Below are 55,799 nucleotides of genomic sequence, written 5' to 3'. Positions count from 1 at the left end.
GCTGGGCTACCTCACGCTCGACCGACCGTCGGGCACACTGTCGGGCGGCGAAGCGCAGCGCACCAAGATGATCCGCCACCTCGGCTCCTCGCTCACCGACGTCACCTACGTCTTCGACGAACCCACCATCGGCCTGCACCCCCATGACATCCAGCGAATGAACAACCTGCTGCTGCGGCTACGCGACAAGGGCAACACCGTGCTCGTCGTCGAACACAAGCCGGAGACCATCGCGATCGCCGACCACGTCGTCGACCTCGGCCCCGGCGCAGGTACGGCGGGCGGCACCGTCTGCTTCGAAGGCACCCTGGAAGGGCTACGTGCCAGCGACACCCTCACCGGCCGCCACCTCGACGACCGGGCCGCCCTCAAGAAGACGGTACGGACGCCCACCGGCACGCTGGCCATCCGCAACGCGACGGCGCACAACCTGCGCGACGTCGACGTCGACATCCCGCTCGGGGTGCTCGTCGTCGTCACCGGCGTCGCCGGCTCCGGCAAGACCTCGCTCGTACACGGATCCATCCCCGCCGGCGAGGGAGTGGTGTCGATCGACCAGGGCGCGATCCGCGGCTCGCGACGGAGCAACCCGGCGACGTACACCGGAATGCTCGACCCGATCCGCAAGGCGTTCGCGAAGGCCAACGGCGTGAAGCCGGCACTGTTCAGCGCCAACTCCGAGGGCGCCTGCCCCAACTGCAACGGCGCCGGCGTCATCTACACCGACCTGGCGATGATGGCCGGCGTGGCCACCACCTGCGAGGAGTGCGAGGGGAAGCGGTACCAGGCATCGGTGCTGGACCACCACCTCGGCGGCCGCGACATCAGCGAGGTGCTCGCGATGTCGGTGACCGAGGCCGAGGAGTTCTTCAGCGCCGGCGAGGCGCGCACACCCGCCGCGCACGCCATCCTCGACCGGCTCGCCGACGTCGGGCTCGGCTACCTCAGCCTCGGCCAGCCGCTCACCACGCTGTCCGGCGGCGAGCGGCAGCGGCTCAAGCTGGCCACCCACATGGCCGAGAAGGGCGGCGTCTACGTCCTCGACGAGCCGACCACCGGCCTGCACCTCGCCGACGTCGAGCAGCTGCTCGGCCTGCTCGACCGGCTCGTCGACTCCGGCAAGTCGGTCATCGTCGTCGAGCACCACCAGGCGGTCATGGCGCACGCCGACTGGATCATCGACCTCGGGCCCGGGGCCGGCCACGACGGCGGCCGGATCGTCTTCGAGGGCACACCCGCCGACCTTGTCGCCGCCCGCTCCACCCTCACCGGCGAGCACCTCGCGACCTACGTCAGCACCTGATGAGGCCCGCACGGACACCGCGAGTCGAGTCGGCCACCCGCGCGCTCCAACACCTCGGCCGCCGCCGCGCCCCGCCTGCGTGGACAGGTCGGCGACGACCTCCACGCCCCGCAGATCCACCCCGATGACGGTGTGCCCGTCACCACGCAGCGGCCCTGCCCATGCCCGAGGCAGCCCCGGTCACCACGTACGTACCCATGTCGGTTCCCCCTCAGCCCGTGAACAATTTCGCCGCCGTCAGCGCCGTCTGCACCACCCCGTACCCCAGCAGCGCACCCACCAGCAACCAGGAGATCCACAACCGGCCGGTCTGCCCGAACGAACCGTTGCTCATCGCGCAATCCCTCCCTGCACCCCGCCCGAACCGACGGCCGCCGGCTCGTGGAACCGCTCCGGCACCGGCCGCACCAGCAGGTTCGCCACGAACCCCACCGCCAGGACCCCCAACATCGTCAACAGTGCCGGCCGGTACCCCGCCGCCGTCAGCGTCCCCGGCGCACCCTTCGCGTCGAGGAACCCGTTGACGATCAGCGGACCGGCTACCCCCGCCGCCGACCACGCCGTCAACACCCGGCCGTGGATCGCCCCCACCTGGTACGTGCCGAACAGGTCCCGCAGGTACGCCGGCATCGTGGCGAAACCACCCCCGTAGAACGACACGATCACGCACGCCAACAACACGAACAGCGCCGGCGCCACCTGCCCGAACAACGCCAGCAGCAGGTACAACACCATCCCCACACCCAGGTACAGCACGTACACCGGCTTACGGCCGATCATGTCCGACGTCGACGACCACACGAACCGGCCACCCATGTTGAACAGCGACAGCAGCCCCACAAAACCGCCCGCCGCCGCCACCGACACCGCCGACGCGCCCTCCTCACGGAAGAAGTCCTGGATCATCGGACTCGCCTGCTCCAGGATCCCGATCCCGGCCGTCACATTGCAGAACAACACCACCCACAGCAACCAGAACTGCCGCGTCCGAACCGCGTTCGCCGCCGACACGCTCGCCGTGGTCACCATCAGCTTCACCTTCGCCCGCTCCGGGTCGAACCCCGCCGGCCGCCAGTCCGCCGCCGGCACCCGCACGTTCGCCACCCCGAACATCATGATCACGAAGTAGCCGACGCCCAGCGTCACGAACAGCCACACCAGCGCCGTCCCCGACGCCGTCGCGCCCGCGGTGGCACCCGGGTCGTAGCCCGAGTCGTAGAGCGACAACAGCTGCCGGGACAGGGGAGAGGCCACCATCGCGCCACCCCCGAACCCCATGATCGCCAACCCGGTAGCCAGGCCCGGCCGGTCCGGAAACCACTTGATCAACGTCGACACGGGGGAGATGTAGCCGATCCCCAACCCGATCCCGCCCAGCAGCCCGTACCCCACGTACAGCAGCCACAACTGACCCGTCGCGATCCCCACCGCACCGACCAGGAACCCCGCCGCCCAGAAGCACGCCGAGACGAACATCGCCTTACGCGGACCGTTGCGCTCCACCCATGTACCGGCCGCCGCCGCCGACAACCCCAGCATCACGATCGCGATGCTGAAGATCACCCCGATCGCCGTCTGACTCGCGTCGAAGTGGGCGATCAGCGAGTTCTTGTACACGCTGGTTGCGTAGACCTGCCCGATGCACAGATGGATCGCCAACGCGGCCGGCGGAATCAGCCAACGGCTGTACCCGGGCGGCGCGACGGTGTGCCGACGGTCGAGTGCGGAAAGCATGCTGCCTTCTTCCCGAAAGTTGACGAGAAACTCTCCGCCTGAGGCTTGCTCCACGCGCCGGGCGCCCGCTCCGCCTCACCGGGGTGGGGCCCAGTCAGTGGGCATATGGCCCACCTTCCGCCTGACGGGCTGCCTGGACCAACTCGGTTTCGCCGGCCGGGGGGGGGTACGCGGTGCAGCCGCGCGAGTCGACCGGGAGTCTTGGCAGCTCGCGGCCCTCCCGGCCGACGATTCGATAATGTACATTATGTCAAGTAACCACTTCTGACCCCTCCTCTCCTCTGCGGGGGCAACGACCCTCCGGACCCTCCGCACGGCCGGCCATCCCTGCGCCGGCGGACCCCAGCGCCTCACCCCGACGAAACCCACCCGCCAAGCACTGCACCTCCAACCACCGAACGCCGCCCCGCTCGACCGCGCGCCCACCACCCCACCCTTTCGGCGGGTGATCAAGAGGTTTGCGTCCGGTTCGGACCTGCCCCCGACGCAAACCTCTTGATCACCCGCCAGAGTCGGGACCGGAGTTGGGCTGGAGTCGGGTGGGAGTCTGGGCGTTAGGTTTTCCACTCCCCTGTCGTGGGTCGCCCCCAACCCGAGAATCATGCATAATATCCCTTATGCATGACAAACAGGACGAATCGGTACGGTCGTTGATCGAGGAGTTCCTGACCGCTCGGGCCACGCGCAAGCCCTCCCCCCACACTCTGGAGGCGTACCGGCGGGATCTGTGCGCGGTGGCGGCCCTGGCCGGCGAGACCCTCAACCCTCCCCTGCTGTCGGACGCGCTGCCGGTCACCGTCCTCTCCCCCAGGGTCATGCGGGCGGCGTTCGCCCGGTTCGCCGCCCCCCGCGCCGTCGCCTCGGTGCACCGCGCCTGGTCGACGTGGAACAGCTTCTTCTCGTTCCTGGTCGCCGAGGGGGTGGTGGCGGGCAACCCGATGCCGGCGGTCGACCGCCCCCGTGCCCCGCTCCCCCAGCCCAAGCCGCTGCGCGGTGAGGACACTCCGGAGCAGTTGCTCGCCGCAGTGTCCCGGGAGGACGGCCGGCAGCGCGACCCGTGGCCGGAGCGGGACGTGGCGGTGTTGGCGTTGGCGCTGTGCGCGGGGCTGCGTCTGTCGGAGTTGCTGGCGCTGCGGGTCGCGTCGCTGGCGGGGCGGCCCGGTGAGCGGCGGGTCGACGTGGTCGGCAAGGGCGGCCGTCCGAGGGTGGTGCCGATCGAGCCGGAGCTGGACCGGGTGGTGGTGGCGTACCTGGACAGTCGGGCTCGGCGGTTCGGGTCGCGGTCGGTGCGGCCGGATTCGCCGTTGCTGCTGGACCGGCGGGGTGAGCCGCTGCGCCGGGGCGGCCTGCAGTATCTGGTGGAGTCCTGTTACCGGCGGGCCGGGGTGGTCGACCGGGTGCCGCGTGGGGCGCAGTTGCACGCGCTGCGGCACACGTTCGCGACGCGGCTGGCGGAGGACGGGGCGAGCGCGGCGGAGATCATGCGGTTGCTGGGGCACGCGTCGTTGGCGTCGTCGCAGACGTATATCGAGGTGACGGCGGGTCAGCAGCGGGCGGCGGTGCGGTCCAACCGCACCAACCGGGCGTTGGTGGGGTTGGTGCGGGTGCAGGAGGGCGCGGTGGGGTGACCGGCGGGGCGTGGGGTGTGGCAGGGTGGAGGGGTACGCGACTGGCGGCATCGGGGATGGGATCGACCATCGGGGAGCTCGCCGTGGGGGTCGTCCGCCTGGGCTCCTGCGGGCGAGGTGGTGCCATGTCTTCTTCTGCGGTTTCCTCGGGTGTGGTTTCCTCGGGTACGGCGCGGTTGTTGCCGGGTGGGCCGGTGGCGCAGCAGGTGCTGGGTGAGGTGGCGGCGGAGGTCGCGGCGTTGCGGGCGGCGGGGGTGACGCCGTCGTTGGCGACGGTGCTGGTGGGCGACGACGACGCGAGTGCCGGGTACATCCGGATCAAGCAGCGGCAGGCGGCGGAGTTGGGGTTCGCGTCGCCGCATGTGCATCTGGCGGCGTCGGCGTCGCAGGCGGATCTGCACCGGGTGATCGAGGGGTTCAATTCCGATGCGGGTGTGCACGGGGTGTTGGTGCAGCATCCGATTCCGGGGCACCTGGACTACGACCGGGCGTTGCAGGTGTTGGATCCCGACAAGGACGTCGACGGGATGCATCCGGTGAACATGGGCCGGTTGGCGTTGGGGTTGCCGGGTCCGTTGCCGTGTACTCCTGCGGGGATCGAGGCGTTGTTGGCGTTCCATGGGGTGCCGGTGGCGGGTCGTGAGGTGGTGGTCCTGGGCCGGGGTGCGACGTTGGGGCGGCCGTTGGCGATGTTGTTGGCGCAGAAGCGGCCGACGGCGAATGCGGCGGTGACGGTGGTGCACACGGGAGTGGCGGACTGGCCGCGGTACACGCGGCGGGCGGAGATCCTGGTGGCGGCGGTGGGGGTGCCGGGGATCGTGCGGCCGGAGCATGTGCGTGCGGGTGCGGTGGTGGTCGGTGGTGGGGTGCGGTACGAGGGTCGGCGGTTGTTGCCGGATGTGGATGAGTCGTGTGCGCAGGTGGCGGGGGCGATCACGCCGCGGGTCGGTGGGGTGGGGCCGACGACGGTGGCGATGTTGTTCCGTAACGCGGTGGCGGCGGCGCGGCGGGCGGCCGGGTTGGGGTGAGGGGTGTTGTGGGGTGGTTGGTCGGGCCGGTCGGGGGGTACCTGACCGGCCCGACGCCCTACGGTCAGCGGCGCTGCCCGCGCAGCGGGGTGACTGTGGTGTACGGGACCGGAGTGCCGCCGGTCCACTGGTACAGCGATGCGGTCCCGGTCTGTTGGATGGTCCCGTTGACGGTGGTGGTGCCGGACGACACGACGTAGATCCGTCCGTCGCCGAGTGTTTCGAGGCCGACGCTGCCGGGGGCGGTCCAGCCGCGGATGCCGGTCGCCGGGTCCGTGGTGCCGGCGGGGGCGAGCGGCACGGTCCGGCCGGTTGTGCCTGCCGGTTGGCCGGCGAGTGGGAGGGTCTGCGGTGCGACGCCGGCGGAGACCGCGAACAGCGTCCAGTTCGGGAACTGGGGTTTGGTGCCCTGGTAGGCGGCCATCAGCCACAGGCGGTTGTGCCGGTCGTACTCGAGGCTCTGCACGCCCCACGTGGTGTTGCCGGTGTGGATGAATACCTTGTCGGCGGGGTGGGGTGGGCCCGAGAGGTGCGGGGCGGTCTGGGTGAGGGGGCGGGCGTACGTGTTCCAGCCGCGTACGTCGTAGGTGAGCAGCACTTGGTGGTCGTTGTCGGTGCGGGTGGTGTCCGGGGTGATGCCGTACGCGACGACCAGCATGTTGCGTTGGGCGGTGCCGGTGGTGCCGAGCCGTGGGCCGAAGCTGATTCCGTCGATGCCGCTGGTGCCGTAGCGGCCGGTGGTGTAGTCGGCGGCCACTTCGGGCAGGTACACGGTGGTCATCACGCCGTCGGCTTCCGCGTTCATTCCGGTGCGGGTGATGCGGGTGCCGTCGAACACCGCGATGTAGAACGCTTGGCGGGTCTTGTACTCCAGCGATCCGTAGATCAGGCCGTTGTCGGGGTTGATGTCGAGGTCGCCGAGGTGGCCGGTGAGGCCGGTGACGGTGCCGATGACCTGTCCGGTCTGGATGTTGGTTTTGACCAGTAGGTTCGTGAAGGACCAGTAGGCGTGGCCGCCGACCCAGTCGACGGCGAGGCCCTGTACGTGTCCGGAGGACCAGGTGCTGCCGGATATGGCGGCGGGCATGGCTGGTGGTGCCACGGTGGGGCGGGTGGGGCGGTACGCCGGGCCGCTGCGTGGGGGTGGGGGGTCGGCTTGGGCGGGCGTCGGGGCGGCGGTGAGGGTGCTGGTGCCGGCGAGGATGGCCAGAGCGGCGGCGGTGAGGGTCTTTCGCACGCGGCGAGGGTAGCGATGTGATTTCTCGCGGGGCGGGATTCGCGGTGGCGTGTCGGGAGGGCCTGTCCGCGGGGTTTCAGTGTTGTGGACGATCGCCTCGTGGTCTGTGTCCGCTCGTACCGTCATCCGTTGCTTGCGGGGCGGAAGGTCGCTGGCGTGTGCCGGATGGCCGGCCGGGCGGGGAGCACTGTCGGCGGGGGCGCTGGTCCGGAAGCGGGAGCGCTTGCCGCGGACATGTGTGTCCGGGGGTGTCAGCCGAGGTCGACGACGAGGGGGCGGTGGTCGGAGATGGTGGAGGCTGGGGTGGTGACTGCGGTGACGGGTGGTAGGCGGTGGCGGTGGTGGCGGTCGGCGAGGATGTGGTCGAGTTGGACGCGGGGTCGGGCGGTGGGGTAGGTGGGGCGGCGGCCGAGGGGGGTCCAGCCGGAGATGAGTCGGGCGGGGCCGGCTGGAAGGTTGAGGTCGCCGAGGAGGATGCGGGGGGCGGGTAGGGCGCGTAGGGCGCGGACGGTCTGGCGGAGTTGGTGGGCGTTCCAGCCGGGGACGAAGGACAGGTGGGTGGCGGCGACGGTGATGTCGCCGTGGGGGGTGTCGAGGACGGCGGCGAGGACGACGCGGGGTTCGTCTTCGAGGAGGATGAGGCCGCCGCCGGGGCCGGGTACGTAGACGGGTGAGCGGACGGGGGCGGGTTTGAGGCGGGTGACCTGCCAGGTGTGGACGGGGTGGCGGGTGACCAGGCCGATGCCGTAGCAGGGTTCGCCGTGTCCGTCGTCGTCGTGGCGGAGGGGGCGGAACTGTTCGCCGGGGGTGCCGACGAGGGCGGCGGCGAAGCGGTGTTCGGGGGCGCCGAGGGCGCGGGCGGCGATGGCGGTGAGGTCGAGGTTGCCGCTGCGGGTCTGGTCGCGGTCGACTTCCTGTAGGGCGAGGACGTCGGCGTCGAGTGCGGTGACGGCGGCGGTGAGCCGGTCGGGGTCGACGAGTCCGTCGGTGAGGGATCGGCCGTGGAGCAGGTTGAAGGTGGCCAGGCGCACCTTTGCACCCTACGTGGGTGGTGGGAGGGTTGGCGGATGCTGAAGGTGTTGGTGTGTTCGATGGTGGTGTTCGTGGTGGTGGGTTTTGTGGGGGTGTGGTTGCGGCGTCGGCGTGGGCGGTGACGTGTTGGGTCGGTCGCGAGCGTTGGGTGGGGTGCCGGCCGGCGCGCAGCCCGCGCCGGCCGGCGGGGTCGGTCAGGCGTGGCGGACGATGTCGTTGTAGTCGAGGCGGGGCAGGCGGGGGAACCAGGCGTCGGGGCCGGGCTTGCCGAGGTTGACCACGAGCAGGGAGCGCCAGGTGCTGTCGGCGAAGAGGTCGCGGTCGACGGCGGCGGCGTCGAAGCCGGCCATGGGGCCTGCGGCGAGTCCGGCGGCGCGGACGGCCAGCAGCCAGTAGCCGATCTGGAGCGTGGCGTTGAAGCGGGCCATGCCTTCGCGGGCGGCGGCGTCGGCGGCGAGTCCGTCGCGCATCTCGGGGCGGATCGGGAAGGTGCGGGGGATGAATTCGTGGAAGTCGGTGTCGGCGGCGAGGACGGCCACGACGGGGGCGGTGGCGGTCTTGGCGCGGTTGCCTTCGGTCATGTGGGTGAGCAGTCGGTCGCGGGTTTCGCCGGGGCGGGTGTAGAGCACTCGCAGGGGCTGGGTGTTGGCGGCGGTGGGTGGGTACTTGGCGAGGTCGAAGATGGCGTGCAGTTGGGCGTCGGTGACGGGTTCGTCGGTGAAGGTGTTGGCGGTGCGGGCGTCGGTGAACAGTTGTGCCTGGGCGGCGGTGTCGAGGGTGATCAGGTTTGGCGTGACGGTGTCGGTCATGTCGGGGTTCCTTTGGGCCGGGGACGCTAGCTGCTGAGAGGCTAGCAGCTAGTTTTTTCGAAGTTGCATCATCGTGGGTAAGGCCACGTATCGTGGGGGCATGACGCCCCGCTCCCCCATTGGTGAGGTGCCCCGGTCCTGCGACGGGGGGTTGACGCGGGCGTTCGCGTTCCTCGGCAAGCGGTGGAACGGGGTGCTGCTGGGCACCCTGGCGCACGGGCCGGCGGGGTTCGCCGAGCTGACCCGCGCGTTGCCGGGGATCAGCGAGTCGGTGCTGTCCGACCGGCTCGGCGAGCTGGCCCGGGTGGGGCTGGTGTGCCGCACGGTGCGGCAGGGTCCGCCGCTGGGGGTGAGCTACGAGCTGACCGAGCGGGGCGCTGCGGTGCTGCCGGCGTTGGATGCCCTGGCCCGGTGGGCGCACGAGAATCTGCCCGCCGAGGAGTGCGGCGGGGCGTGAGTGGGTGGTCGCGTCGGGGCGGTGGTCGCGCCTGGGGCATGTGATCATCGTCGGATGCCGTTGCGCGCCGAACATGACCGGGTGCTGCTGGGGCGGTTGCTGGGCCGGGACCCGGCGCTGCACGCGTACCAGTTGGGTGACCTGGACGACTTCTTCTGGCCGTACACGTCGTGGTTCCGCCGCGGCGAGCAGGTCGCGTTGCTGTATCACGCGGTGGCGCCGCCGACGTTGCTGGCGTTCGCCGACGCCGCCGGCCGGGAGGAACTGTCGGCGCTGCTGACCGACCTGGCGCCGGTGTTGCCGGCGCGTCTGCACGCGCACCTGTCCCCCGGCCTGGCGCCGGTGCTGGCGGGCTGGTTCCACGTCGCCGACGGTGGCGCGCACCGCAAGATGGCGCTGACCGACCGGACGCGACTGGCCGCGGTTCCCGGCGAGGGGGAGCCGCTGGGTGCCGCCGACCTGCCGGAGCTGACGCGGCTGTACGCGGCGGCGTACCCGGGTAACTGGTTCGATCCGAGGATGCTCGACACGGGCCGGTATGTGGGGGTGCGTCGCGACGGGCGGCTGGTGGCGGTGGCCGGGGTGCACGTGTACTCCCCGGTGTGGCGGGTGGCGGCGCTGGGCAATGTCACCACCTGTCCCGGTTACCGGGGGCGGGGTCTGGGCGCCGCGGTGGTGTCCGCGCTGTGTCGGCGGCTGGCCGCCGACGTCGACCACGTCACGTTGAACGTGAAGGTCGACAACGTGGCGGCGCTGCGGCTGTACGACCGGCTCGGGTTCACCTTGGTGGCCGGGTACGGCGAGTACACCCTCACCGCGTGCGCGGGGCCGCGGTGACGGCCCCGCCGCGCGTCGAGCCGTCGGCGGGGCCCGCCGGGGGGCTGCGGCGGCGCCGGTGGGTGCGGCTGCTCGTCGTCGCCGTGGGGGTGGTCGGCGCGGCCGTGGTGGGCCTGCGGGGGCGGCTGCCCGATCCGCGGGAGTTCCTCACCGCGTTGACCGGTGCCGGCTACGGGTGGGTGGTGCTGGCGGTGCTGCTGCAGGTCGTCTCGCTGGCGGCGTTCGCGTTGCAGCAGCGGAGGCTGCTCGACGCCCTGGGGGTGCGCCTGCGGCGGAGCCGGGTGGTGGCGATCAGTCTGGCCGGCACGGCGTTGTCGATCTCGCTGCCGGCGGGGGCGGCGGTGTCCACCGGGTACGCCATCCGGGAGTACGAGCGCGCTGGGGCGTCCCGTGAGGTCGCGGCGGCCTCGGCGGTGGTGTCCGGGTTGGCGTCCATCGGCGGGCTGGCCCTGCTCTATGTGGGTGGGGGTGCGGTGGTGCTCACCCGCGCCCCGGGCGGGTGGGACTGGCGTGCGTTGGCCGTCGTGGCGGTGCTCGGTGGGCTGATCGCGCTGGCTGTGCTGGTCGGGCGTCGGCAGCCGCGTCGGCGTCCGGCCGGGCCCGTCCCGGGCCCCGACGTGTCGGGTGGTGTGGTGCGTCGGCGCGCGCGGGCGTTGTTGCTCTCGGCCCGTCAGGCGTGGCGGGCGGGGGCGTCGCTGCGGGCGCGGGACTGGGTGGGGGCGGTGGGTTACGCGGCGGTGAAGTGGGCGGCCGATCTGTTGTGCCTGGCCGCCGCCGCCCAGGCGTTGCGCCTGTCGGTGGGAGTGACCGCCCTGGCGGGCATCTATCTCGGTGTGCAGATCGTCCGGCAGGTGCCGCTGACCCCGGGTGGGGTGGGTGTCATCGACACCGCTCTGGTCGCCGGGCTCACCGCCTCGGGCGCGACCGCGGTCAGTGCCGCCGCCGCGGTATTGGTCTACCGGATGTTGTCCTGCTGGCTGCTCATCCCGGTCGGCGGGGTCGCCGGGCTGACGTTGCGCGGCGAGCGGGCCGCCAGCCGGGTCTGAGCGTCGGGGCGGTCAGGCCACGGCGGTGCTGCCGGCGTCGGCGAGGGCCGGGTGGGGTGGGGCCGCGTCCCGCCGCCCGACCGGTGGGGACGGCGGGAGAGGGTGGGTCAGCGGTGCCGGGTGGGTGAGTCGAAGCGGCCGGCGCGGATCTCCCGCAGTGCCCGCCGGCGGGTGTCCCCGCGCAGGGTGTCGACGTAGAGACGCCCGGCGAGGTGGTCGGTCTCGTGTTGCAGGGCGCGGGCGAGGAATCCGCTGCCGGAGATGGTCAGCGGTTCGCCGTGCTGGTCGAAGCCGTGGGCGGTGGCGTGCAGGGCGCGGGGGGTCGGGAAGTACAGGCCGGGGATGGACAGGCAGCCCTCGTCGTCGTCCTGGAGTTCGTCGGACAGCTCCACCGTCGGGTTGATCAGGTGGCCGCGGTGGCCGGCGGCGTCGTAGACGAACACCTGGGCGGACACGCCGATCTGCGGGGCGGCGACGCCGGCGCGGCCGGGTTCGCCGAGCAGGGTGTCCATCAGGTCGCCGACCAGGGCGCGCAGGTCGGCGTCGAAGCTGGTCACCGGCTCACAGGCGGTGCGCAGCACCGGGTCGCCGATGATCCGGATGGGTCGCATCGTCATGGCAGCAGGCTATCGGCCCGTGACCCGGGTGCGGGGGTCAGGGCGGCGCGGACGGGTCGGGCCTTGGCGGCGGCCTCGGCGACCTCGGCGTCGGGGTCGCTGTCCCAGGTGATGCCGCCGCCGGCCCAGCCGTGCAGCAGGTGCCCGTCGGCGGCGGCGGTGCGGATGGTCAGGCCCAGGTCGACCCGTCCGGCGCCCACCCAGCCCAGCGCGCCCATGCTCGCGCCCCGGCCCACGGGTTCGCGGGCGGCGACGACGTCGAGGGCGGCCAGTTTGGGTGCGCCGGTGACCGACCCGCCGGGGCAGACCGCGCGCAGCAGGTCGGCCAGGCCCAGGCCGTCGGCGGGGGTTGCCGACACCGTCGATTCGGCCTGCCACAGGTCGCACCAGCGGCGTACGGCGAACAGTTCGTCGACGGTGACGGTGCCGGTGGCCGCGACGCGGGCCAGGTCGTTGCGTTCCAGGTCGACGATCATGATGTGTTCGGCGCGTTCCTTGGCCGAGGCGAGCAGTTCGGCGCGGCCGGCGGCGGTGGCCGGGCGGGTGCCCTTGATCGGGCGGGTGACCAGCCGGCCGCCTTCGACGGCGATCAGGGTTTCCGGGGAGGCGCAGCCGATCGCCCAGCCGGGCCCGTGCAGGGTGCCGCCGTAGCGGGCGCCGGGCAGCCGGGCCAGCCGGGCCAGGGCGGGGCGGGGGTCGCCGGTGTACGGGGCGGCGGCGTGACCGACGAGGTTGACCTGGTAGACGTCGCCGCGGCCGATCGCGGCTCGTACGGCGGTCACGGCGTCGGCGTGCTGGCGGGTGCTCCAGCTCGGGGTCCAGTCGCCGACCCGCCAGGGGCCGGCGTTCGGGGCCGGTGCGGCGGTGGGGGTGGGGGTGTGCGCGTAGACGACCACGGCCAGGTCGGGCAGGGCGGGGGCGGGGCTGGGGGCGCCGGGTGTCGCGGCGGCCATCACGGCCCCGGCGGCGGCCGAGACGTACACGGCGGCCCCGCACACCCCGCCCGGGTTGTGGGTGGCGGGGCGGGTCAGGTCGTCGACGTCGAGGCCGTGGGCGGTGAGGAACTCCTCGACGAGGCGGGCCGGGTCGCCGCCGTCGCGCAGGCGCCAGTGCAGGCGGTCACGTTCGGTGAGGTTGCCGCGGCAGGCGGTGGGGGCGGCGGGCACGTCCACCCGCGTCAGTGAAAACGCTTCCACGCCGTCCGGCCCAATCTGCCTCGTCCGTTCAGTGGATTTCCCCCCGACATGGTGTGAACCCGCTCGATGGGGCTCGCGTTCGCTTGGTACTGTGCGTCACTGGTCATGTGAACCATGACACAGTGCCCCCACAGTCCGGAGAACCCGATGTGCCAGCACCAACCCACCTGCCCCTCCGCCGAAGCGACCGACAGGGAGGCGGCCCGGGTCCTCGCCTGCTTCCCTGAGCAGGGCTGGAGCCTGCTCTGCAACGGTGTCATCGTTTTCGAGGACACCGGCGAGCTCCTCCCCGACGGCAGCACCATCGCCCCCCATCGCGGTCCCGCCCGCCACGCCCTCGTCGCCTGACCGTTCACCCAGCGTCAACCTGCCGCGCTCCGTCGACCACAGGCCCTCCCCCGGTCCCGCGACCAGCCTGCCCCGGGTCGACGCACCCGCCGGGGCGGCGCGAACCACCGCCCCGGCGAGCCCCGACGTCACTGCTCGAACGCCTCCGCCGGCGGACACGAGCACATCAGGTTCCGGTCGCCGTACGCGCCGTCGATCCGCCGCACCGGCGGCCAGTACTTCCCGGCCCGGTCCACGCCCGCCGGGTACGCCCCCACCGACCGCGGGTACGGGTGCGGCCACTCGTCGCCGGCCACCATGGCCGCCGTGTGCGGGGCGTTCGCCAGGGGATTGTCGCCTGCCGGCCACTCACCCGAGCCCACCTTGTCGATTTCCGCCCGGATGGCGATCATCGCGGCGCAGAACCGGTCCAGCTCGGCGAGGTCCTCGCTCTCCGTCGGCTCCACCATCAACGTCCCCGCCACCGGGAACGACATCGTCGGCGCGTGGAACCCGTAGTCGATCAGCCGCTTCGCCACGTCGTCGACCGTGACCCCGGTGGCCTTCGTCACCGGCCGCAGGTCCAGGATGCACTCGTGCGCCACCAGGCCCTTGTTGCCCGCGTACAGCACCGGGAAGTGTTCCCGCAGCCGCACCGCCACGTAGTTCGCGGCCAGCACCGCCACCCCCGTCGCCCGGGTCAGGCCCGCCGCGCCCATCATCCGCAGGTACGCCCACGGGATCGGCAGGATCCCCGCCGACCCGTACCGGGCAGCCGAGATCGCCGGCCGGCCCGACTCCGGCTCCCCCACCGGGTCGCCGGGCAGGAACGCCGCCAGGTGCGCCCGCACCGCCACCGGACCCACCCCCGGGCCGCCCCCGCCGTGCGGGATGCAGAACGTCTTGTGCAGGTTCAGGTGTGACACGTCCGCGCCGAACCGGCCCGGCTTGGCGAACCCGACCAGGGCGTTGAGGTTCGCCCCGTCGACGTACACCTGACCGCCCGCGTCGTGGACCCTCGCGCACAACTGCGCGATGCCGGTCTCGTACACCCCGTGCGTCGACGGGTACGTCACCATGATCGCCGCGAGCGCGTCCCGATGCTTGTCGATCTTCGCGTCGAGGTCGGCCAGGTCGACGTTGCCGTCGCCGTCGCATCCCACCACCACGACCCGCATCCCCGCCATCACCGCGGACGCCGCGTTCGTGCCGTGCGCCGACGACGGGATCAGGCACACGTCCCGGTGTCCCTCACCCCGGTCCCGGTGGTACGCGCGGATCGCCAGCAACCCCGCCAGCTCCCCCTGCGACCCGGCGTTGGGCTGCACGCTGACCGCGTCGTAGCCGGTCACCTCCGCCAGCCACCCCTCAAGCTGGGCGATCATCTCCCGGTACCCGGCCGTCTGCGCGGCGGGCGCGAACGGGTGCACGTGGGCGAACTCCGCCCAGCTCACCGGCTCCATCTCCGTGGTCGCGTTCAGCTTCATCGTGCACGACCCCAGCGGGATCATCCCCCGGTCCAGGGCGTAGTCGAGGTCCGCCAGCCGCCGCAGGTACCGCAGCATCGCCGTCTCCGAGTGGTGGCTGCGGAACACCGTATGGGTGAGGAAGTCCGAGGTGCGCGCCAACGCCGCCGGCAGGGCCGCGTCCACGTCCCCGTCGACCCCGGTCACCCCGAACGCCGCCCACACCGCCGACAGGTGCGCTGCCGTGGTCGTCTCGTCGCAGGAGATTCCCACCCGGTCGGCGTCGACCAGGCGCAGGTTCACCCCCCGCCCGGCCGCTGCGGCCACCACCTGCGCGGCCCGGCCCGGCACGCGCGCGGTGACCGTGTCGAAGAACGCGACGTCCGCCACCGCCACCCCGCCGGCGCGCAACCCGGCCGCGAGCCGCGCCGCCATGCCGTGGGTACGCTCCGCGATGCCCCGCAGCCCGTCCGGGCCGTGGTAGACGGCGTACATGCCGGCCATCACCGCCAGCAGCACCTGCGCGGTGCAGATGTTGCTGGTCGCCTTCTCCCGCCGGATGTGCTGCTCACGGGTCTGCAACGCCAACCGGTACGCCGGGTTGCCGTCGGCGTCGCGGGACACCCCGACCAGCCGGCCCGGCAGCATCCGCTCCAACCCCGAGCGCACCGCCAGGTACCCGGCGTGCGGGCCACCGAAGCCCATCGGCACCCCGAACCGCTGGGTGGTGCCGGCGGCCACGTCCACGCCGATCTCCCCCGGCGGGCGCAGCAACGTCAACGCCAGCAGATCCGCCGCCACGCACACCAGCGCCCCCACCTCGTGCGCCGCCGTAACCAGCGCGGCGTGGTCCCGTACCGCCCCCGACGCCCCCGGGTACTGCAGGTGCAGGCCGAAGAACTCCGCCGGCAGCTCCTCGGCATCGACGTCGACCACCCGCACCTCGATGCCCAACGGCTCCGCCCGGCTGGTGATCACCGCGAGGGTCTGCGGCAACGCGTCGGCGTCGACGACGTACACGCTGCTGCGGCTCTTCGACGCGCGGCGGGCCAGGGTCATCGCCTCCGCCGCGGCGGTGCCCTCGTCGAGCATCGAGGCGTTCGCGGTGGCCAGCCCCGTCAGGTCGGTGACCATCGTCTGGAAGTTCAGCAGTGCCTCCAACCGGCCCTGGCTGATCTCCGGCTGGTACGGGGTGTACGCCGTGTACCACGCCGGGCTCTCCAGCACGTTGCGGCGGATCACCGCCGGGGTGTGCGTGCCGTGGTAACCCAACCCGATCATCGACACGGCGACGGTGTTGCGCGCGGCCAGGGCCCGCAGCTCGGCCAGGGCGTCGTGCTCGCTGGCCGGCTCCGGCAGGTCCAGGGTGCCGTGCCAGCGGATCACCTCGGGGATCGCGGCGTCCATCAGCTCGTCGACCGAGTCGTAGCCGACGGCCTGAAGCATGCGGCGCTCATCGGCCGGGTCGGGGCCGATGTGGCGGGCGGCGAACTGCTCTACGGTCATGGCGGCGCTCCCGGAAGGGGTGAGGTCGACAGGTCGGCCTCCCCCTGAGTCGCACCCCGGGAAGGGCGCTCCACAGTGCCTGCCCACGAGGTCCTTTTGCCTGAGAGGTTCCGGGGAGGAAGCTGCCCCTTCGGCGCCGCCGGCAATGATCACCGAGCGGTCTCTCCCACGTGGGGTACCGGCGACACCCACGCTACCAGCGTGGCCGGTGCCGGCGGACGTCGTCCCCCCGAGCAGTGGATCACCGGCCCGGGCGGCGGCTCAGCCCGCGACCGACGCCGCCCACCCGCCGGACGCGCCGGCCGCCGCCTCCGGGGCCGGGGACGCGCCGGCGAGGCGGTCGGCCAGCGCCGGCAGCAGCACGCCGAGCGGCGCGTCGGCCCGTACGGCGGCGTAGGCGTCGCCCCGGGTCGCCCCCTGGTTGACGATCGCCACCGCAATGCCCCGTTTCGCCGCCCGGATCACGAACCGGCGCCCCGACATCACCGTCAACGACGACCCGAGCACCAGCAGTGACCGGGCCCCCTCGACCAGGTCGAAGCAGCGGGCCACCCGGGCGGCGGGAACCGTCTCCCCGAAGAACACCACGTCCGGTTTCAGCATCCCGGTGCGGCAGAAGCCGCAGTCGACCGTCCGGAATCCGGCCACCTCGTGGTCGGCGAGATCCACGTCACCGTCGGGGTTGACCGCCGCGGCCACCGCGTCGAACCCCGGGTTGGCCTGCCGCAGCCGCCGGTCCAGCTCCTCGCGGGAGGTGTGGTTGCCGCAGTCCAGGCACACCACCTCGTCGAGGCTGCCGTGCAGCTGCACCACCGGCTCCGACCCGGCCGCGGTGTGCAGACCGTCGACGTTCTGGGTGATCACCGCGTCGACCAGCCCGCCGCGCTGCAGGCGGGCCACCGCCCGGTGCCCGCCGTTGGGGGTGGCCCGGGCGATCGTGCGCCACCCCAGGTGGCTGCGCGCCCAGTACCGCCGCCGCGCCACCGGATCCCGGGTGAACGCCTGGTACGTCATCGGAGTGTGTCGACGCGCCACGCCGCTGGGCCCCCGGTAGTCGGGGATGCCCGACTCGGTGGACAGGCCCGCCCCGCTCAACACCACGACACCGCCCTCGGCGAGCAGCCCCGCCAGCGCGTCGAACGTCTCGGTCACGGGGTCCATGCTGCCTCAGCGACGCCCCGCCGGCGAGCACCGGCCCCGTGACCATCCTCGCCGCAGCGCCGGTGCCCGCGCGCCCCGGCGGCTACCGTGGCAGGTATGCGCGTCGTCATCGCCGGAGGGCACGGCAAGATCGCCCAGCTGCTGCACCGGGAACTCGCCGGCCGCGGCGACACCGCCGTCGGCCTGATCCGCGACCCCGGCCACGCCGCGGCGCTGCGCGCCACGGGCGCCCACCCCGTTGTCTGTGACCTGGAACACGCCGACGCCGCGCAGGTCGCCGCCCACCTCGACGGCGCCGACGCGGTGGTCTTCGCCGCCGGTGCCGGCCCCGGCAGCGGCGCCGCCCGCAAGGACACCGTCGACCGGGCCGCCGCCGGTCTGCTCGCCGACGCCGCCGAACAGAGCGGGGTACGCCGCTACCTGCTGGTCTCCTCCATGGGCGTCGACACCGACCCACCCGCCGGCACCGACGACGTGTTCGCCGCCTACCTGCGGGCCAAGAAGGCAGCCGAGGACGACCTCACCGGCCGCGACCTGGACTGGACGGTCCTGCGCCCCGGCCGGCTCACCGACGACCCGCCCACCGGCCGGATCACCCTGACCCGGCACGCCGGCCCCGGGGCGGTCACCCGCGCCGACGTCGCCCGGGTCCTCGTCGCCCTGCTGTACCACCCGGGCAGCGCCGGCACGGTCCTGGAACTGGTCGCCGGCAACACCCCGATCGCCGACGCCGTCGCCAAGGCCGTCCGCCCCTGACCGGCCCCGTGCCGGTGTCGGCCAGTTCGAGGTGGTCGCCGACGGACAGCCGGCCGCCGTCGCCGACCGGGGGTTCGGCGCGGCCCCCGCCCGCCCAACACGCGCGAAGTCAGCCGCCGACGACCTGCCGTAGCTGCTGACTCGCCTCTCCCGCCGCCGCCGCGTCGGCCCGCAACTGCTCCGCCTGCGCCGACAGGTGCGCCTGCCACTGGTGCAGGTGCTGCTGCGCCGTCGCCACCGCCGCCAACAGTGCCGCGTGTCGTGCCTCCAACTCGCGGATCTGCCGCTGCGGGTCCTCCGACCGCGAATCCGGCCACCCCGGCGTCGCCCCGGCCCGCCGGTGCGCCTCCGCGAGGATCTCCTCGGCCTGCCGCCGCGCGTCGGCGATGATCTCCGCGCCCTCCTCGCTGGCCTCACCGATCACCCGGTTCGCCTCGTCCTGCGCCCGCACCGCCAACTCGACCACCATCGGGTCCGGGCCCTGTGGGGCGGTACTCGGCAACGCGCCGTGCCGCAGCATCTCCACCTGCTGCACCAGGCTCTCGTTCTCCCGCCGCAACCGCTGCAACTCGCCGTCGAGCAACGCGATCCGCCCGTCGGCCGACCGGGCCATGTCCGTGACCTCGTCGACGGACACCCACTCGCTGCCCCGGAACCGCCGCGCCTCCACCGCCCGCAACGCCCGGACCGTGTCCTCCCGCCGGAAACCGGCGGCCCCGTCGCCGTGCTCGACGCTCATCGCGCACCCGTCCCGGTGAAGTCCCGCGACGCGGCAACCGCCGTCTCCGCGAGGGGCGGATAGAGCGAATGGTCGTAACTCTCGGCCAGGATCCGCTCCGCCGGCACACCCGTGGCCACCAAGGCTCCGATCGTCTCCCGGGTCATCTCCGGACTGCCACACACCAGCACATCGGTGTCCCACCACGGACCCAACCGCCCCGCCGTGTCAGCCGCCGTGCCCACCGCACCCGACCACTGCCATCCGACCTCCACCGTCGGCACGTACCGCAGCCACCCCCCGGCCCCACCGGAGGGCCACGTCGACGCCAACTCCCGCAACACCCGGTCGTCGTACAGATCCTCTGCGGTCCTCCCGCCCACCACCAGCGTCGTCGCCCGCCCCGGCCCCTGCCGCAGCGCCTCCACCACCGCCCGCAGCGGCGCCAGCCCCGTCCCCCCTGCCACCAGCAGCAGCGGCAGGTGCGGCGACCGGTCGTACGACGACAACGCCGTGCCCACCGGGGTGCCCAGCAACACCTGGTCACCCGGCCGCAGCCGGCGCACCAGATGGGTGGAGAACCGGCCCGCCGCGCGGACGTGGAACTCGATCGTCCCGTCCGGACGCGGCGCGTTGGCCGGCGACAGGTACCGCCACACCCGCAGCTGCGGCACCTGCACCGGCAGGGACTGCCCCGGCAGGTAGTCGCACAGATAGTTGGGCCGGACCGTGAACACGCACACGTCCGCGCGGCGCCGCTGCACCGACAGGACCTCCGCCTCCCAGTACGGCGGCGTCGACCGTTCCGCGTCCGTGGCCCCCGTCAGCATCAACCGGGACACCACCTCGTACGCCGAAGCCCACTGCGCCCGCAACTGCGGGGTCCACCGCGGCCCGAGGAACCGCTCCAACGTCGCCAGCAACGCCTGTCCCACCCACACGTAGTGCCACTCCCCCATCGGCACCTCCCGGCCCTGCCGGTCCGTGCCCCGGAACCGGCGGTGATCCGCCCCCAACCGGTGCGCGAACGCCGACAACTCCCGCTCGTCGTCGACGTGGGACACGATGTGCCCCAACGCCGCCAGCAGCTTGTCCTCCTGGTAGCTCATGTTCGTCGGGAACATCGACCGCGCCTCCGGCGCGATCACGAACAGGGTGGCGTAGAAGTACTTCGCCGCCTCAGGACCAGCCGCGCAGAACTGCGCCCAACTCTGCCGCAACGCCAGGACGTCCACGCCTCAGTCCTCCCGCCTGCGGGCGGCGTCGTGCCGCTCCCGCAGGGTCAGCTCCACCACACCGGCCGGCCCATACGCGCGGTCCGCCTGCCACAGGTTCGGGTTCGGCACCCGTGTGTCGTAGTAACGGTGGTGCACCGGGTGCAACGCCGCCCACCCCACACTGCCGTTGAGCCACGACCAGTCGCCGTGCACGGGCCGGCCGGCCCGTTCCTCCTGCGCGCAGAACTTCATGAACAGCTCCGACTCGGTGTGCGGATCCGACACCCGTACCCCCGCCAGCCGGAACGAGTGCAGCACCGCCTGGTTGAGCACCAACACCGCGTGCTCCCGCCACAGCGTGTCCTCCCGGGACGTGTCCAGCCCCAATCCCCGCGCCACCGGCAGCAGCTGGTCGTACCGGTCCCGGTCGCCCATGTTGCGGGTCCCGATCTCGTCACCCAGGTAGTGCCCGTTGAACGGGGCGCAACTGTAGTCCACCCCACCGAGGCGCAATCGCATGTTGCTGATCACCGGCAGGGCGTGCCACCGCAGCCGCAGCTCCTCGAACCACGGATACGCCGGATGCGCCAACGCGACCTCCCGCACCAGGTCCCGCGGCACCTGTATCAGGGTCGGATCCTCGTACACCGTCTCGATCACCCATGGCAGCAGGTCGAACCGGCCCGGCACCGGCGGTGGACTCCACCCCAACCGCAGCGCCGCGTCCGTCATCGCCACCTGTGCCGGATCGCCCAGCACCGACCCGCCGCTGGTCCGGTGTCCGCAGTAGCGGATCAACTGGTCGTTCCAGATCCGCGCCCGCGGACCCACCCGCGGCCGGTCCGGCGCGAACACCGTCATCACCGACTGGATCCGGCCGCTGTTGTCCGCCACCGCCAAGTGCTGCGCCAACTCCCGCGCGATCCCCGCCACCGTTGTCACGTCCCGGCGGTCCCGGACCCGCAGGCCGGCCCACCGCACCCGGCCCACGCAACGCGCCGACTGCCGCCACGCCACCTTCGCCCCGTACCCCAGCTCCTCGCGGGTGTGCCGGTACGTGCCCGTCAGGGCGACCTCTTCCCGCACCTGCGCGATCCGTGCGGCCACCCCCGGCAGCCGCCGCTCGTCGTGGAACAGGTGCAGGAACTCCGTTGCCTCCGCCAGCACGTCCCCGACGGGCGGCGTCGCCACCCGGCCGGCGTGAGTGACCGGGCATCCCGAGGCGTCGGCGTCCCCGACACGCCCGCCGACGTCCACCAAGGTCACAGCGGCATGACTGTCAGTTTGCACTACGGTTCAAATCCGATCGTCGGGCAGGCGACCTCGCCGTTCCCTGCGTCGTCTCCGTCCGCCGACCCCACCATCGTCACTGACAGTGAGAACCCGAGGCGGGGGGCGAACGCCGCACATAGGATTACCGGCAACGCCATGACTGTCAACAAGACGACGCAAACCGGGAATGTCCACATGGGACGCTTTCCGGCGTGGCCGGACCAGCGCGCACCCCCCCACGCCGGACCGTCGGCGTCACCGCAGTCGGGACGACAGCCCCACCGGCTCCGCAGGGGGTCACGCCGGGAACGACACCCGACCGCCCGGCGCGAACCCCGCGCCACGAACACCCACGGCGCCCGCCCGACGCCTCAGCCGGCCCGCCGACGCGCCCGACGAGCGGCCAGCTCGTCGCCCGCCAGCTCCGCCGCAGGCTCCTCCACGACCCCGCCCGCCGGCTCCGCCGGCAGATCCGACAACGAGCCCTCGACCTCCTTGAACGCCCCGCCGATCGCGATGCCGAACACGCCCTGGCCACCCTGCAACAGGTCGACCACCTCCTCCGGCGACCGGCACTCGTACACCGTCGTCCCGTCCGAGATCAACGTGATGCCCGCCAGGTCGGCCACCCCCCGCGACCGCAACGCCTCGATCGCCTTCCGGATGTTCTGCAACGACACCCCGGCGTCCAGCAGCCGCTTCACGACCTTCAACACCACCAGGTCGCGGAACGAGTACAGCCGGGACGTCCCGGAACCCGACGCGTCCCGCACACTCGGCACCACCAGCGACGTCCGCGCCCAGTAGTCCAACTGCCGGTACGTGATACCCGCCGCGTGACACGCGGTCACACCCCGGTAGCCCACCGCGCCGTCACCCTCAGACGCCGGCCCCGTCGGCCCCACACCCGCCCCGCGCTGTTGCGTACCAGGCTCGGGATCTCGCGGCTCGTGCATCCGGACAACCTCCCCGCCAGTGCGGTGACACGTCGCTTCCGGGACGTGCACCCCTCGACACGGCAACCCTATAGCGCGCTTGAGGAGTTACCGGGCAGGAACGGCCGCGACACGCCGCGCGGCCGCAGCGAAGATCCACGGCAGGTCACCCACAGTGACGATGCCGGAACGGGAAGGAATGCGCGCGGGGTCCCACCCGCGCCGGGGGTCAGCCCGCGAAATCCTCCGGGCTCACCTGCTCCAGGAACTCCCGGAACTTCTCCACCTCGTCCTCCTGCTCGTCCGGAATCACGATCCCCGCCTCACTGAGGACCTGCTCCGCACAACGAATCGGCGCACCGACCCGCAACGCCAGGGCGATCGAGTCACTCGGCCGCGCCGACACCCGCACCCCGTCACCGATCAACAGATCGGCGTAGAAGACGTTCTCCTTCAACTCGGTGATCTCCACCGCCCGCAGCGGCGCCTCTAGCGCCGCCAACACGTCCCGCAAAAGATCATGCGTCAACGGTCGGGCCGGCTTGACCCCCTGCTGCTCGTAAGCGATCGCCGTCGCCTCCACCGCACCGATCCAGATCGGCAGATAGCGATCCCCCTCGACCTCCCGCAGCAGGACGATCGGCTGGTTGCTGGGCAACTCCACCCGAACTCCGACCACGCTCAGCTCGCGCACCGCCGCCTCCGTGTCGTTGTCACCTACGCCCGCACCGCAACCTTCCCTGCACGGTACACGGACCGCGACACGCACATCCCATGCGCTACGTACACCACGCCCCGCGCCGGAAGGGGTTACCCCGGCAAGCCTACGACACGCGCCCCGACCCCGGTCTTTCCCACCGGCCCCCACAAACACCACGCGACCCGGACCACCGTCCGGGCCGCGCAGCACACATCAGCTCACCGGCCCAACGTCGACCGCAACCCCACCCGCACCAGCGCCGCGTGCAACTGCTGCGACAACGCCACCAACTCGCGCGCCGTCTCCGCCGCCCGCGCCCGCGCCGCCGGATCACTCTGCCGCGCCAACGGGGCCACCAACTGCGCGAACAACCCCACCTCCCGATCCGCCGCCGTCCGGTAACCCCGCAGATGCCGAGGCTCCAACCCGTACGCCGCCAGACCAGCCACCGCCCGCGCGATGATCAACGCATCCCCGTCGTACCAGCCCGGCGGATCCGACACCAGGATCCCGAGCCGCTCCAACTCACCCAACGTCGACTCGTCGATCCCGCTCCGCGCGACCAGATCAACCCGACCCAACCGCACCTGCGCCGAATCCACCGGCGGTTCGGCCGCCGGACGACCCGGCACCTCACCACCCGGGCCCACCGCCACCAACGTCGGCCGGGACGGCGTTGGCCCGTCCGCCGACACGTCCCACTGCGCCAACTGCTCACGGATCACCCGCAACGGCAGATACTGGTCCCGCTGCGCGGTCAACACGAACCGCAACCGCGCCACATCGTCCCAGCTGTACTTCCGATACCCCGAAGCCGTCCGCTGCGGCTCCACCAGCCCCTCGGACTCCAGGAACCGCAATTTCGAGATCGTGACGTCAGGAAACTCCGCCCGAAGCTGACCCAGTACCTCGCCGATACTCATCAGCGGTTGGGCACGGGCCACCCCGGGAGGCGTCGAAGCCGCAGGCTCGTTCACCCCCGGCCGGCCTCCTCCTCCGGGCGCGGACCGGCGATGAACACCACCCGGAACTTGCCGATCTGCACCTCGTCACCATTGCTCAACGTGGCCGCCTCGACCCGCTCCCGGTTCACGTAAGTGCCGTTCAGGCTCCCCACGTCCCGCACCGTGAACGTGCCACCGTCCCGGTGGAACTCGGCATGCCTCCGCGACACCGTCACGTCGTCCAGGAAAATGTCACTGTCCGGGTGCCGGCCACTCGTCGTCACATCATGATCCAGCAAGAACCGGGCGCCCGCGTTCGGACCCCGACGAACCACCAGCAGCGCCATACCCGGCGGCAACGAACCGGACATCCGGCTCGGCACCACATCGGTGTCCGGCCCCTCCAGCACTTCGTCGAGCGAACCGAGGTTGAGCGTCGAAGTGACGTCGAGCGGGGGGAACTCGTCGTCTGGGCGCGTCATGGGACCACCTCACGGATCTGTTTCAGGTCGGCGTCGGGGTAATGGCGGGTCTGGCCGCCGGGCAGTCCACCCGGCGGCTGGCTCCCCGTGCCCGGAAAGGCAATTCCGCAACGCTCAACTCATTGGGTTCTCGGTTGACTGGGCGAGCCTAGCCAGCACCGAAATGCAGGGCAACCGGACGCGCGGACACAACACCCGCACGCCCCACGGGCACTCAGCTCTCGGTGAGCTCGCGATACGCCCCGGCGGTCAGCAGCCCGTCCACCGCCACCGGATCGCCCGGCGTGATCTCCACCAACCAACCCGCACCGTACGGATCAGAGTTGATCACCTCCGGAGTGTCCGCCAACGCCTCGTTCCGCGCCGCCACGACCCCACTCACCGGGGCGTAGATCTCGGACACGCTCTTGGTCGACTCGATCTCACCCAAGGAATCACCCGCGACCACCTCCGCGCCTTCTTCCGGCAACTGGACGAAAACGATGTCACCCAACGAGTCCTGCGCGAAGTGCGTGATGCCGATCCGGACAGAGCCCGACCCGTCACCCGCCACCCACTCGTGCTCGGCGGTATACCGCAGATCTTCAGGAATCACCAGACGTGTCCTTCATCGTCGAGCCGACATCGCTGCGCCGGCGGACCGGCGCGCCGCGCCGGTCAGGAGACCGGACGGGCGTGTTCCAACTTCACGGGCGCGTGCAGGGCCGAAACCTCGGCAACCTCACGATCCTCAACGATCACGTTACCGCCGTCACCGGCAACCGATGCGGCCACCCCGCCCGGAATCCTCAACGCCGTCGCCATCGTCGTCGGATCACCGATCACCGTGATCGTGAACGGACCCGTCAACGGACGCCCGTCCACCACCAGAGCACCGTCCCCGCCGTCCAGGAAATACGTCGACGCGATGACCCGCACCGACGCCCCGTCCCCACCGGAGACCTGCATCGCCTCCGCCCCCGCGCCCCGCAACTCCTGCACCGCGTCCAGGATCCGGTACGCCGAGATCGGCTTCGACCCCGCCTCGAACCGCACACTCAGCCCCGGCCCCCGCGCCGGCAACGTCCCCGCCAGGATCCCCAACTCGTCCGCCCGCCGCGTCGCCTCCTCCAGCGCCGCCTGCCGCCCCTGCTCACCCGAACGCAACTGCCGCTGGCTCTCCTCCAACGACTCGATGTCCTGCCGCAGCCGCTTCTCCCGGGAATCCAGATCCGAGAAGATCCGCACCAGGTCCTCCTGCCGCGTCGCCGCCGACGTCGGATCCGTCGACGTCGTCCGCAACTGCACCACCAGGGTGAACCCCAACAACCCCAACAACAACGCGATCATCGCCCCCGCCGAGGTGAACCGCCGCCCCAGCCCGAACACAGCCCGAACGCCCGACGAACCCTCCGGCGCCCCGGCACCCGAGGACCCCGCATCCTCCACCGGCGGCTCACCCTCCGGCGTCAACGGACTGATCTCGTCCGGATCCGGTGCCTCCGGACGCGGATCCGGCTCCCCCGCCGGCCCCTGCGGACGCGTCGGACCCGTCGGCCGCGGCCAACCGGTGCCCGTCTCGCTCTGCTCCTCGCTCATCACCACAAACCTACGCCCGGAACAGGTGCCGACGGATCGCCGCCACATTCCCGAAGATCCGCACCCCCAACACGACCACCACACCGGTGGACAGCTGCCCACCCACCCCCAACTGGTCACCCAGGTACACGATCAGACCCGCCACCAGCACGTTCGAGATGAACGACACCACGAACTGCTTGTCGTCGAAGATCCGGTCGAGCTTCGCCCGCACCCCGCCGAACACCGCGTCCAACGCGGCCACCACCGCGATCGGCAGGTACGGCTGCAACGCCGCCGGGACCGTGGGATCCAGGTACACCCCCAGCACCACACCGGCGAGCAACGCCAACACCGCGATCATCGGCCACCTCCGGAAGGGCTGGGAGACGCACCCGAGCCGGACGGCTCAGGCCGGGACGAACGGTCGGCACCCGATCCCGACACGGACGGACTCGGACTGACCGACGGCTCGGCGTAGCGTAGCCGTGGCTCCGGCGCCGCCGGCAGGGTGAGGTCATCCACCTCACGCACCTGGAACGACAACCCCACCGACTCCACCAGGTCCCGCATCAGATACGCCGCCCGACTGTCCTCGAACCGGTCCCGCATCGACCCCGGCCCGATCGCCGACACCTCGTACGGACCCGTCACCGGCCGGAAATCCACCAGGATGGCCTCACCCGCCGACCGGATCGTCGACGTCGCCGTCAACCGCTGCCCGTTGATCGACACCGCCTCCGCACCCGCCGCCCACAGGTCGTTGGCCACCTTCTGCAGATCCGTGTACAACACCCGCGGCGGACCGCCCCCGGACCCGGTCACCCCGTCCTTGTCCTGCGCCGGCGCGTCCGCCAACCGCACCACCACACCGTCCCCGCGCACCCGGCCCAGCCCCGTGCCCGCCTCCAGCCGACGCAGCCGCGACGCCTGCGAACCACTCAACGCCGCGTCCCGCTGCCGACCGACCTCCTCACGCAACCGGTCCGCCCGCGCCGCCAGCCCGTCGGTCTCCGCCTCGCGCTCCTTGATCTCCGCCACCAGCCCGGCCCGTGCCTGGCTGCGCCCCGGCTCCTCGGCCATCGTCTGCCGGTACGCCACCGCGAACAGGAAACCCAACGCCACGGCCACCACCAGGCTCACCGACCGCGACGGCCACGCCCGCCACCCCGACGGCGCCGAGGAAGGCGCCTTCCGGCGGCGGGCCGCCGCGTCCGCGTAACCCGGATCCAACGGGTTGCGGAACAACTCGGTCAGGAAATCCGGCGTGTACACCCGGGACGACGGGCCCCGCCCCTCGCCGGCCGCGCCCGGCCGCTGCCCCGCCGGATCCTCAGTCATGCCGGCACCCCCGACGACCCGGCCCGCACCGAGCGCACCAGCCGCGTTGCCTGGACCACGTAGAGCGCGCCGGCCGCCCAGTAGAGCACCAGCCCCCACCACGCCAGGCCCCAGCCGACCGCGCCCGCGGCCGTCGCCGTGGCCGCCGACGTCGCGTGCGCCACCAGCAGGACCGGGAACGCGGCCAGCAGCAGGAACGTGGCGGTCTTGCCGACGTAGTGCACCGGCGGCGGGCCGTAGCCGTGCCGGCGTAGCACGCCGAGCGACCCCAGCAGCAGCAACTCCCGCGCCAGCAGCGCGGCGGTGAACTGCCACGGCACCACCTCACGCGCCGTGAACGCCAGCAGAGTGGCCAGGATGTACAACCGGTCGGCGAACGGATCAAGCAACTCGCCCAGGCGGCTGACCTGCTGCAGCCGGCGGGCGACCCAGCCGTCCACCCAGTCCGTCGTGCCCCCGATCGCCAGCACCACCACGGCGGCGACGTCGGCGCGCCGGACCAGCAGCAGGTACAGGAACAGCGGGACGCCGAGCAGCCGGACGAAGCTGATCAGGTTGGGCAGGGTGAGGATCCGGTCCCGGCTCGGCCCAGCGGTGTTTTCCGGGGGTGACGCCCCCGCCGGCCGACGCGACACCGAACCTCCCCCCGCAGCACGGTCCGGCACCCGCGGGCGGGTGCTACGGAAGGACGTGCGCGTTGCCGGGCCGGGCTCCGCCGGCGCCTGTGTGGTCCCGGACCGGGACCATCTCCCCTGGTCGACCTGCGGTCACGGGGACCACCGGCCGGTGAGTTGCGCTGCCACTATATCGGGCTCGCTTTCGGCTTCCACGGGCCCGCGTTCGGCTGACCGGCCGTGTTCGGTGTGTTGTGGCGGAGATCACGTCGCATGCGAGGTCCCAGGGAACGGGGTGTGCGCGGCGGCGGGTCAGGCCGTTCGGGCCGGCGAGTCCGACTGGGCATCGACCGGGCCGGGCGCGGCCGCCTGCCCGAACGCCAGCAGGGCGAGCAGCAGCTCGTGCTGCGTGCGCGGGGGCATCCGGTCCAGTACCGCGCCGATCGCGCGGTGCCGGCGCTCCACCAGCTCCCCCAGCAGGGCCTCGGCGGCTGCCGTCGGCACCAGCCGGACCTCCCGCCGGTCCCGTGGGTCGGCGGCCCGCCGCAGCAGCCCGATCGCCTCCAGCCGGTCGCACAACCGGCTCGCCGACGACGGCACCACGTCGAGCAGCTCCGCGAGCCGGTTCACGTTGGTCGCCGGGCGGCTGCTGATCAGCGAGAGCACCCGCAGCTGGGTGGGCGACACGGTCATCCGGTGCCGGGAACCCGCGGGGTCCAGGACGCCGACGAGCACCTCGGCGGCAGCGGCGATCGCCGCTGCCAGATCCGGAGGTTGCTCCACCAACGTCCCCTGCGAGTTCGCGCTCGTGTTCCGCTTACCGCCCCGTCACCGCGCCCAGCCGACCCCTGTCCCGCTCTGGCCACGCCAGTCGAGGCAGACGACCACGGCGTCGTCGCGGAGATCGACGTCCGCGTGATAGGACTGCAGCCCGCGCATCACCGTACCAACTGCCTCGGTCGCCGGTTGCAGCCGCGTCGCGCGCATGGACCGCGCCATGGCCCGCTCCCCGTACGGTTCGCGGCCGCCGGGAGCCGCCGCGTACACGCCGTCGCTGACCACGAACAGCCGGTCCCCGGGCTCCACGGTGAACTCCTGCACCTCGTACCGGGTCTCGGCGAACATGCCCAGCGGCAGCTGCTGCTCCAGCGGCACCCGGACGACCGACCGGCCGCGCACCCGCAGCACGTGCGGGGACCCGGCGTCCACCGCCCGGACCCGGCCGTCGGTGGTGTCCAGCTCCAGCAGCAGCGTCGCCACGTGCCGCTCGCCCCGGTGCTGGAAGAAGATGGTGTCCGAGGCCAGCTCGGCCTGCTCGACCAGGCTGCCCCCGGAGCGGCGGGCGTTGCGCATGGCGTTGACCGACACCGCCGTCAGCAGCGCCGCCGACAGGCCCGTGTCGGCGCCGTTGAGCACCGTCACGGTGAGCCGGTCACCATCCACCGACCAGTCGAAGTGGTCACCACCCACCGTGTACGCCGGCTCAAGCTGCCCGGCCAGCAGGAACGCGCCGTGCGTCACGCTGCGGCCCGGCAGCAGATCCCACTGCATCTCGGCGGCCATGCTCAGCCGCTCCCGGCGGCGGGCCCGGCGGTACCGGTCGGTCTGCCGGTCCGCCGCGCGCAGCGCCACCGCCAGCTCGCCGGCGATGTCCCGGACCGCCTCGACCGTCGCCGCCGACGGGGCGGCCGGCAGCTCCACCAGGTACACGCCGAGACGTTCACCCCAGACCGTCAGCGGAAGGTACACCCGGCACCGGCCGTCGTCGCCGCCGTCGAACACCGGCTGCTGGCTGCTGAAGCAGCGCTGGGCCATGCCGTGGCAGGCGAGGAAGCCGGCGTCGGGCAGCTCCGGGTCGAGCACGGGCCACAGCCCGCTGATCCGGTAGTCGGCGACGAAGACGTCCGTGCGCGACGCGCCCAACCCGGCGCGGACGGCCCGGTCGGCGACCTCGGCCAACCGGTCGGGCGGCGCCTCCCGCAACACGCGGGCCACCGGTCCGAACGCGTCCGACATGATCACCCTCCGGCAACTCTTGCTGTAGGGCAAGCATCATACGGAGGGCCGGAGCCGGCCGGCCGGGCGCGGTCGGCCGGTGGCGCGCGACGGCGGTCAGCCGGCCGAGGAGGCCGCCGAGGGCCGCCGCCGCGTACAAGCCCGTCGAGGGTGCGGGCCGGCGCGGCGACGCCGCGTCCTGCGCGGTATCGCCTCGGCGACGCCGGTACGGCCGGGATACTGACCGCGAACCCACGGCGGAGGAGGTGCGGCGGTGAACGCGGCCAACGGCGCGGCGGTGGTGGTCGGGGTGGACGGCTCCGAGCAGGCCCTGCGGGCCGTCCGGCTCGCCGCCGGGGAGGCCACGCGCCGGGGCCGGGCGCTGCGGGTGGTGCACGGCTTCGTCTGGCCGCTGCTGCGGGTGCCGCTGGGCCCGGTGCCCGACGCGCCGCCCGGCGCCGGCCTGCGCGAACAGGCCGAACGCCTCGTCGCGCAGGCGGTGGCGCACGCCGAGTCGGCAGCCCCGGAGGTGCGGGCCACCGGAGAGGTCATCGACGGGGAGGCGTCCGCCGTGCTGGTCGGCGAGTCGACCAGCGCCGCGCTGATCGTCCTCGGCGACCGGGGGCTGGGCGGCTTCGCCGCGCTGGCGGTCGGCTCCGTGGCGATCCAGGTCGCGGCGTACGCCGACTGCCCGGTGCTGGTCGCCCGCGGCGCCGACCGGGCCGACGGCCCGGTGGTGGTCGGGGTGGACGGCTCCGCGCCGGCCCGCGCCGCCGTCGAGTTCGCCGCCGACGAGGCGGCGTCGCGCGGCGTCGCGCTGCGCGCGGTGCACGCCTACCGGCACCCAGCCTCCGCCGGGCCCGGTGACATGCAGCCGCTGGTGTACGACGAGGGGCAACTGCGCGGCGAGGAGGAGCGGGTGCTGACCGCGTCGCTGGCGGGCCTCGACGAACGCCGGCCGGCGGTGCGGGTCGAGCGGGTGCTGGCCCGGGGCCGGGCCGCCGCCGCGCTGGCCGAGGCGTCCCGCGCGGCGCAGTTGCTGGTGGTCGGCTGCCGGGGCCGCGGTGAGCTCACCGGTCTCGTGCTCGGCTCGGTCAGTCACGCCGTGCTGCACCGCGCCGACTGCCCGGTCGCCGTGGTCCGCGCCCCGGTGTGACACCTGCGCACCAGGCCGCCGGCACGCCCCGGGCAGGGGCGACGGTTGGTCCCGACGAAGGCGGGTAGACGGCGTGACCAACGGTCACCGCGACGTCAGGAGGCGGCTATGCCAGGACCACGGCCGGGCAGCAACGCGTACGACAAGGAACGGGCGCGACTGCGCGATCTGATCGAGAACTCCGGTCGGGCGGCCGACCAGGAGGCCAACCAGGTCGCCAACCGGATCCTGCAGGAGGACCGGGGGCAGCGCGGCGTCGTGCGGGGCGAGCGGACGTACGGCCCGAAGGGTGAGCGCGAACCGGGCGACCCGAAGTGAACGGCACCAAACTGGTCAACGGGGCCATCGCCGGGGCGGTGGGCAGCGCCGCGCTCAACATGGTCAGCTACCTCGACATGGTGCTACGCGCCCGACCGGCGAGCAGCACACCCGAGGAGACCGCCGGACGGTTGGCCGGGATCGCCCACGTCGACCTGGGGCCCGAGGACCGGGCGGCCAACCGCCGCTCGGGCCTCGGGCCCCTGCTCGGGTACGGGATGGGCATCGCCGCCGGCGCGGCCTTCGCCCTGCTCGCGGGGCGAAGGCGCACCCCGCTGCCCGCCGCGGTGGCCCTGCTCGGCGGGAGCGTGATGGCGATGTCGGACGGCTCGATGACCGCGCTGGGGGTGACCGACCTACGCCGGTGGAGCCGCACCGACTGGCTCTCCGACCTCGTGCCGCATCTGGCGTACGGAATGGCGGCCGCAGCCACCTGGAACCGGCTGCGGCCGCCCTCGTCCCCGCGGCGCTAGCCGCGCTCGGCGGTGTCGTCGTCGGCCACCTGACCGCCCGCCGGGCCGTACGGCGACACCTGGCCGCGCGGCACCGTGCGGCCCCGGTCGCCCTGGGACGTGCCACTGCGGCCGGGGTGACCGGACACGCCGGGCCCCTTGGCGTCCTGCACCGCGTTGTTGCGCGCGTTGCGGCGCAGTTCCGGCTGTTGAGGGTTCGTCACTGGAGTCTCCCTTCCGGGTGGACGGCGCGGCGTGGGCCACGCCCACGACCGGCTTACCCGCCGCCGTTGCCCCCATGCCGCCGGTGAGCGGGACGGGCTGCCGCGACAGCCGGAACCAGCACGGGTGGGCGGCGCCGATCGGGGTACCCGGGGGTGTGGCAGACGCACGGAGGACGGCACGGGCCCTGCTGGACCGGCAGGGCCGCACGTACGCGGAGGAGGCCGGCATCCGGCTCGCCGACCGGCCCGGGCCGCTGTACCAGCTGCTGGTGCTGACCACGCTGCTGAGCACCCGGATCCGGGCGTCGGTCGCGGTGGCCGCCGCGCGGGAGCTGTTCACCGCCGGCTACCGCACCCCGCAGGCGATGGAGGCGTCCGGCTGGCAGGACCGGGTCGACGCGTTGGGCCGGGGGCACTACCGCCGCTACGACGAGCGGACCGCCACGATGCTCGGCACCGGCGCGCGGCTGTGCCTGGACCGCTGGCACGGCGACCTGCGCCGGCTGCACCGGGAGGCCGGCGGGAACCGGCCCGCGCTGCGGCGGCTGCTCACCGAGTTCCCCGGCATCGGCCCCACCGGCGCGGACATCTTCCTGCGCGAGGCGCAGCAGGTGTGGCCCGACGTGCGCCCGTACGCCGACCGGCGCACGCTGGCCGGGGCGAAGCGCCTCGGCCTGCCGGTGAACCAGGACGGGCTGGCCGGGCTGGTCGGCGGCGGCGACTTCGGTCGGTTCGCCTCGGCCCTGGTCCGGGTCGCCCTCGGCGAGGAGTCCGCCGGCGAGGTCACCCGCACCGTCGCCGCCCGCTGACGCCGGTCGGCTGCACGTCCGTGCCGGTGCGCGCTGGCCACCGGCGTCCGGCGTGGACGCGGTCACTTGGTCGCGTTGTCGCCCGGCTTGGTCAGGTGCCAGGCCAGGGCGGCGGCCAGCACCGCGAGCACCACCACCCCGCCGGAGACCCCGCCACCCTCGTCGGGGCTGCGTCCCTTGCTGCCGAAGTAGATGACCGCGAGGCCGGCGAGCACCGCGACGGCCGTCCGCATTCCTCGGTCCTTCACGCCCCGCACGGTACGGAGACGACACCGGCCCGCACTCCGGAAACGGGGACGGTTCCCCCGGACGAGGGGATGGCCGGCTCAGTCGGTCTCCAGGTCGTCCAGCGAGATGGCGTGGGTCATCAGCCAGCGGGCCAGGGCGGCCATCCCGAACAGCCACAGTGGGGCCGACTCGGTGGGGCCGTTGGTGGCGAAGACGGCGAAGCGCAGGTCCGGCGCCCGGTACGCCTCGATCCGCCACCGGTGGTTCTTGTCCCGCCAGACCGCCGAAGGGTCCATGCCGCCACGCTAGGCCACGCCAGGCCCGGCCTGGGCCGCGTCGCGGCGGAACCCCGTCACCTTTGCCTCCGACGGCGATGACCCGCCGGAGGCGGCCCCTGCGACGGTCAGACGATCATGAAGGGGCCGCGCTGTGCGGGGCGACGACCGTGCGGGCGTCGTCGGGCAGGCGACGGGTGACGCCCCGCCGGTCCAGCAGCTCCAGCAGCGGCACGGCGACCCGGCGGGTCGTGTCCAGGGCCTGCCGGGCGGCGCTGAGGGTGAACGGCTGCGGCAGCCGGGCGAGGACCCGGGCCGCGTCGTCGACCGCGCCGGGCAGCAGCACCACGTTCTCCGCGAGCCGCAGCAGCGCCCCCGCGCGCACGGCCGCGCCGATCTCCCGGGGCCCGAGGCCCAGGCCGGCGAGGCGGTCCGCCTCGGGTGCCTGGAACGGGCGGTCGCCGTACTCGGCGCGGACCCGGGCCACGGCCCGGGCCACCGGTTCCGGCAGCGCGTCCCCGGCGTCCTGGCCGACCCGGCCGGCGCGGACCCGTAGTGGCGGGCGGACCAGTGCCTCCACCAGCGCCCGGTCGGGCAGGTCGAGGCGCTGGCGCAGCACGTCGACCGGGACGCCCGGCTCCAGCGGGTGCGCGGCGGCGTACCGGGCGGCCTCGTCGGCCAGCCGGGCGGCGAGGGACCGCCAATGGTCCGGGTCGGCCACCCAGTCCCCGGCGACCGGGGCGACGGTGACCGGCACTCCCATCCGGGTCAGCTCGCCCCGGCGGGCCAGGAGTCGGCGGCGTAGCTCCCCGGCCAGGTCCGGCCGCCCGTCGAGGCCGGCGAGCACCCGGGCGCGGGCGGCGGCGGACCCCCGCCGGGTCAGCGGCGGCGGGGCCACGTCGAGGACGGTCACCCCGCCGGCGACCAGGTGGCGGCCGGGGTCGCGCAGCAGCGCCCGGTCGCCGACGAGCAGCGGCAGCGGGCGGGCCAGCCGCAGCCGGGCGGTGTCCGGGCCGAGCGGGCGGACCCGGGCGGTGACGGCGGCGGCGCCGACGTGCAGGGTGAGGGTGGCCGGAAGGTCGGCGGCCGGGCCCCCGGCGACCCGCACGTCGAGCAGGTCGGTGCGGCGGAACCGACCGGGGGTGAGCAGGGCGTCGCCGCGCCCCACCCGCTCACGGGGCACGTTGCGCAGGTTCACCGCCACCCTGGCCACCGCGTCGACCCGGTCGTGGGACACGCCGAGGCAGTGCAGGCCACGCACCCGCACCGGCTCGCCGGTGTCGGCCAGTTCGAGGTGGTCGCCGACGGACAGCCGGCCGCCGCCGAGGGTGCCGGTCACGACCGTGCCGCTGCCCCGGACGGTGAACGACCGGTCCACCCACAGCCGCACCGGGGCCCCGGCCGCCGGGGCGGGCAGCCGCGTCACGAGCCGGTCCAGGGCGTCCCGCAGCTCGGGCAGGCCGGCCCCGGTGACCGCGCTGACCGCAACGGCGTCCACGGCGCCCAGGGAGGTGGCGGCGATCTCCGCGCGGGCGTGCGCCAGCGCCGGCCCCGGATCGGCCAGGTCCGCGCGGGTCACCACCAGCAGCCCGTACGCCACCCCGAGGGCGTGCAGCGCCGCCAGGTGCTCGGCAGACTGGGGCATCCACCCCTCGTCGGCGGCGACGACCAGCAGGGCTGCCGGGGCGGGGCCGACACCGGCGAGCATGTTCGGCACGAACCGCTCGTGGCCGGGCACGTCGACGAACGCCACGGTGCCGCCGGAGGGCAGCGTGGTCCAGGCGAAGCCGAGGTCGATGGTCATGCCCCGACGCCGCTCCTCGGCCCACCGGTCGGGCTCCATCCCGGTCAGCGCCCGGACCAGCGTCGACTTGCCGTGGTCGACGTGCCCGGCGGTGGCCACCACCCACACGTCAGGCGTCCACGGGCACGGTCAGGACCGCCACGCGCAGCGCGTCGTCGGCGGCGGCGGGGACGCAGCGCAGGTCCAGCAGCAGCCGCCCCTGGGCCACCCGGCCGAGCACCGCGGGCGTGCCGGCGCGCAGCGGCCCCGCGTACCGCTCGGGCAGGGCCAGGGCCCACGAGCCCAGCTCGACGCCCGGCGCGCCACCCCCGCCGACCACGGCGGCGGCGGGCACCACCTCGGCCTTGCAGCCGTCGGCGGCCAGCCGGTCGCGAAGCCCTTCGGTGCGCTGCCGCAGGGCCGCCGGGTCGGCGTGCAGCGCGGCCCGGGTGGGAGTGTCCGGGGTGTGCAGGGTGGCCGCGAGGGCCGCCAGGGTCAGCTTGTCGACCCGCAGGGCGCGGGCGAGCGGGTGCCGGCGCAGCCGCTCGACCAGGTCGGCCTCGCCGAGCAGCAGCCCGGCCTGGGGGCCGCCGAGCAGCTTGTCGCCGCTGGCGGTGACAAGGTGGGCGCCGGCCCGCAGGGTGCTGGCCGCGTCCGGCTCGGCGGGCAGCAGCGGGTCCCCGGCGAGCAGCCCGGAGCCGATGTCGGCGACCACCGGCACGCCGAGGGTGGCCAACCGGTCGACGCCGACGGCGCTGGTGAACCCGGTGACCACGAAGTTCGACGGGTGGACCTTGAGCACGAAGCCGGTGTCGGGGCCGACCGCGGCGGCGTAGTCGGCCAGGCTGGTGCGGTTGGTGGTGCCCACCTCGCGCAGCCGGGCGCCGGTGCTGGCCAGCAGTTCCGGCAGGCGGAACCCGTCACCGATCTCCACCAGCTCGCCCCGGCTGACCACGATCTCCCGGCCGGCGGCGAGGGCGGTGGCGGCGAGGACCAGGGCGGCGGCGCCGTTGTTGACCACGTGCACGGCGCCCGCGTCGGGCACGGCGGCGGCGAGCGCGGCGAGGGCGTCCCGGCCGCGCCGGGCCCGCCGGCCGGTGGCCAGGTCCAACTCCACGTCGGTGTGCCCGGCGGCGGCCACGAGGGCGTCCACGGCAGCGGCGGAGAGCGCCGCCCGGCCGAGGTTGGTGTGCAGCACGACGCCGGTGGCGTTGAGCACCACCCGAGGGGCCGGCGCGGGCAGGGCGGCGAGCGCGGCGTCGCGTACCCGCTCGGGGGTGATCTCGCCGCGGCGGGCGCGCTCCTGGGCGGCGACAATCGCGGCCTTGACCCGGCCGCGGCCGAGCGTGGCGACGGCCGCGGCCAGCCGCGGGTCGGCCAGCAGGACATCCGTGCGCGGCACCCGCCGCCGTGGATCGGCGTCGCGCATCGCGTCCTCTCCTAGGGCTGCCTGGCGGAGACGGACGGGAATCGAACCCGCCTGGCCCGGGTACCGGACCACACCGGTTTTGAAGACCGGGAGGGGCACCAGCCGCCTGAACGCCTCCGCCGGCTATTTGATCACAGAGCCCACCCGGCCGTGGGGGAAGGGCCTCAGCGTCCTCCGGGAGGTGACCTCAGCCCTCGACGGCGGGCCGCTCCGCCTCGCGGCGGCGTAGCCGTTCGCGCTGCGGGACGACCGTGTACTTCGGATCGCGGGCGGAGGCGACACCGCCGTGGAAGATCCCGAACCGGGTGGCCACCGACGCGGCGAGCAGGGCCGCGCCGGAGAGCCCGGACAGCACGCGGCTGCGCCGGCCGACGAGCGCCCCGGCCACCCCGGCCGCGGTCAACACCCGGCCGGCGCGCAGCAGCCGCCCGGGGGTGCCGATGCGGTAGGGCTCGCTGAGCAGGCCGAGCCGGTGCTCCACCCGGTGCGAGCCCCACAGCTCCAGGGCCGCGCCGGCCACCGCCATCCGCCGGGCCGGGCCGGCCTGGTCGCGGGGCGCGGCGAGCAGGCCCACGCCGGCGCCGCTGGCCAGGGCGCTGCCCGCGAAGATGATCGGCAGTTCCGGGTACGCCTCGTGCCACGACGGCACGGCCGTGCCGGCCAGCAGCACCCCGGTGTACGTGGCCAGGGCCGGCGCGGTCGCGGCGGCGACCAGCCCGGCGGCCTGCCCGACCGGGGGCAGCAACCGGCGGCCCAGCCCGAGCACGCCCCGCTCGGGCAGCCACGGCGCGGCCTCGGCGACGGCGGCGATCCCGGCGGCGGGGCCGAACGCGGTGAGGATCCAGGTGCCCACCGACATCGGGGAGGTCACCTTCGCCACCCGCAGCATGTGGTGGAACCGGCCCGGCCGGCCCAGGTCGTTGACGAGGAAGTACGCGCTGGCGCTCACCGCGGCCAGCGAGGCGATCCGGCCGGCCCGGCGCAGCGCCGGCCGGCCGGTGAGCTGGCCGCCGGCGGCCAGCAGCGACGAGCCCGCAGCCAGCCCGCCGGTGAACAGGTACGCCGCGATGTCCCACTTCCACACCGGTGGCTTGAGCACAGGCCGGCCGTAGTAGGAGGTGAACTCGGCCGGCGGGACACTGAGCTGTTCCCCGCCGCCGCGCCGGCCGCCGCCGCGCCGCCGCCGCTCCACGGGGGCCGTCGAGCGGGGCTGGTCGGGGGTGCGCCTGACGGCCCGGCCCCCTGCGGCCGTGTGCGGCGCGCCGGGCCCGGAGCCGGCGCTGAACTCCTCCCCCGGCCCGGCGGGGACCTCGCCGGGCCGGCCGGTGCCGTCGAGGCGGCCCAGGAAGCGGCGGAACCGGTCACCCACCGGGGGGCGGTGCGGGCTCACGAGGAACCTCCGACGAACGCGACGACGGCAGCCGCCGCCATGGTCAGGGCGGCCAGCCCGGCGCGCTTCCACATCCGGGGCAGGTCCCGGGTGGTGACCACCGGGTCCGGGGGCAGCCCGTACACCTCGGGGGCGTCGAGGAGCAGGAAGAACGCGCCGTCGCCGCCGACGCCGTCGGTGGGGTCGTGGCCGTAGAGCTGGGCCTCCGGCACCCCCCGCTCGTGCAGGGCGGCCACCCGCTGGGCGGCCCGCTCCCGCAGCTCGTCCAGCGGGCCGTACACGATGGACTCGGTGGGGCAGGCCTGCGCGCACGCCGGGGTGTTACCGGCGCCGAGCCGGTCGTAGCACAGGGTGCACTTCCACGCCCGGCCGTCGCCCTTGCGCTGGTCGATCACCCCGTACGGGCAGGCGGAGATGCAGTAGCCGCAGCCGTTGCAGATGTCCTCCTGCACCACGACGGTGCCGAACTCGGTGCGGAACAGCGACCCGGTGGGGCAGACGTCCAGGCAGGCGGCATGGGTGCAGTGCTTGCACACGTCCGACATCATCAGCCAGCGGAAGTCGGTGCGCTCGGCCACGCCGGTGGCCCGGCCGGGCGGCTGGGCGCCGGGCATGCCGAGGAACTCGGGCCCGGCGGCCATCCGGGCGGCGGCGGCCGGATCGCCCGCCGGGACCCCGGGTTCCGTGCCGGTGTCGGTGGTCGTCCCGGCGGCCACGGCCGCCGACGTGGCGCTGGCCGGCGCGGCGGTCGGGTTGCCGGCGAACGGCGGGGTGCGGTGCCCGGCCGGGCGGGGCTGCTCGACGAATGCCACGTGCCGCCACGAGTTCGCGGTCAGCGCGCCGGTGTTGTCGTACGACATGCCGAGCAGGTCCAGCCCGGAGCCCGGCACGTCGTTCCACTCCTTGCAGGCCACCTCGCACGCCTTGCAGCCGATGCAGACGCTGGTGTCGGTGAAGAAGCCCATCCGGGGGCGGGCGTCGGTCCAGCCGGCGTCCGGGGCCGGGTCCAGCGGCCCGTAGAAGCTGTTGGCGTCAGGCATCCTCGCCTCTCTTCTCGCCCGCCGACGCCCCCGGCGAGCGCTGGTCCGTGCTGCCGGCCGCGTCGTCGCCGCCCACCGCGTCGGTGGTGACCAACGGGATCCTCCGGTCCACGGTCATCCCGGCCCGCCGCCGGTAGCCGGCGACCAGGTCGAGCAGGGCCGGCCCGGTGGGCCGCCGGCCGGGCCGCACGTCGCAGGTGCCGACCTTGCTCTCCTGGATCAGCACGTTCGGGTCCAGGGTGATGCCGAACAGGTCGTTGGCCGAGTCGCCGGTGACCAGCCCCTCGGTGCCGAAATGGTACGGCAGCCAGAGCTGGTGGATGATCCGCCCGTCCACCCGCAGCGGGGTGAGCCGGTCGGTGACCAGCACCTTCGCCTCGATCGCCGCCCGGCCGGTGACCAGGTGCGCCCAGCCCAGGTGGGACAGCCCGGCCTCGGCGGCCAACTCCGGGGACACCTCCACGAACATCTCCGGCTGCAACTCCGCCAGGGGCCGCACCGTGCGGCTCATCCCGCCGGCCGTGTGGTGCTCGGTGAGCCGGCTGACCGTGAACACGTAGGGGAAGACGTTGCTGTGCGCCTCTGGCGGGCTCGGGTTCATCAGGTTCACCGGGTGCTCGTAGACCTTGCGGGCCGGGTTGGCCTGCTGGCCGTACATCGGGTTGCGCATCGGGGACTCGGCCGGCTCGTAGTGCGTCGGCAGCGGGCCGTCGAGCACCCCGCTCGGGGCGTACAGCCAGGCCTTGCCGTCGCTCTGCATGACGAACGGGTCGTCGCCGGCGATCCCCTCCGGCCCCGAGGTGCCCTCCGGCGGACGGTACGTCGGCGGCTTGGTCCTCTCGAAGTCCGGCACGTCGTAGCCGGTCCACTCCGCCTTCTCCGGGTCCCACCAGACGTAGCGCTTACGTTCGCTCCACGGCCGGCCCTGCGGGTCGGCGGAGGCGCGGTTGTACAGGGTGCGGCGGTTCGCCGGCCACGCCCAACCCCACTCGGCGGCCACCCAGTCCTGCTCGTGCCGGGACTTGCGCCGGGCGGCCTGGTTGACGCCGTCGGCGTACACGCCGGTGTAGATCCAACAGCCGATCGCGGTGGAGCCGTCGTCGCGCGCCTCGGTGAACGCGGACAGCGGCCGGCCGGAGGCCGTGTCGTAGCCGTTGATCTCGCGTAGCACCGCCTCGGCGCTGGGCTCGGCCAGGTCACCATGGGTCGGATAGTCCCAGGTCAGGTCGAGCAGCGCCCGGTCGCGCGGGTGGGGGGAGTCGGCCAGCCTCTCCCGCAGCTTCCGGCCCAGGTGGTAGAAGAACCACAGTTCGGAGCGGGCGTCGCCCGGCGCGTCGACGGCCTTCTCCCGCCACTGGAGCAGCCGCTGGGTCTGGGTGAAGGTGCCCTCCTTCTCCACGTGCGACGCGGCGGGCAGGAAGAACACCTCCGTGCGGCACTCCTGCGGCACGATCTCGCCGGTGGCCACCTCGGGGCTGTTCTTCCAGAACGTGGCGCTCTCGATCAGGAACAGGTCCCGCACGACCAGCCAGTCGAGGTTGGCCATGCCGAGCCGCTGGGCCTTTCCGTGCGCGGAGCCGACGGCCGGATTCTGGCCGAGCAGGAAGTATCCCTTGATCCCGCCGTCGATCATCTTGAGCACCTGCTGGTACGTGCCGTGGTCGCCGGTCATCCGGGGCAGGTACCCGTAGCAGAAGTCGTTGTCCGGCGTCGCCGCGTCGCCCCAGTACGCCTTGAGCAGGCTCGCCGCGAACGCCCGGGAGTTGCCCCAGAAGCCCTTCTGGCCGGGGTGACTGATGCTGCCCACCCAGTCGTCGAAGGTTTCGTGGTCGGCGTGGTGCGGCATCGGCAGGTAGCCGGGCAGCAGGTTGAACAGGGTCGGGATGTCGGTCGAGCCCTGGATGCTGGCGTGCCCGCGCAGCGCCAGGATGCCGCCGCCCGGCCGGCCCATGTTGCCCAGCAGGGTCTGGATGATCGCGCCGGTGCGGATGTACTGCACGCCGACGCTGTGCTGCGTCCAGCCCACCGAGTAGACCAGCGCGCCGGTGCGCTCCCGGCCGGAGTTCTCCGTCCAGGCGCGGGCCAGCTCGAGGAACTTCTCCTGCGGGATCCCACAGATCCGCTCCACCATCTCCGGGGTGTACCGGGAGAAGTGCCGCCGCAGGATCTGGTAGACGCAGCGCGGGTGCTGCAACGTCTCGTCCCGCCGGGTCCGCCCCGACGTGGGCACGCCGTGCGACTCGTGCCGCAGGCCGACCGCGCTGTCCCGTTCCTTCCCGGTGTCATCGCTCTCGGAGCTGCGCTGCTGGCCCTCGTACCGCCAGCTCGCCTGGTCGTACGAGTTGGTCTCGGTGTTGTAGCCGGAGAAGAGGCCATCCAGGTCCTCGGTGTCGACGAACTGTTCGCTGACGATCGTCGCGGCGTTGGTGTACGCCAGCACGTACTCCCGGAAGTCCAGCTCGTTCTCCAGGATGTACCGCACCACGCCGCCGAGCAGCGCGATGTCGGTGCCCGCCCGGATCGGCAGGTACGTGTCGGCGACCGCGCTGGTCCGGGTGAACCGGGGGTCGACGTGGAAGACCTTGGCGCCGCGCTTCTTGGCCTCCATCACCCACTGGAAGCCCACCGGGTGGGCCTCCGCCATGTTGGAACCCTGGATGACGATGACGTCAGCGTTGACCAGGTCCTGCTGGAAGTCCGTCGCGCCGCCGCGACCGAAGCTGGTCCCCAGACCGGGGACGGTGGAGGAGTGTCAAATACGGGCCTGGTTCTCGATCTGGAGCGCCCCCATCGCCGTGAACAGCTTCTTGATGAGGTAGTTCTCCTCGTTGTCCAGCGTCGCCCCGCCCAGGCTGGAGATGCCCAGCGTGCGGTTCAGCGGCCGGCCGGCGTCGTCGACGTCCTCCCAGGTCTCCTCGCGGGCGGCGAGGATCCGGTCGGCGATCATGTCGACGGCGGTCTCGAGGTCCAGGTCCTCCCACTCGGTCGCATACGGCCGGCGGTAGCGGACGGTGGTCTGCCGCAGCGGGCTGGTGACCAGCGACTTGCTGGCCGAGCCCTTCGGGCAGAGCCGGCCGCGGGAGATCGGGCTGTCCGGGTCCCCCTCGATCTGGGTGACCCGGCCGTCGGTGACGAAGACCCGCTGGCCGCAGCCGACCGCGCAGTACGGGCAGACCGACCGGGCCACGCTGTCGGCGGTCTCGGTGCGGGCGGTCAGCGCCGCCGAGCGGGCCGACTGGGCCGCCGCGCCCCGGCCGAGCGGGTCGGTGCCGGTGAGCTGCCGGTAGACCGGCCAGCCCTGGATGAAGGTCCGCAGACCCATCTTGGCTCACCCCCTCCCCCGGGTCGGTGGACGCTGACCTCCTGAACATAGGTCAGGCCGGGCCGGGTTGTGTCCCCGGGCCGGATCTTTTCCGCCCTGGGGGCCCCGGCCCGGGCGGTTTGACCGGAGTGAGGACGGCCAGCCCCCGTGCCAACCGGGGGCGTACCGGGGCGAGCAGGGCCCACGGCGTACGGGGTGCCCACCGGCCGGGGACGCGAAACCGCCCCCGGCCGGTGGGCCGGGGGCGGTTCGGTGTCGGTGTGCAGGTCGCCTCTCGGCGCGTGGCGCGACGCGGCTCCAGCCGGACGGTATTCCGCGAAGGCAATTCAGGTGAGGCCCGGGGACACTGAGCACACCGACACTGGCTACAACCTACCCACCCCACGGGCTGTTCCACCCGTCCCGGGTAATCCACCTCACTCGCCGACCGTCGCCGGTACGCGGGCGGACACCGCCGCGCGTCGCACCCGGAGGCGGTCAGTCGGTGCCCGTGCGGGCGCGGACCTTGGCGGCGCAGGCGTGCAGCAACGACTGCGGGTCGAGGCCGAGGCTCTCGATGGCCACCAGGGCGGTGAACGCCACGTCGGCCAGCTCGGCCGCGACGTCCTCGCGGCTGTGCGTCACCCCCTTGCGCGGGTTCTGGCCCAGCACCCCGATCCACGCCCCGGCAGCTTCGCCAGCCTCCTCGGTCAGCTTGAGGATCCGGCAGGTCAGCTCCGCGTCCCCGGTGCCGTTGGCGGTGTCCAACCAGCCCCGCGACGCCCGTACCGAATTCCAGATCGACTCGTCCACCCGTCCAGTTAACCCGACGGGGTCGCCGGCGCGAACGCCGCTGGCCGGTCCCCGGGGTGTCGGGGACCGGCCAGCGGTGGTGCGGTGGTGTGCTGGGTGTCAGCTGTTCCAGTGCTGGGTGACGAGGTCGGCGGCCTGCTGTTCCCACTGCGCGTACGCGTCGGGGTAGGCGGACACCTGGACGGTCTGCGCGGCCTCGGTCAGCGGCATGTCCTGCCACCCGTCAACCTGCTTCAACCCCTTCAGGAACGCCAGGGTCGAGTACTCGGGGTCGGTGATCTGCTCCGGCGTACCCCACCCGGAGGTCGGACGCTGCTGGAACAGACCCTGCGAGTCGTGGTCGTTGCGGTCGCCCAGGTGGCCCAGGTTCTCCAGCTTCGACTCCTGCAGGGACGTGCCGATGGAGATCACGGCGGCCCGCTCGTCGAGGCCGGCCTTCTTCGTCGCGGCGATGATCGCCTTCACGTTGGCGGTCTGCTCGCCGCCGAGGTCGATGCGGGACTGCTTGCCCTGCACACCGTGGGGAATCAGCTTGCCCTTGTCGACGCCGGGCTTGTCGGCCTGCACGGCGACGGCGGTCGGGGTCGACTCGGTGGTGGGGGTGGCGTGGGCCGTGGCCGGGCCGGCGAAGATGCCACCGGCGAAGGCCAGACCGGCGATACCGAGAACGCTCTTACGCATGATCGTGTTCATGGGGGTGACTCCAATCGGGGGTCGACACACACCGTCCCGGGGGAAGGGACAGGGGTGTGAGCACCACGTCGAGGCGCCCAAAAGATCAGTCCTGGCTCACTGCACCGGGGGGTGCTGGTGGCGGGTCCAGGTGTAACGACCGGCGGCCGACCCTCATTCCCCGGCGGGGGTCACGGGGTCCGGGCAGCTCAGCAGCGGCGTGCGCTACTCGATCGTCTGCCATGTGTAACGACCCCGCCCCGCCCGATGTTCCGCCGACCGGATACCCCCGGCCACACCCCCAAACCCCCCAAACCCCCCAAAACCCCCAACCCCACCCACCCCCGCACCGCCCTTTGCCCGGTGATCAAGAAGTTTGCGGCGGGTTCGGGGCGCAAACCTGACGTAAACCTCTTGATCACCGCCGCTGGGCACCTGGCGGAATCGGTCGGCGGGTCGCAAAAGGGGGGAAAGGGACAAGGGGCGGGGTGCATGGGTGGTGGCGTGAGGCGGGGCGGGGCGGGGCGGGGCCGGGTCAGGATTCCGTCACCAGAGCTGCTGGACGACGTCCGCAGCCTGCTCCTCCCACTGCGCGTACGCGTACGGGTACGCCGACACCTGCACCGTCTGCGCGGCGGCGGTCAGCGGCAGGTCGTTCCAACGGCCCACGTTCTTCAGGGCGTCGAAGAACGCCTTGGAGGCGTAGTCGGGGTCGGTGATCTCGTCGGGCGAGCCCCACCCCGACGACGGGCGCTGCTGGAACAGGCCCTGCGAGTCGTGGTCGTTGTTCGCCCCCAGGTGGCCGAGGTTGTACAGCTTCGACTCCTGCAGCGAGGTGGCCACACCGATCACCGCGCCCCGCTCGCCGACGCCGGTCTCCTTGGCTGCTTTGATGATCGCCTCGGCGTTCTCCAGCTGCGCGTCGTCGAGGGGAATGCGCGACTGGGCGCCCTCGAGGCCGTGCGGGATCAGTTCGTCCAGGTCCGGCTGCTCGGCCGACGTGGTCTTGCTGATGCTCTCGCCGGTGGTCAGCGCGGATTCGACGGTGGCGCCCTCGCGGCTCTTGCCGGTGGCCAGGCCGATCGCGGCCACCGCACCGGCGTGCGGGCCGGCGGTGACCGGGGCGGCGCCGGCCATGGGGCCGAACGCCAGGCCGCCGAGGACGGCGACGCCGGCGATGCTCAGGACGGTCCTGCGGTTCGGGGTCTTCGCGATGGCCTGGATCCGGTCGGTGGTCTTCGCGATGGCCGGGAGCCATCGAGTGAAGTCAACCTTCACGATGGTTGCCCTTTCGATCGTTGCGACGCGCTCCGGGTTGAGCGCCCCTCGGGGGAACCGCTCCGCACAGGGGTTTACCGGCGGGCGGTACGGGGGACACAACCAGCCCCACGTGTCCGTCATTCCGGATATGCGGGGCAGCGGCCCGGGCTAGGACCCCGGTCACGCCCAGAATCGGTCGACCCCGGACGCAGGCGGTCACCGGGCGCGCGGCACCCCGAACCGGACGAACATGCACCGGGTCAACTCGTCGGCCGCCGATCCGGTGTCGACCAGCGCGGCCGCGACGCCAGGGGTGATGCGCCCGCCCCGGTGACCGGCCCGCCCCGGCCGGCACGCTGGCCGGGGCGGCGGATGGGTCAGTGCCCCCGGGCGATCCACTCGTCGAGGTGTGGGGCCTCGGCGGCGACGGTGGTGCTGTCGCCGTGGCCGGTGTGTACGACCGTCTCCGGCGGCAGGGTGAGCAGCCGGGTACGAATCGAGTCGACGATGGTGCCGAAGTCGCTGTACGAGCGGCCGGTGGCGCCCGGTCCGCCGGCGAAGAGGGTGTCACCGGTGAAGACCACACCGAGCTGCGGGGCGTACAGGCTGCACGCGCCGGGACTGTGGCCGGGGGTGTGCAGCACCCGCAGGCCGGTGCCGGCCACCTCGATCGTGGCCCCGTCACGCAGCTCCCCGTCGGGGGCCGTGTCGGGATGCACCAGGTCCCACAGCACCCGGTCGTCGGGGTGCAGCAGCACCGGCGCACCGGTGGCGCGGGACAGCTCCGGGGCCACCCGGACGTGGTCGTCGTGGGCGTGGGTGGCCACGATCGCCACCACGCGGCGCTGGCCGACGGCGCGCAGGATCGCGTCGACGTCGTGCGGGGCGTCGACGACGAGGCACTCGCTGTCGTCGCCGACCACCCAGACGTTGTTGTCGACGTCGAAGGTCTGCCCGTCGAGGGAGAACGTGCCGGAGGTGACGGTGTGGTCGACGCGAACGGTCACGGGAAGACCACCACAGAGCGCAGCACGTCGCCCTGGTGCATCCGGGTGAACGCCTCCTCGACCTGGTCCAGGGCGATCTCCTCGGTGACGAACGCGTCCAGGTCGAGCCGGCCCTGCAGGTAGAGGTCGGTGAGCAGGGGGAAGTCGCGGCTGGGCAGACAGTCGCCGTACCAGCTCGACTTGAGCGCGCCCCCGCGGCCGAAGACGTCCAGCAGCGGCACGTCGACGGTCATCTCGGGGGTCGGCACGCCGACCAGCACGACCGTCCCGGCGAGGTCACGGGCGTGGAACGCCTGCTTCCAGGTCTCCGGCCGGCCGACGGCGTCGATGACGACGTCGGCGCCGAAGCCGCCGGTGGCGGCGCGGATCGCCTCGACCGGGTCGTCCTCCGAGGCGTTGACCGTGTGGGTGGCGCCGAACTTGCGGGCCCAGTCGAGCTTGCGGGAGTCGGTGTCCACGGCGATGATCGTCGTCGCCCCGGCCAGAGCCGCGCCGGCGACGGCGGCGTCGCCGACCCCGCCGCAGCCGATGACGGCCACGGAGTCGCCGCGGGTGACCCCACCGGTGTTCATCGCCGCGCCGAGGCCGGCCATCACCCCGCAGCCGAGCAGGCCCACGGCGGCGGGCCGGGCCGCCGGGTTGACCTTGGTGCACTGTCCGGCGTGGACGAGGGTCTTCTCGGCGAAGGCCCCGATGCCCAGGGCCGGCGACAGCTCGGTGCCGTCGGTGAGGGTCATCTTCCGGGCGGCGTTGTGGGTGGCGAAGCAGTACCACGGCCGGCCCCGCCGGCAGGCGCGGCAGACCCCGCAGACGGCCCTCCAGTTGAGCACCACGAAGTCGCCCGGCGCGACGCCGGTGACGCCCTCGCCCACCTGTTCGACGATGCCGGCCGCCTCGTGGCCGAGCAGGAACGGGTACTCGTCGTTGATCCCGCCCTCGCGGTAGTGCAGGTCGGTGTGGCAGACCCCGCAGGACTGGACGCGGACCACCGCCTCGCCGGGCCCCGGGTCGGGCACCACGATCGTGGTGACCTCGACCGGTGCGCCCTTGCGCCGTGAAATGACTCCCCGGACTTCCTGGCTCACGTTCTCCTCCTGCTCCACCGCTGTCGATGCCGGCGGCCCGCGGTGGGCGGGCCGACGACGGAGAGCGCCACCGGGCGGGTACGCCACGTCGATCGCGCTTCCCGGCGAAACTACCGCCGATCACCACGTCGAGCCCAGCAACGCCCGACGCTTACCACGGCCGGGGCCGCGGGGCGCTCACGCGAGTCGATGGGCCGGCGCGGGCGGCGTGACCGGGGCGGCGTCGCGGGCGAGGTCGGCGAGGTGGCGGCGGGCGGCGTTGCGGTAGCGCAGCACCTGGACCGCGCCGAGCGCCCACAGGACGTACTGCACGGCGAAGGCCCACCGGAAGGCGGCCAGATCCGGCGCGGCGTGGCCGGCGGGGGTGGCCAGGTCCAGCACGACCCCGACGGCCAGCACCAGGACGATCGAGGCGGCGAAGCCGCCCACGTTGACGATGCCGGTGGCGCTGCTGATCCGGCTGGCCGGGTTGAAGGTGCGCGCGTAGTCGAAGCCGATGGCCGAGCCCGGACCGTTGGCGGCCAGCACCACGACCAGGACGACCAGCAGCCAGCCCGGGGCGCGGCCAGGCCAGGCCAGCACCACCGCCCAGATCGCGGCGGTGGCCGCGGTGACGGTGAGCACCAGCACCGAGCGGCGGAACGGGTGCCGGGCGCACAGGTGGGCGATCAGCGGCCCGGCCAGCAGTCCGGACAGGGTCATCAGGGTGAGCAGGGACGCCGCGGCGGTGGGCGACATCCCCTGCCCCTGCACGAGGAACGGGTACCCCCACAGCAGCGCGAACACCGAGCCGGAGAACTGGGTGACGAAGTGCGTCCACAGGCCCAGTCGGGTGCCGGGCTGGGCCCAGGCGGCGGCCAGTTCCCGGCGTACGGTGGCCAGGTCGGGGGCGGGCGCGGCGGCGTGCTCGCGGTGCGGGGTGTCCCGGACGGCCGCGACGACCATGGTGAGCACGGTCGCGCCGAGCGCGGCGGCGACCAGGAACGCCGGGGTCCAGCCGGCGCGGTGCAGCAGGGCGACCAGCGGCACGGCGCCGAGGATCGCACCGAACTGGCCGAGGGTGCAGGTGAGCTGCACCAGCATCGGGTTGCGTCGGCCGGGGAACCAGAACGCGACGATGCGCAGCACGCTGATGAAAGTCATCGCGTCGCGAGGCCGACCAGCACCCGGGCGGCGACGGCGAGCCCGACGTCGGTGGCCACCGCGAAGCAGAGCTGGCCGGCGACCATCAGCACCCCGCCGGCGATCAGCAGCCGGCGGGAGCCGAACCGGTCGAGCAGCACCCCCACCGGCACCTGCATGGCCGCGTACACGGCGAGCTGGGCGACGGTGAAGATGGCCAGGGTGGAGGCGCTGATGTCGAAGCGGTGCGCGGCGTCGACCCCGGTGACGCCGAGGGAACTGCGGTGGAACACCGCCGCCATGTACGCGCTGAGGGCCACCGCCCAGACCAGCGCGGCGGAGCGGCGGGGCACGACGGTCGGGACGGCGGTGGCGGCGACGCTCACGGGTGCCGGTACGCCCGCTCCGTGGCGGAGGGGACGGCGGCGCGCGCCGCCGGGCTGGGATGCGTCATGTCCTCATGGTGCGTCGCACCCCCTGTTGGCCGGGGCGCGGGCTGTCCGGACGTGGCCCGGGCCACGGGGTGCGGACCGGGACGCCAGGGCCCGCGGGTGGGCCTCGGCGGCATCACCGCCGGCTGCCGGCCCGGGGTCGCGCCGCCGTGCCCGTTCGCCACCTGACGAGGGAGGTGACGCTGTGGCGTGCGCCACCCACGGGACACGCCGGCACGGCGGGCGACGCCCCGCCGCACTGGGCAGAATCGACGCATGTCTTCGCGCCGGTGGCTGCTCGCCGATCAACTCGGGCCGCACTTCCTCGACGACAGGGCGCAGCCGGTGCTGCTCGTGGAGGCCCGGGATCTGTTCCGTCGCCGTCCCCTGCACCGGCAGAGGGCCCACCTGATCCTGTCCGCGCTGCGTCACCGGGCCGCAGAGCTGGGCGACCGGGCGCTGCTGGTGCGGGCCGGGACGTTCCGGGAGGCACTGGCCCGGGTCGACGGGCCCCTCGAGGTGCTCCACCCGCCGTCGCGGGCGGGGTTGGCCTTCGCCCGTTCCGTGCCGGGGCTGACGATCCTGCCACCCCGGGGCTTCCTCACCAGCCGCGACGACTTCACCGCCTGGGCGGACGCGTACCGGCGAGGGCCGTTGCGGATGGCCGAGTTCTACCGCTGGGCCCGCCGTGAGCACCGCGTGCTGGACGGCCCGCCGGGGCGGGTGCCGCGCCGGCCCCGGCACTCCGGCGGCACGGTCGCCCCCGCTCCCCCGCCGATCGTGGAGGACGAGATCGACGCGGAGGTACGCGAGGATCTGGACCGGTGGGAGAAGGAGGGGATGCGGTTCGTCGGCCGGGACGGGCCGCGCAGCTACCCCGCCACGCACGCCGAGGCCGATGCCCGGCTGCGGCACTTCGTCCGGCACCGGCTGCCCGACCACGGCCGCTACCAGAAGGTGATGAGCGCCGACGACCCGATGCTGGCGCACAGCGTGCTGTCGTCGTCGTTCAACCTGGGGCTGCTCGACCCGGCGGAGGCGATCCGGGCGGCCGAAGGGGCGTGGCGCGACGGGGCCGCGTCGCTGTCGGCGGTGGAGCCGTTCATCCGGGGGCTGCTCGGCTGGCGGGAGTTCCTCTGGCAGCTCTACTGGTACTTCGAGCCCGCGTTCCGGGACGGCAACTGGCTGGCCGCGACCGAGCCGCTGCCCCGCTGGTTCGCCGACCTGGACGCCGACGCGGTCGAGGCGCGCTGCCTGGCCGACGTGCTGGCCGGGGTGCGGGACCGGGCCTGGGCGCACCACTCGCAGCGGCTGCTGGTGCTCGGCAACTACGCGTTGCAGCGCGGCTGGCGGCCGGCGGAGCTGGCGGACTGGTTCAGGGGGTGCTTCGTCGACGGCGCCGACTGGGTGATGAACGCGACGGTGGTCGGCATGAGCCGGTACGCCGACCTGGGCCGGGTGGACACCCGCCCCTACGCGGTCGACGGCCGGTACATCGACGAGCTCAGCGACTACTGCGGCGGCTGCCGGTACCGGCCGGACACCGTGCTCGGCGACCTGGCCTGCCCGTACACCGGGGGGTTCGACGCCTTCCTGCACCGCAACCGGGGGCGGCTGGCCGGCGACCCGCGGCTCGCCGCGGAACTGGCCGAGCGCGAGGACCCGCAGGTGCGGGAGGCGGTGCTGGCCCAGGAGGACAAGCGCGGCGGCAGCCCGCCCTGACCGCCCTCAGCCGCGCGCAGGGTGCTCGGCCCAGAAGCCGGTGACCAGCCGGTGGAACTCCTCGGCCCGCTCGATCTGGGGCAGGTGGCCGGTGTCGGCGAACAGGTGGGCGCGGGCCCGGGGCAGCCGGGCGCGGGCGGCGTCGAGGTGCACGGCGGGCAGGATCAGGTCGCGGTCGCCCCAGATCACCAGGATGGGCAGGTCCAGCCGGGCCACGGCGTCGAGCAGTTCGGCGCGCCACCCGGGGGCGACGCCGCGGATCGTGCCGAGGCTGCCGGCGAGCTCCAGCATCACCCGGGCGGCGTGCGGTCGGCGGGCCACCGCGAGGGCCTCGGCGAGGCGCGCCGCGGTGACGTGCCGCCGGTCGTGGAACAGAGCCCGCTCGGTGCGCCGGACCACGGCCCGGCTCGGCCGCAGCAGCAGCCGGCCGAGCGGTCGCAGCGCCAGCAGGCGCAGGGCGATCGTCACCTCCGCGCCGAAGCCGGCGCTGTTGACCAGGACCAGGCTGGCCGCGCGGGTCGGGTCGTCGGCGGCCAGCCGCATCGCGACCGCCCCGCCGAGGGAGTTGCCGGCCAGGTGGGCGGGGCGGTCGACGCCGAGGGCGTCGAGGCAGTCGGCGGTGGCCCGGGCCAGCGCCGGCAGGGTGTGCGGCTCGTCCAGCGGCGCGGAGCCGCCGTGCCCGGCCAGGTCGAGGCTGACCACCCGGTGGTCGCGGGCGAGCAGGTCGTGCTGGTCGGCGAAGTCGGCGAGGGTGCGGCCGATGCCGTGCAGCAGCACCACCGGTGGGCCCTGCCCGGTCACCCGGCAGCGGACCGTCCTGCCCCGGACGGTGAGGGTCGTGTCGGTCGGCCCGGTCACGCCGGTTGCCCCTTCCTGCCGTCCGGCCCGGTCACGCCGGCTGCCCCGGGCCGTCCGCCGGCGCCGGGGCGGTGGGCGGCCCGGCTGGCCGGTGGGGCGCGGGCGTCGCAGGCGCGGCGGCCGGCCGGGGGGCGCGGTTGAGGGCGAGGGCGAGGACCCGCCCGTACGAGGCGGGGGCGAGCCGGGCCAGCAGGTCCGGCAGCTTCGCCGACCAGCCGATCAGCACCCGGCCCCGGCGGCGCTCGACGCCCCGCAGGATGACCTCGGCGGCGACGGCGGGGTCGATGGAGAGCAGCTTCTCGAACTGCCGGCGGCCGGCCTCGAACTCCTCGGCGGGCACGCCGCTGCCGACCCGGGCGCTCTGCGCGATGCGGGTGCGGATGCCGCCGGGGTGCACGGAGGTCACCCCGATGCCGTCGTCGACCAGCTCGTGGCGCAGCGCCTCGGTGAAGCCGCGGACGGCGAACTTGCTCGCCGCGTACGCGGTCTGCCCGGCGGGGGCGATGAGCCCGAACAGGCTGGACACGTTGACCAGGTGGGCGCCGGGCTCGGCCTTCAGTGCTGGCAGCAGGGCGTGGGTCAGCCGCACCACGGCCCGGAAGTTGACGTCGATCACCCAGCCGAACTCGTCGAGGGTGACCTGGTCGAACCGGCCGCCGAGGGCGACGCCGGCGTTGTTGATCAGCAGCCGCACGCGGGGACGGCTCCGGCGGATCTCCTCGGCCACCGCGGTGGTCGCGGCGGCGTCGGCGAGGTCCACCAGGTGGGTGGTGACCGGCCGGTCGGGGTGGTCGGCGCGGATCGCGGCCACCACGGCGGCGAGCCGGTCGGCGTCCCGGTCGAGCAGGACCAGGTCGGCGCCGCGCCGGGCCAGGCCGTGGGCGAGGGCCTCGCCGATGCCGCTGGCCGCCCCGGTGACCACGGCCGTCCCGCCCGCGAAGTCGAACCTGCGCACGTCGGTCTCCTCTGCTCGGTCGGCGGGGACGGTCAGCCGGCGGGGGTGCCGGCGGGATCCCGCCGGTCGGTGGTGGCCGCCTCTCCCGCGCGGGAGAACCGCACCCCGGAGTCGGTGAGCCGGCCGTGCCGCATCAGCAGCACGTCCCGGGCGTAGTTCTGGTGCAGCCGCCACGGCGCCGCCGCGCCCTGCTTGGGCAGCGCGTCGACGCTGCGCAGCACGTACCCGGACTTCAGGTCGATGAGCGGCTCCAGGTCGCCCGAGGCGGGGGCGAGCGGGGTGACGACCTGCTGACCGGTGGCGTCGAGGTGGGTGAGCAGCCGGCAGACGTAGGTGGCCACGAGGTCGGCCTTGAGCGTCCAGGAGGCGTTGGTGTAGCCGATGGTCAACGCGAAGTTCGGCACGCCGGAGAGCATCATGCCCTTGTACGCCACCGTCCGCGCGAGGTCGACCCGCTCGCCGTCCACGGTGATCGTCATGCCGCCGAGGACGAGCAGGTTGAGGCCGGTGGCGGTGACCACGACGTCGGCGGTCAGCTCCGCCCCGGAGGCGAGGCGCAGGCCGGTGGCGGTGAGGGTCTCGACCCGGTCGGTGACCATCGAGGCCCGGCCCTGCCCGAGGGCGGTGAACAGGTCGCCGTCGGGGACCACGCACAGCCGCTGGTCCCACGGGTCGTAGCGGGGCGAGAAGTGCCGGTCGACGTCGTAGCCGGCGGGCAGCCGCCCCTGCGCCGCGCGCCGCAGGAACCGCTTCACCAGCCTCGGGGCGCGGCGGCTGAGCTGGAAGGTGGCCGTGCCGAACAGCACGTTCTTCCACCGCACCACCGGGTACGCGACCTTCGGGGACAGGAAGCGGCGCAGCGCGTCGGCGAGGGCGTCGCGCGAGGGCAACGCGACCACGTACGTCGGTGAGCGCTGGAGCATGGTGACGTGGGCGGCCCGCTCGGCCAGGGCCGGCACCAGGGTCACCGCGGTCGCGCCACTGCCGATCACCACCACCCGTTTGCCGGTGTGGTCGAGGTCGGCGGGCCAGTGCTGCGGGTGCACCAGCCGCCCCGTGTACGCCCGCGCGCCAGGAAGGTCCGGGGTGTAGCCGGTGTCGTAGCGGTAGTAACCGGAGCAGGTGAACAGGAACCCGCAGGTGAGGGTGACGTCCTCGCCGGTGTCGTCGCGGTGGGCGCGCACCGTCCAGCGGGCGGTCGCGCTGTCCCACTCGGCGGCGAGCACCCGGTGGTGGAAGCGGATGTGCTCGTCGACGCCGTACTCGCGGGCCGTCTCGCGGACGTAGTCGCGGATCGAGTCGCCGTCGGCGATGGCCACCGGGTTCGTCCACGGCTTGAACGAGTAGCCGAGGGTGAACATGTCCGAGTCCGACCGGATGCCCGGGTAGCGGAACAGGTCCCAGGTGCCGCCGATCGCGCCGCGCGCCTCCAACACCGCGTACGTCTTGTCGGGGCGGTTGCGGCGCAGGTGGCAGGCGGCGCCGACACCGGAGAGGCCGGCGCCGACGATCAACACGTCGACGTGCTCGGGGGCCATCGCGCGTCTCCCGTCGCAGGGTGGTGGATCGGACCCTATCCAGCACCGTCGACGTCGGTCAACACCGTGTCGAGTGGAATCAACACGGTGTCGAGGTAGTAGCATCTGCGCTCATGACCGCCCCCGCCCGTACGCCCGGACGCGGCACCGGGGCGCGGGGCCGGCGGGCGGCCCGCTCGACCGGGGACGACCGGCAGCTGGCCATCCTGGCCACCGCCGAGCGCCTGCTCGCCCAGCGGCCCTTCGGCGAGATCTCCGTCGACGACCTGGCCCGGGGCGCGGGCATCTCCCGGCCGACGTTCTACTTCTACTTCCCGTCCAAGGACGCGGTGCTGCTCACCCTGCTGGACCGGGTCACCGAGGAGGCCGACGCGGCCGCCGGTGACGTGCTGGTCCGGCTGGCCGAGGACCCGCGGGCCCGGTGGCGGGAGCTGATCCACCGGTTCCACGAGACGTTCGGCGCGCACCGCGCGGTGGTGCGGGCCTGCGCCGAGGTGCGCGGCACCAACGCCGAGGTACGCCGGCTGTGGGCCGCGGTGCTGGAACGCTGGGTGCAGGCCGTCGAGGCCGCCGTGACGGCGGAGCGACGGCGCGGCGCGGCCCCGGACGGCCTACCGGCCAGGGACCTGGCGATCGCGCTGACCTCGATGAACGAGCGGGTCTGGTACGCCACCTTCGCCGCCGACGGGCCGGCCGTGGCGGAGCGGGACGTGGTGGACGTCCTGCTCGACGTCTGGCTCACCAGCGTCTACCGGGGCGCGGTGCCCCCGGCCGGCTGAGCCGTCCCCGGCCGGCCCGGGAGGCGGGCGGGGCGTCGCGCGGCCCGCCAGGGCGGCGTGGTCGGGTTCGACGGCTGACCCGGGTACGGCCGACCGGGGGTGCCGCAGCCGCACCCGAGCCGGCACGATTCGTCAGAAGGGCAGACGAGATCGTCGATGTCCTGAGGGCTCGGCGGCCGGACCCGCCGTCGTACCGGACAGAACCGCTCGTCGAGGCCAGGGGGCTGGAACATGGACTTCACGCTCGAACTCGTCGTGGTGCCGGTGTCCGACGTGGACCGGGCCAAGGAGTTCTACCGGGAGCGCGCCGGGTTCCAGCTGGACATCGACATCCGCTCCGGCGAGGACTTCCGGGTCGTGCAGCTCACCCCACCGGGGTCGGCGTGTTCGATCGCGCTGATGCGTGACCCGGACGGCGCGGGCGGCGTCGGCGGCCTGCACCTGGTGGTGACCGACCTCGACGTGGCGCGCGAGGAACTGCTGGCGCGCGGGCTGCCGGCGAGCGAGATCTTCCACTTCGAGGAGGGCGGGGTGCGGGTCCCCGGCCCGGATCCGCAGCGACGCGACTACGCCTCCTACCTGTCGTTCAGCGACCCCGACGGCAACGGGTGGCTGGTGCAGGAGGTCCGCCGGACGCCCACGGCGGCCTGACGGGCGGACCCGGGTTTCCCGGCGGAGTGCCGCCGGGGCCCGGATGATCGGGGCATGGAACGAGGACCGGGGCGGGGCCACCGGGCCGTGCCGCACACCGCCGACGTGCGGATCGAGGCCTGGGCGCCGGACCGGGAGGGCTGCGTGGCCGAGGCGGTGTCGGCGATGGTGGAGACCTTCGCCGACACCGCCGGCGCGGGCGAGGGCGCCGAGGTGACGTTCGACGTCCCGGCAGGCGACGACGGGGACCTGCTGGTGGGCGTCCTCGACGAGGTGATCTTCCGGCTGGAGACCGAGGGGGTGCTGCCGGTCGCGGCGAACGTGACCGCCGACCCCGGCGGTGGCCTGCGGGTGCGCTGGCGGGTGGTGGCCGCCGACGGGGCGGAGCCGGTCGGTGCGGTGCCGAAGGCCGTGTCGTTGCACGGGCTGCGCTTCGGTCGGGACGAGGTGGGCTGGTCCTGCGCGGTGACCCTGGACGTGTGACCCGGGGCGCGGGACGCCCCTCGGGTTCAGCCCTTGACCACGCCCAGCGGCACCAGCCGGGCCACCCGGCGGCACAGCCCTGCCCCCTCGGCGACGTCCACCA

At 73.6% G+C, this 55,799-nt stretch carries 58 protein-coding genes, 1 tRNA gene and 1 riboswitch (2 of these 60 cut by a window edge); of the genes, 16 read left to right on the top strand and 43 right to left on the bottom strand.

From position 1 onward, the window contains the following. Positions 1-1,303: the 3' portion of an ATP-binding cassette domain-containing protein gene (locus OG617_RS30995; RefSeq protein WP_405096438.1), read on the top strand. Its footprint begins 1,088 nt before the window's first position; 1,303 of the gene's 2,391 nt are visible here — the last part of the coding sequence; its start codon lies off the left edge, out of view; its stop codon occupies positions 1,301-1,303. Positions 1,304-1,514: 211 nt separating this feature from the next. Here the strand turns inward: OG617_RS30995 and OG617_RS30990 are convergent, their stop codons facing one another. Then, positions 1,515-1,637 (bottom strand): hypothetical protein, encoded by a 123-nt coding sequence (locus tag OG617_RS30990; protein ID WP_405096437.1) that lies wholly within the window; start codon positions 1,635-1,637, stop codon positions 1,515-1,517. Continuing rightward, complete coding sequence (locus OG617_RS30985) at positions 1,634-3,037, bottom strand: OFA family MFS transporter (RefSeq protein ID WP_405096436.1); 1,404 nt, start codon at positions 3,035-3,037, stop codon at positions 1,634-1,636. Before OG617_RS30985 ends, OG617_RS30990 begins: the two co-directional genes overlap by 4 nt. Positions 3,038-3,654: 617 nt before the next feature. Between OG617_RS30985 and OG617_RS30980 the strand changes: the two genes are divergently transcribed. Next, positions 3,655-4,665, top strand: coding sequence for a tyrosine-type recombinase/integrase (locus OG617_RS30980; protein ID WP_405096435.1), 1,011 nt, complete (start codon positions 3,655-3,657; stop codon positions 4,663-4,665). Positions 4,666-4,790: 125 nt separating this feature from the next. Beyond that, positions 4,791-5,693, top strand: coding sequence for a bifunctional 5,10-methylenetetrahydrofolate dehydrogenase/5,10-methenyltetrahydrofolate cyclohydrolase (locus OG617_RS30975; protein ID WP_405096434.1), 903 nt, complete (start codon positions 4,791-4,793; stop codon positions 5,691-5,693). A gap of 64 nt (positions 5,694-5,757) precedes the next feature. Here the strand turns inward: OG617_RS30975 and OG617_RS30970 are convergent, their stop codons facing one another. The 3 genes from OG617_RS30970 to OG617_RS30960 form a co-directional block, all read right to left on the bottom strand. Next, complete coding sequence (locus tag OG617_RS30970; RefSeq protein WP_405096433.1) at positions 5,758-6,930, bottom strand: hypothetical protein; 1,173 nt, start codon at positions 6,928-6,930, stop codon at positions 5,758-5,760. A 251-nt stretch (positions 6,931-7,181) separates the two neighbouring features. Then, positions 7,182-7,961, bottom strand: coding sequence for an endonuclease/exonuclease/phosphatase family protein (locus tag OG617_RS30965; RefSeq protein WP_405096432.1), 780 nt, complete (start codon positions 7,959-7,961; stop codon positions 7,182-7,184). 195 nt (positions 7,962-8,156) lie between these two features. Then, complete coding sequence (locus OG617_RS30960) at positions 8,157-8,771, bottom strand: malonic semialdehyde reductase (RefSeq protein ID WP_405096431.1); 615 nt, start codon at positions 8,769-8,771, stop codon at positions 8,157-8,159. A gap of 100 nt (positions 8,772-8,871) precedes the next feature. On the opposite strand from OG617_RS30960, the gene OG617_RS30955 reads away from it, so the two are divergent. Genes OG617_RS30955 through OG617_RS30945 form a run of 3 tightly spaced genes read left to right on the top strand, consistent with a single transcriptional unit; the run spans position 8,872 to position 11,111 of the window. Next, entirely contained in the window at positions 8,872-9,228 is a 357-nt protein-coding gene (locus tag OG617_RS30955; RefSeq protein ID WP_405096430.1) for a winged helix-turn-helix transcriptional regulator, read from the top strand. Positions 9,229-9,282: 54 nt separating this feature from the next. Continuing rightward, on the top strand, positions 9,283-10,065 hold the full coding sequence (locus OG617_RS30950) for a GNAT family N-acetyltransferase (protein WP_405096429.1): 783 nt from the start codon (positions 9,283-9,285) through the stop codon (positions 10,063-10,065). After that, a complete protein-coding gene (locus OG617_RS30945; protein WP_405096428.1) occupies positions 10,047-11,111 on the top strand; it encodes a YbhN family protein in 1,065 nt (354 codons plus the stop codon). The genes OG617_RS30950 and OG617_RS30945 overlap by 19 nt, the downstream gene beginning before the upstream one ends. A 107-nt stretch (positions 11,112-11,218) precedes the next feature. Here the strand turns inward: OG617_RS30945 and def are convergent, their stop codons facing one another. Together def and OG617_RS30935 are read right to left on the bottom strand one after the other, a co-directional pair. Continuing rightward, entirely contained in the window at positions 11,219-11,728 is a 510-nt protein-coding gene (gene def, locus OG617_RS30940; RefSeq protein ID WP_405096427.1) for a peptide deformylase, read from the bottom strand. Then, positions 11,725-12,924 (bottom strand): chorismate-binding protein, encoded by a 1,200-nt coding sequence (locus OG617_RS30935; RefSeq protein WP_405096426.1) that lies wholly within the window; start codon positions 12,922-12,924, stop codon positions 11,725-11,727. Before OG617_RS30935 ends, def begins: the two co-directional genes overlap by 4 nt. Positions 12,925-13,071: 147 nt before the next feature. Between OG617_RS30935 and OG617_RS30930 the strand changes: the two genes are divergently transcribed. After that, the gene (locus OG617_RS30930; protein ID WP_036371784.1) at positions 13,072-13,272 is read left to right on the top strand and encodes a DUF5999 family protein; all 201 of its coding nucleotides are present in this window, start codon (positions 13,072-13,074) and stop codon (positions 13,270-13,272) included. 128 nt (positions 13,273-13,400) lie between these two features. Here the strand turns inward: OG617_RS30930 and gcvP are convergent, their stop codons facing one another. Both gcvP and OG617_RS30920 read right to left on the bottom strand, forming a co-directional pair. After that, on the bottom strand, positions 13,401-16,223 hold the full coding sequence (gene gcvP, locus OG617_RS30925; RefSeq protein WP_405096425.1) for an aminomethyl-transferring glycine dehydrogenase: 2,823 nt from the start codon (positions 16,221-16,223) through the stop codon (positions 13,401-13,403). A gap of 78 nt (positions 16,224-16,301) precedes the next feature. Then, positions 16,302-16,402, bottom strand: a riboswitch (glycine riboswitch). 82 nt (positions 16,403-16,484) lie between these two features. Further along, on the bottom strand, positions 16,485-17,384 hold the full coding sequence (locus OG617_RS30920) for an NAD-dependent protein deacetylase (protein WP_405096424.1): 900 nt from the start codon (positions 17,382-17,384) through the stop codon (positions 16,485-16,487). 96 nt (positions 17,385-17,480) lie between these two features. Between OG617_RS30920 and OG617_RS30915 the strand changes: the two genes are divergently transcribed. Beyond that, positions 17,481-18,140 (top strand): NAD(P)H-binding protein, encoded by a 660-nt coding sequence (locus OG617_RS30915; RefSeq protein ID WP_405096423.1) that lies wholly within the window; start codon positions 17,481-17,483, stop codon positions 18,138-18,140. A gap of 109 nt (positions 18,141-18,249) precedes the next feature. On the opposite strand, the gene OG617_RS30910 is transcribed toward OG617_RS30915, so the two are convergent. The 14 genes from OG617_RS30910 to OG617_RS30845 form a co-directional block, all read right to left on the bottom strand. Continuing rightward, on the bottom strand, positions 18,250-18,879 hold the full coding sequence (locus OG617_RS30910) for a DivIVA domain-containing protein (RefSeq protein WP_405096422.1): 630 nt from the start codon (positions 18,877-18,879) through the stop codon (positions 18,250-18,252). Then, positions 18,876-20,093, bottom strand: coding sequence for a globin domain-containing protein (locus tag OG617_RS30905; protein ID WP_405096421.1), 1,218 nt, complete (start codon positions 20,091-20,093; stop codon positions 18,876-18,878). Before OG617_RS30905 ends, OG617_RS30910 begins: the two co-directional genes overlap by 4 nt. 3 nt (positions 20,094-20,096) lie before the next feature. Continuing rightward, positions 20,097-21,239 (bottom strand): nitric oxide synthase oxygenase, encoded by a 1,143-nt coding sequence (locus OG617_RS30900; RefSeq protein WP_405104017.1) that lies wholly within the window; start codon positions 21,237-21,239, stop codon positions 20,097-20,099. Between the two features lie 479 nt (positions 21,240-21,718). Then, positions 21,719-22,303 carry a MerR family transcriptional regulator gene (locus tag OG617_RS30895; RefSeq protein ID WP_405096420.1) on the bottom strand — a complete coding sequence of 195 codons (585 nt, stop codon included), beginning with the start codon at positions 22,301-22,303 and terminating at the stop codon, positions 21,719-21,721. A 208-nt stretch (positions 22,304-22,511) separates the two neighbouring features. Beyond that, positions 22,512-22,976 carry a bifunctional nuclease family protein gene (locus OG617_RS30890; protein WP_405096419.1) on the bottom strand — a complete coding sequence of 155 codons (465 nt, stop codon included), beginning with the start codon at positions 22,974-22,976 and terminating at the stop codon, positions 22,512-22,514. 224 nt (positions 22,977-23,200) lie between these two features. Continuing rightward, positions 23,201-23,905 (bottom strand): MerR family transcriptional regulator, encoded by a 705-nt coding sequence (locus OG617_RS30885; protein ID WP_405096418.1) that lies wholly within the window; start codon positions 23,903-23,905, stop codon positions 23,201-23,203. A 50-nt stretch (positions 23,906-23,955) separates the two neighbouring features. Further along, positions 23,956-24,408 carry an FHA domain-containing protein gene (locus tag OG617_RS30880; RefSeq protein WP_007071101.1) on the bottom strand — a complete coding sequence of 151 codons (453 nt, stop codon included), beginning with the start codon at positions 24,406-24,408 and terminating at the stop codon, positions 23,956-23,958. A 214-nt stretch (positions 24,409-24,622) separates the two neighbouring features. Continuing rightward, positions 24,623-25,003, bottom strand: coding sequence for a glycine cleavage system protein GcvH (gene gcvH / locus OG617_RS30875; RefSeq protein ID WP_405096417.1), 381 nt, complete (start codon positions 25,001-25,003; stop codon positions 24,623-24,625). 62 nt (positions 25,004-25,065) lie between these two features. Next, positions 25,066-25,986, bottom strand: coding sequence for a DUF881 domain-containing protein (locus OG617_RS30870; RefSeq protein ID WP_405096416.1), 921 nt, complete (start codon positions 25,984-25,986; stop codon positions 25,066-25,068). 10 nt (positions 25,987-25,996) lie between these two features. Beyond that, entirely contained in the window at positions 25,997-26,329 is a 333-nt protein-coding gene (locus OG617_RS30865) for a small basic family protein (protein ID WP_007071104.1), read from the bottom strand. Next, complete coding sequence (locus OG617_RS30860) at positions 26,326-27,306, bottom strand: DUF881 domain-containing protein (RefSeq protein WP_405096415.1); 981 nt, start codon at positions 27,304-27,306, stop codon at positions 26,326-26,328. The genes OG617_RS30865 and OG617_RS30860 overlap by 4 nt, the downstream gene beginning before the upstream one ends. Continuing rightward, positions 27,303-27,941 carry a CDP-alcohol phosphatidyltransferase family protein gene (locus OG617_RS30855; RefSeq protein WP_405096414.1) on the bottom strand — a complete coding sequence of 213 codons (639 nt, stop codon included), beginning with the start codon at positions 27,939-27,941 and terminating at the stop codon, positions 27,303-27,305. Before OG617_RS30855 ends, OG617_RS30860 begins: the two co-directional genes overlap by 4 nt. A gap of 291 nt (positions 27,942-28,232) precedes the next feature. Then, complete coding sequence (locus tag OG617_RS30850; protein ID WP_396681248.1) at positions 28,233-28,703, bottom strand: MarR family winged helix-turn-helix transcriptional regulator; 471 nt, start codon at positions 28,701-28,703, stop codon at positions 28,233-28,235. Positions 28,704-28,748: 45 nt separating this feature from the next. Then, complete coding sequence (locus tag OG617_RS30845; protein ID WP_405096413.1) at positions 28,749-29,936, bottom strand: PP2C family protein-serine/threonine phosphatase; 1,188 nt, start codon at positions 29,934-29,936, stop codon at positions 28,749-28,751. A gap of 253 nt (positions 29,937-30,189) precedes the next feature. Here OG617_RS30845 and OG617_RS30840 point away from each other — a divergent pair, with 253 nt between their 5' ends. The 3 genes from OG617_RS30840 (at position 30,190) to OG617_RS30830 (ending at position 31,862) form a co-directional block, all read left to right on the top strand. Next, complete coding sequence (locus tag OG617_RS30840; RefSeq protein ID WP_405096412.1) at positions 30,190-31,071, top strand: universal stress protein; 882 nt, start codon at positions 30,190-30,192, stop codon at positions 31,069-31,071. A gap of 108 nt (positions 31,072-31,179) precedes the next feature. After that, positions 31,180-31,389 (top strand): phosphatidylethanolamine-binding protein, encoded by a 210-nt coding sequence (locus OG617_RS30835; protein ID WP_091609202.1) that lies wholly within the window; start codon positions 31,180-31,182, stop codon positions 31,387-31,389. Continuing rightward, on the top strand, positions 31,386-31,862 hold the full coding sequence (locus OG617_RS30830; protein WP_405096411.1) for a hypothetical protein: 477 nt from the start codon (positions 31,386-31,388) through the stop codon (positions 31,860-31,862). Before OG617_RS30835 ends, OG617_RS30830 begins: the two co-directional genes overlap by 4 nt. Here OG617_RS30830 and OG617_RS30825 read toward each other — a convergent pair. Further along, the gene (locus tag OG617_RS30825; RefSeq protein ID WP_405096410.1) at positions 31,859-32,065 is read right to left on the bottom strand and encodes a hypothetical protein; all 207 of its coding nucleotides are present in this window, start codon (positions 32,063-32,065) and stop codon (positions 31,859-31,861) included. The genes OG617_RS30830 and OG617_RS30825 overlap by 4 nt on opposite strands. A 155-nt stretch (positions 32,066-32,220) precedes the next feature. On the opposite strand from OG617_RS30825, the gene OG617_RS30820 reads away from it, so the two are divergent. After that, positions 32,221-32,874, top strand: coding sequence for a hypothetical protein (locus OG617_RS30820; protein ID WP_405096409.1), 654 nt, complete (start codon positions 32,221-32,223; stop codon positions 32,872-32,874). A 62-nt stretch (positions 32,875-32,936) separates the two neighbouring features. Here the strand turns inward: OG617_RS30820 and OG617_RS30815 are convergent, their stop codons facing one another. The 15 genes from OG617_RS30815 to OG617_RS30745 all read right to left on the bottom strand — a co-directional run bounded on the left by OG617_RS30815 (position 32,937) and on the right by OG617_RS30745 (position 48,665). Continuing rightward, a complete protein-coding gene (locus OG617_RS30815; RefSeq protein WP_396681546.1) occupies positions 32,937-33,122 on the bottom strand; it encodes a hypothetical protein in 186 nt (61 codons plus the stop codon). Positions 33,123-33,200: 78 nt separating this feature from the next. Next, the gene (locus OG617_RS30810; RefSeq protein ID WP_396681236.1) at positions 33,201-33,398 is read right to left on the bottom strand and encodes a hypothetical protein; all 198 of its coding nucleotides are present in this window, start codon (positions 33,396-33,398) and stop codon (positions 33,201-33,203) included. A gap of 115 nt (positions 33,399-33,513) precedes the next feature. After that, a complete protein-coding gene (selB, locus tag OG617_RS30805) occupies positions 33,514-35,289 on the bottom strand; it encodes a selenocysteine-specific translation elongation factor (RefSeq protein ID WP_405096408.1) in 1,776 nt (591 codons plus the stop codon). A 1-nt stretch (position 35,290) separates the two neighbouring features. Continuing rightward, positions 35,291-36,589 (bottom strand): L-seryl-tRNA(Sec) selenium transferase, encoded by a 1,299-nt coding sequence (gene selA / locus OG617_RS30800; protein WP_405096407.1) that lies wholly within the window; start codon positions 36,587-36,589, stop codon positions 35,291-35,293. Positions 36,590-36,611: 22 nt separating this feature from the next. After that, a tRNA-Sec gene (locus OG617_RS30795) sits at positions 36,612-36,707 on the bottom strand. Positions 36,708-36,776: 69 nt separating this feature from the next. Further along, positions 36,777-37,979, bottom strand: coding sequence for an NrfD/PsrC family molybdoenzyme membrane anchor subunit (gene nrfD / locus OG617_RS30790; RefSeq protein ID WP_405096406.1), 1,203 nt, complete (start codon positions 37,977-37,979; stop codon positions 36,777-36,779). After that, a complete protein-coding gene (locus OG617_RS30785) occupies positions 37,976-39,019 on the bottom strand; it encodes a 4Fe-4S dicluster domain-containing protein (RefSeq protein WP_405096405.1) in 1,044 nt (347 codons plus the stop codon). The genes nrfD and OG617_RS30785 overlap by 4 nt, the downstream gene beginning before the upstream one ends. After that, positions 39,012-42,341: a formate dehydrogenase gene (fdh, locus tag OG617_RS30780; RefSeq protein WP_405096404.1), complete on the bottom strand. Its 3,330-nt coding sequence runs from the start codon at positions 42,339-42,341 to the stop codon at positions 39,012-39,014. Before fdh ends, OG617_RS30785 begins: the two co-directional genes overlap by 8 nt. A 477-nt stretch (positions 42,342-42,818) precedes the next feature. Beyond that, on the bottom strand, positions 42,819-43,133 hold the full coding sequence (locus OG617_RS30775) for a MazG-like family protein (protein ID WP_405096403.1): 315 nt from the start codon (positions 43,131-43,133) through the stop codon (positions 42,819-42,821). A 99-nt stretch (positions 43,134-43,232) separates the two neighbouring features. Further along, positions 43,233-43,826, bottom strand: coding sequence for a hypothetical protein (locus tag OG617_RS30770; RefSeq protein WP_405096402.1), 594 nt, complete (start codon positions 43,824-43,826; stop codon positions 43,233-43,235). A gap of 525 nt (positions 43,827-44,351) precedes the next feature. After that, a complete protein-coding gene (locus OG617_RS30765) occupies positions 44,352-45,083 on the bottom strand; it encodes a hypothetical protein (RefSeq protein ID WP_405096401.1) in 732 nt (243 codons plus the stop codon). Positions 45,084-45,442: 359 nt separating this feature from the next. Then, positions 45,443-46,072, bottom strand: coding sequence for an MBL fold metallo-hydrolase (locus OG617_RS30760; RefSeq protein WP_405096400.1), 630 nt, complete (start codon positions 46,070-46,072; stop codon positions 45,443-45,445). Then, the gene (locus OG617_RS30755; protein WP_405096399.1) at positions 46,069-47,157 is read right to left on the bottom strand and encodes an S-(hydroxymethyl)mycothiol dehydrogenase; all 1,089 of its coding nucleotides are present in this window, start codon (positions 47,155-47,157) and stop codon (positions 46,069-46,071) included. Before OG617_RS30755 ends, OG617_RS30760 begins: the two co-directional genes overlap by 4 nt. Positions 47,158-47,334: 177 nt before the next feature. Further along, entirely contained in the window at positions 47,335-48,300 is a 966-nt protein-coding gene (locus tag OG617_RS30750; protein WP_405096398.1) for a nitrate/nitrite transporter, read from the bottom strand. Beyond that, positions 48,297-48,665, bottom strand: coding sequence for an MFS transporter (locus tag OG617_RS30745; RefSeq protein ID WP_405096397.1), 369 nt, complete (start codon positions 48,663-48,665; stop codon positions 48,297-48,299). The genes OG617_RS30750 and OG617_RS30745 overlap by 4 nt, the downstream gene beginning before the upstream one ends. Before the next feature lie 321 nt (positions 48,666-48,986). Here OG617_RS30745 and OG617_RS30740 point away from each other — a divergent pair, with 321 nt between their 5' ends. Continuing rightward, positions 48,987-50,432 carry a cryptochrome/photolyase family protein gene (locus OG617_RS30740; RefSeq protein WP_405096396.1) on the top strand — a complete coding sequence of 482 codons (1,446 nt, stop codon included), beginning with the start codon at positions 48,987-48,989 and terminating at the stop codon, positions 50,430-50,432. A 6-nt stretch (positions 50,433-50,438) separates the two neighbouring features. Here OG617_RS30740 and OG617_RS30735 read toward each other — a convergent pair whose 3' ends face one another. Genes OG617_RS30735 through OG617_RS30725 form a run of 3 tightly spaced genes read right to left on the bottom strand, consistent with a single transcriptional unit; the run spans position 50,439 to position 53,783 of the window. Then, positions 50,439-51,290: an alpha/beta fold hydrolase gene (locus OG617_RS30735; protein WP_405096395.1), complete on the bottom strand. Its 852-nt coding sequence runs from the start codon at positions 51,288-51,290 to the stop codon at positions 50,439-50,441. Between the two features lie 31 nt (positions 51,291-51,321). Next, a complete protein-coding gene (locus OG617_RS30730) occupies positions 51,322-52,245 on the bottom strand; it encodes an SDR family NAD(P)-dependent oxidoreductase (RefSeq protein WP_405096394.1) in 924 nt (307 codons plus the stop codon). A gap of 32 nt (positions 52,246-52,277) precedes the next feature. Continuing rightward, positions 52,278-53,783 carry a flavin-containing monooxygenase gene (locus tag OG617_RS30725; RefSeq protein WP_405096393.1) on the bottom strand — a complete coding sequence of 502 codons (1,506 nt, stop codon included), beginning with the start codon at positions 53,781-53,783 and terminating at the stop codon, positions 52,278-52,280. Positions 53,784-53,896: 113 nt separating this feature from the next. Here OG617_RS30725 and OG617_RS30720 point away from each other — a divergent pair, with 113 nt between their 5' ends. The 3 genes from OG617_RS30720 (at position 53,897) to OG617_RS30710 (ending at position 55,696) form a co-directional block, all read left to right on the top strand. Further along, positions 53,897-54,562 (top strand): TetR/AcrR family transcriptional regulator, encoded by a 666-nt coding sequence (locus tag OG617_RS30720; protein ID WP_405096392.1) that lies wholly within the window; start codon positions 53,897-53,899, stop codon positions 54,560-54,562. Positions 54,563-54,793: 231 nt separating this feature from the next. Continuing rightward, positions 54,794-55,213 carry a VOC family protein gene (locus tag OG617_RS30715; RefSeq protein WP_405096391.1) on the top strand — a complete coding sequence of 140 codons (420 nt, stop codon included), beginning with the start codon at positions 54,794-54,796 and terminating at the stop codon, positions 55,211-55,213. Positions 55,214-55,267: 54 nt separating this feature from the next. Beyond that, positions 55,268-55,696 (top strand): archease, encoded by a 429-nt coding sequence (locus OG617_RS30710; protein WP_405096390.1) that lies wholly within the window; start codon positions 55,268-55,270, stop codon positions 55,694-55,696. Between the two features lie 26 nt (positions 55,697-55,722). On the opposite strand, the gene OG617_RS30705 is transcribed toward OG617_RS30710, so the two are convergent. Continuing rightward, on the bottom strand, positions 55,723-55,799 hold the end of the coding sequence (locus tag OG617_RS30705) for an RtcB family protein (RefSeq protein ID WP_405096389.1). Its footprint extends 1,330 nt past the window's final position; 77 of the gene's 1,407 nt are visible here — the last part of the coding sequence; its start codon lies beyond the right edge, outside the window; it ends in the stop codon at positions 55,723-55,725.

The organism is Micromonospora sp. NBC_01412 (genome assembly GCF_045040215.1).
In the GTDB taxonomy this organism is placed as follows: Bacteria; Actinomycetota; Actinomycetes; order Mycobacteriales; family Micromonosporaceae; genus Micromonospora; species Micromonospora rubida.
This window is presented reverse-complemented; position numbering and strand designations above follow the sequence as displayed.

What these genes read in the sequence shown, in the direction of transcription:
- OG617_RS30955 (WP_405096430.1), top strand. Translation starts at nt 8,872, where the DNA reads ATGACGCCCCGCTCCCCCATTGGTGAGGTGCCCCGGTCCTGCGACGGG.
- OG617_RS30845 (WP_405096413.1), bottom strand. Translation starts at nt 29,936, where the DNA reads ATGTCGGACGCGTTCGGACCGGTGGCCCGCGTGTTGCGGGAGGCGCCG.
- OG617_RS30980 (WP_405096435.1), top strand. Translation starts at nt 3,655, where the DNA reads ATGCATGACAAACAGGACGAATCGGTACGGTCGTTGATCGAGGAGTTC.
- OG617_RS30960 (WP_405096431.1), bottom strand. Translation starts at nt 8,771, where the DNA reads ATGACCGACACCGTCACGCCAAACCTGATCACCCTCGACACCGCCGCC.
- OG617_RS30870 (WP_405096416.1), bottom strand. Translation starts at nt 25,986, where the DNA reads ATGAGCGAGGAGCAGAGCGAGACGGGCACCGGTTGGCCGCGGCCGACG.
- OG617_RS30710 (WP_405096390.1), top strand. Translation starts at nt 55,268, where the DNA reads ATGGAACGAGGACCGGGGCGGGGCCACCGGGCCGTGCCGCACACCGCC.
- OG617_RS30860 (WP_405096415.1), bottom strand. Translation starts at nt 27,306, where the DNA reads ATGACTGAGGATCCGGCGGGGCAGCGGCCGGGCGCGGCCGGCGAGGGG.
- OG617_RS30895 (WP_405096420.1), bottom strand. Translation starts at nt 22,303, where the DNA reads ATGCACGAGCCGCGAGATCCCGAGCCTGGTACGCAACAGCGCGGGGCG.
- OG617_RS30785 (WP_405096405.1), bottom strand. Translation starts at nt 39,019, where the DNA reads ATGCCTGACGCCAACAGCTTCTACGGGCCGCTGGACCCGGCCCCGGAC.
- OG617_RS30720 (WP_405096392.1), top strand. Translation starts at nt 53,897, where the DNA reads ATGACCGCCCCCGCCCGTACGCCCGGACGCGGCACCGGGGCGCGGGGC.
- OG617_RS30910 (WP_405096422.1), bottom strand. Translation starts at nt 18,879, where the DNA reads ATGAGCGTCGAGCACGGCGACGGGGCCGCCGGTTTCCGGCGGGAGGAC.
- OG617_RS30990 (WP_405096437.1), bottom strand. Translation starts at nt 1,637, where the DNA reads ATGAGCAACGGTTCGTTCGGGCAGACCGGCCGGTTGTGGATCTCCTGG.
- OG617_RS30835 (WP_091609202.1), top strand. Translation starts at nt 31,180, where the DNA reads ATGCCAGGACCACGGCCGGGCAGCAACGCGTACGACAAGGAACGGGCG.
- selA (WP_405096407.1), bottom strand. Translation starts at nt 36,589, where the DNA reads ATGCGCGACGCCGATCCACGGCGGCGGGTGCCGCGCACGGATGTCCTG.
- OG617_RS30880 (WP_007071101.1), bottom strand. Translation starts at nt 24,408, where the DNA reads ATGACGCGCCCAGACGACGAGTTCCCCCCGCTCGACGTCACTTCGACG.
- OG617_RS30725 (WP_405096393.1), bottom strand. Translation starts at nt 53,783, where the DNA reads ATGGCCCCCGAGCACGTCGACGTGTTGATCGTCGGCGCCGGCCTCTCC.
- OG617_RS30810 (WP_396681236.1), bottom strand. Translation starts at nt 33,398, where the DNA reads ATGGACCCTTCGGCGGTCTGGCGGGACAAGAACCACCGGTGGCGGATC.
- OG617_RS30885 (WP_405096418.1), bottom strand. Translation starts at nt 23,905, where the DNA reads ATGAGTATCGGCGAGGTACTGGGTCAGCTTCGGGCGGAGTTTCCTGAC.
- def (WP_405096427.1), bottom strand. Translation starts at nt 11,728, where the DNA reads ATGACGATGCGACCCATCCGGATCATCGGCGACCCGGTGCTGCGCACC.
- OG617_RS30865 (WP_007071104.1), bottom strand. Translation starts at nt 26,329, where the DNA reads ATGATCGCGGTGTTGGCGTTGCTCGCCGGTGTGGTGCTGGGGGTGTAC.
- OG617_RS30975 (WP_405096434.1), top strand. Translation starts at nt 4,791, where the DNA reads ATGTCTTCTTCTGCGGTTTCCTCGGGTGTGGTTTCCTCGGGTACGGCG.
- OG617_RS30920 (WP_405096424.1), bottom strand. Translation starts at nt 17,384, where the DNA reads ATGGACCCCGTGACCGAGACGTTCGACGCGCTGGCGGGGCTGCTCGCC.
- OG617_RS30740 (WP_405096396.1), top strand. Translation starts at nt 48,987, where the DNA reads ATGTCTTCGCGCCGGTGGCTGCTCGCCGATCAACTCGGGCCGCACTTC.
- OG617_RS30930 (WP_036371784.1), top strand. Translation starts at nt 13,072, where the DNA reads ATGTGCCAGCACCAACCCACCTGCCCCTCCGCCGAAGCGACCGACAGG.
- OG617_RS30915 (WP_405096423.1), top strand. Translation starts at nt 17,481, where the DNA reads ATGCGCGTCGTCATCGCCGGAGGGCACGGCAAGATCGCCCAGCTGCTG.
- OG617_RS30715 (WP_405096391.1), top strand. Translation starts at nt 54,794, where the DNA reads ATGGACTTCACGCTCGAACTCGTCGTGGTGCCGGTGTCCGACGTGGAC.
- OG617_RS30950 (WP_405096429.1), top strand. Translation starts at nt 9,283, where the DNA reads ATGCCGTTGCGCGCCGAACATGACCGGGTGCTGCTGGGGCGGTTGCTG.
- OG617_RS30770 (WP_405096402.1), bottom strand. Translation starts at nt 43,826, where the DNA reads ATGAACACGATCATGCGTAAGAGCGTTCTCGGTATCGCCGGTCTGGCC.
- OG617_RS30985 (WP_405096436.1), bottom strand. Translation starts at nt 3,037, where the DNA reads ATGCTTTCCGCACTCGACCGTCGGCACACCGTCGCGCCGCCCGGGTAC.
- gcvP (WP_405096425.1), bottom strand. Translation starts at nt 16,223, where the DNA reads ATGACCGTAGAGCAGTTCGCCGCCCGCCACATCGGCCCCGACCCGGCC.
- OG617_RS30750 (WP_405096398.1), bottom strand. Translation starts at nt 48,300, where the DNA reads ATGACTTTCATCAGCGTGCTGCGCATCGTCGCGTTCTGGTTCCCCGGC.